We start from the raw sequence: 57,671 nt of genomic DNA, 5'->3' as shown, positions 1-57,671 counted from the left end.
AATGCTGTCTGCGCATATTTCGCCAATACGGGACTTGGCCTCTTCATTCAGGCCCCGGCGGTCTTCGTAACCGATATTTGAAACGCCCGAGTGCAAAACGGCGCCGCCGTGGACCCGGTCGAGTTTCCCCATGTCAGCCAGTTCCGCCAGATCCCTGCGAATGGTCTGCACCGTCACGCTGAACTGTTCCGCCAGCCCTTCGACAGTCACTCGCCCTTGTTGGCGAGCGATTTCCAGTATGTCGGACTGACGGAAGGAAAGAGACATGCAAACTCCTGTGTTCTAAGGTGTATTCGTTTTTGTTCTTTTTTTCGATTTTTTCAAGAGGAATGGATTGTTGGGTCAATTCGCGGCGCAAATTTCGCAAAAGCGAAAGAAAACGAAAAATATAATTGACGAAGCGAAGGCGGTTACGGTTAATGCGCATAGTTTTTCCAGACAGAGAATCGACCAGCTATGGAAGCGCAGGAAAACCCGATCACCGACCTTTTCATCATCGGCGGGGGGATCAACGGATGTGGAATCGCCCGGGACGCCGCCGGGCGGGGTCTTTCGGTTAGCCTGGCTGAAATGAACGATCTGGCCTCGGCCACGTCGTCGGCATCGACAAAGCTGTTTCACGGTGGGTTGCGGTATCTCGAATACTTCGAGTTTCGCCTAGTCCGAGAGGCCTTGATCGAACGCGAAACCCTGCTGCGAGCCATGCCGCATATCAGTTGGCCAATGCGCTTTGTGCTGCCCTATCACAAGGACATGCGATTTGACGCGGAAACGCCGACTTCGCGGCTGCTCAGCACAGTGATGCCATGGATGCGGGGCAGGCGTCCGGCCTGGCTGATCCGGTTGGGTCTATTTCTCTATGACCATCTCGGCGGGCGCAAAATCCTGCCGGGCACATCGTCGCTGAACCTGCGATCGGTGCCGGAAGGCAGGCCTTTGCAGGGTAAATTCGAAACCGCCTACGAGTATTCCGACTGCTGGATCGAGGATTCTCGCCTAGTCGTCCTGAACGCCCGCGATGCGCAGGCACGCGGGGCCGAGATCATGGTTCGTACCGAAGTCATGTCTGCAGATCGCGTTGACGGGCTGTGGCGTGTAACGGTTCGAGACCGGGACAGCGGAACCCAAAGTGTCATTTGTGCAAAGATGCTGATCAATGCCGGCGGCCCCTGGGTCGGCGACATTATTCAGACCAGAATCCGCATGAACTCGCGCGATGGCGTGCGGTTGGTTCGCGGCAGTCATATCGTGACGCGCAGGCTATACGATCACGACAAATGCTATTTCTTTCAGGGCGAAGACGGCCGGATCATATTTGCAATTCCTTATGAGCAGGATTTCACCTTGATCGGAACCACCGATCAGGATCATCCCGATCCGTCCCAGCTGCCGGTCTGCACCGAGGACGAGCAGGACTATTTGTGTGCGTTCGCCTCGAAGTACTTTGATCAACCCGTATCGCGCGAGGATGTCGTATGGACCTATTCCGGCGTACGCCCGCTTTATGATGACGGGGCCAGCAGTGCTACGGCCGCGACGCGGGATTATACGCTCAAGGTCGATTCACAGGGCGGTGCGCCTGTTCTGAATGTCTTTGGCGGAAAAATCACGACTTATCGCCGGCTGGCCGAAAGCGCGATGGAAAAGGTTGCCGAACATTTCCCGGCTCTGTCCGGGCCGTGGACCGCTGGTGTCGCGTTGCCGGGGGGTGATTTTCCGGTCGACGGGATAGAGGATCTGGTTCAGGGTTTGCGATCGGATTACGGTTTTCTGGACGAAAAATGGGCGCGCCGTCTGATCCGGGCCTATGGAACCGAAGCGCGGCTGATGCTGGGCGAGGCACAAAACGCAGAAGATATGGGGGAGGGGTTTGGAGCTTCGTTGACGGCTCGTGAACTGGCGTGGCTGATGGACCGGGAATTCGCGCGTAATGCCGAGGATGCAATTTGGCGGCGGAACAAATTGGGTCTGCGCCTGAGCAGTGAACAGATCGCGCGCATTCAGCAGTGGATGGATGAGCGGAAACGATCAGGCGTAGCCGTATCCGCCTGATGGACAGAAAAAAGCCCCGCGGAAAATGCGGGGCTTCTTTGTTCTGTTTTATGCAGTCTCTTTCGGTGGAGCCGGATCATTCCGGGTGCCCTTGACCCATTCCCGCAGGCTTTGCATCAGAGCGTAAAGGACAGGCACAAGAATGACGCCGACCAGCGTTGCCGCCAGCATTCCGCCAAATACAGCCACGCCGATGGCCTTCTGGCTGGCCGCGCCCGCGCCATTGGCTGCAAGCAATGGCACAACGCCTAGCAGGAACGAAAGTGCGGTCATCATCACGGCGCGGAAACGCTGGAATGCGGCCTCGGCCGCCGCGTCTCTGATCGACAGGCCATTGGCGCGTTGTTCCATCGCGAATTCGACAATCAGAATGCCGTTCTTCGAGGCAAGCCCCACAAGCATGATCATCCCGATCTGCGTGTAAAGATTGATGTCACTTCCCACGATGGCCACTGCAGCGACGGCTCCGAACAGGGCGACGATAACAGACAGCAGGATCGAGACAGGCAAAGTCCAGCTTTCATATTGTCCGACAAGGAACAGGTAGCCGAACAGGATCGCCAGTCCCAGGATCACTATAACCAGACTGCCCGACGCCAATTGTTGCTGCGCGGTCCCGGTCCATTCGAAGGCGTAACCGGGGGGCAGGGCGTTTGCCGATTCCTCGGTCATCACAGTGATCGCGTCGCCGCTGGACAGCCCCGGTGCGGGTACTGCTGTCACGGTCGCGGATCGGAACAGGTTGTGACGTTTCAGCAGGACCGGCCCCAGCACGTTCTCGACGTCGATCAAAGTGCCAAGAGGCACCATCTCACCCTTGGTGGACCGCACATACAGGTTGGAGATGTCTTCGACATTGTCGCGATAGGTGCCGTCCGCCTGGATCATCACGCGATAGACCCGGCCAAACAGGTTGAAGTCGTTGACATAGTACGACCCCAACTGCGCCTGCATGGTCTGAAAGATCTCGGCCACGGACACTTGCAGTGTCTTGGCCTTCTCGCGGTCCAGATCGACAAACAGCTGCGGGACATTCGCGCGGAAAGTGGTATAGGCCTGACCGATTTCCGGGCGCTGATTGGCTGCGTACACGAACGATCCTACCGCCGAGGCCAGATCCTGGGGCGTACCCCCACCGGTCTGCTGAACCTCCATCTCGACACCGGCGGACATGCCAAGACCCTGAATGGGCGGTGGGTTGAACGCCACGATCGATGCAGCGGATTCGCCGTTTGCGATTGCCAGAACTTTGGCAAGGATGGCATTTGCGCTCAGGTCGTCCTCTTGCCGATCGTCCCAATTGTCGAGATTTACGAAGATCGCAGCACCGTTGGTGATTGTTCCGTTCAGCAGAGAAAACCCGTTGACCAGAACCGTGCTTGCGACACCGGGGATTTCCTGAATCTGCGCATCCACACGGCGCGTGACGGCTTCGGTCCGTTCCAATGTGGCGGCGTCCGGCAATTGAACGTCGACAAACAGATAGCCGTTGTCCTCAAGCGGGATAAAGCCGCTGGACGTGTTCGACATGATCGTGCCGGTACCCATGGCAAGGGCAACGATGACACCCAGCGCGATGACCGGCAGGATCAGAAGTTTGCGCACAATGGCGACATACCCGCCGCGTACCGTGCCAATGAATTTCTCAAACACGGCAAGCAGGCCTTTGGGCGGGCCAGAGCGTTCTTTCAGCACAAGGCCGCACAAAGCGGGCGAAAGCGTCAGCGCGTTGATCGACGAAATCACCACCGCGGTCGAGATTGTGACGGCAAACTGTGAATACAATCGTCCCGAGATACCGGGCATGAAAGTCACGGGCACAAAGACGGCCAGCAGAACCAGAGTGGTCGCGATGACCGGTCCGGTGATCTGACCCATCGCCTTGCGGGTTGCCTCGGCCGGGGGCAGGCCCTCGTCCGCGATGATCCGTTCGACGTTTTCAACGACAACGATGGCGTCGTCCACAACGATCCCGATGGCCAACACCAATGCAAACAGAGAGATCGTGTTCAGCGACATCCCAAAAAGCAGCAGAAAGGCGAACGTCCCGATCAGTGACACGGGAATCGCCACAGCCGGGATAATCGTTGCGCGCCAACTGCCAAGAAAAACGAACACAACCGAGATCACCAGAATGAAGGTCAGGATCAGGGTCGAGACCACATCGTTCAGCGACTGCTGGACAAAATCGGTGGTGTTGAACGGCACCTGATATTCGACATCTGTCGGGAAGGCGCGAGACAAACGTTCGAGTTCCGCCTGCACACGCTCGGACACGGCCAGCGCGTTTGCTCCGGGTGCCTGATAAATGCCAAGCACGGTGGCCGGTACAGATTGGAAATACCCCGAAGCCGAGTAGAACTGGGCGCCAAGTTCAACTCGCGCGATATCCCGGACCCGAACGATCGAGCCCGCATCACCGGTCCGAATGACAATTTCACCGAATTCGGCAGCCGATGTCAGGCGTCCCTTGGTCTTGATCGTGTACTGGAATGTTTGTCCTTCCGGCACGGGCGGCGACCCGATTGAACCTGCCGAAACTTCGATATTCTGTTCGCGGATGGCGTTGATCACATCGCCGGGCGTAATGGACAGCGCGGCCATCTTGTCGGGATCCATCCAGATCCGCATGGCGTATTCCAGATTGGTCAGAACATCCGCCTTACCTACACCCTGCACACGCGCCAGCGCGTCCTTCAGGTTAATTGAGGCATAGTTCGACAGGAAGACGCTGTCATAAGTGCCATTGGGCGATGTCAGCGTTACAAGCAGCAACATGTTTGTCGATGCTTTCTGTGTAACCACGCCGGATGCAGTCACTTCGGTCGGCAATGACGACATGGCCTGCGCCACGCGGTTTTGCACGTTGACCGAAGCGATGTCAGGGTCGGTGCCCACTTCAAACGTAATGTTCAGCGAATACGATCCGTTATCGGATGAGGTTGACGTCATGTAGATCATGTCGTCCACACCGTTGACCTGCGCCTCGATCGGGGCGGCCACGGTGTTTTCCACGGTTTCAGCGTTCGCGCCTGTATAGGTCGTCGTGACGCTGACGACAGGTGGCGTGATGTCAGGGAACTGGGCGACCGGCAGGACAAGGTAGCCGATGCCGCCCATGATCGTCAGAACAAGCGAGATGACAAGCGCCAGCTTGGGCCGGCTGATGAACAGGGCTGAGAACATCCGTTATTCTCCCGGCTGCTCGGATGCGACAACCGCATCCACCGCGACACCCGGGCGAACCCTTTGCAGCCCTTCGACGATGACGCTTTCTCCCTCGCGCAGCCCGTCAAGCACGATGATGGCGGTGCCGAATGTATCGCCGGTGGTGATATAGCGTTGTTCGACCATCTGTTTGTCGTTGACGACCAGAACGAATTCGCCGCGCTGATCGCGTTGCAGTGCAGCCTGCGGGACCAGAACCCGCAAGGTGGGCTCCAATGCCTCGATATGGACATTCAGGAATGCACCGTCGAGGATCAGGCGGCTTTCGTTGTCGAACTGGGCGCGGACGGTGATGGCACCGGTCAGCGGGTCAATGCGGTTGTCGACAAATACGATCTCGCCGGTTTCGTCCAGCTCTGTGCCATTGGGCAGCGTCACCCTGACCACCGGGCTTTTGTTGCTTTCGGCCAGGGATGAGGCGTTTTCATCGACGGCCTGCAGAACCGTGGTGAACTGTTTTTCGTTCAGCGAGAAATTGACATAGATCGGCGCTTCGCTGACCAGATTGACAAGTGGCGGATTGGTCGGGCCGACGACGTCGCCGACACTGGTGGATACCCGTCCGATCCGGCCCGTGAAAGGCGCGTGAATTTCAGTGTAGCTCAGGTCCAGTTCTGCCTGTTGAATGGCGGCATTGGCCGCTTTCACCTCGGCCTCGGCGACCAGTTCGTTGGCGCGGGCAATATCGCGTTCCGATTCCGGCGTCGCGTCGCGCTTGTACAATTCTTCCTTACGGGCCAGATCGACCTTGGCCAGTTCCAGATTGGCCTCGGCGCGATCCAGATCGGCTTTGCGAGCCTCCAGAGTGGCCTGATACAGGTCGGGTTCAATAGTGAACAGCAGGTCGCCCTGGGTCACGGAGGCTCCGTCCTCGACATTCTGGCTATCTAGGAACCCGCTGACCCGGGCGACGATATCGACCTTGTCGATGGCTTCGGCGCGCCCGATAAACACGGCCTCGTCAGTGATTTCCTCGGAATAGGCGGCCGCGATGGAAACCTTGGGCGGCGGCGCGTCGCTTTGTTCCTGTGCCAGTGCAGGTTGTACCATGCCCAAACAGGCCAGAACGGCAAAATACTTGCCAAGTGTCCTGACTGCTCCGCTGCTACGGAAAATCGGGTGCTTTGCTGCAAGGGACATGGAAAGAGCCTCGTTCAATCTATGGATTAGGCGCCGCGATGGCATGTGTGCCTTTTTTGAGTCGGCGGAATTACGTGGCAGGATGGCCGCTTTAAGACAATATCTCAAGTGTCTTGAATGTGTTCCCTTCCACTATGCATGCAGAGATTTCTCCGCCGATTGGTACATTTAGGTCGGTGCCCAAACAAAAACGGGGGCTCAAGCGGCCCCGTTTCGGTATTTCACATAGATGTTCGGTCAGGTGCGCGTTCCGGCAAACCGCGTTTGCCAGTCTTCGCGTTGTTCGTCGGTGATCTTGGCGAACAAAACCTCGGGCACTGTGAACGCGTGACCGGCGGGCAGGGCGTTGAGTGCGTCGGCGACATTGTCGGGCCAGCCGGTGTCCAGCGTGTTCATCGCGCTCAACATCCGGGCCGAGGTGTCGGGGATGAACGGCGCGCTTAGAACTGCATAAAGCCGGATCAGGTTCAGACCCAGCCGGACCTGCGCGGCAGCCTGTTCAGGGTCTTCCTTGAAGGTCGACCAAGGGGCGGCGGCTTGCAGATATTCATTGCCCGCAACCCAGATGGCCCGCAATTCTTGCGCGGATTTGCGGACATCCATCGCCTCCATGTGACCTTCATAAGCGCGAACACGTTTGGTGAGCTCCTCAATCAGCGCCTGTTCCCGGTCGCCGAAGGCACCGCCTTCCGGCACGGCCTCGCCGAATTTCGAGCGGCAGAACTTGGTAATACGGCTGACGAAGTTGCCCAGCACATCGGCCAGGTCCTTGTTCACGGATTGCTGGAAGTTTTCCCAGGTGAACTCACTGTCGCTGCTTTCGGGCGCATGGCTCAGCAACCACCAGCGCCAGTAATCGGCAGGCAGGATCTCCAGCGCCTGATCCATGAACACACCACGACCTTGGCTGGTTGAGAACTGTCCACCATCGTAGTTCAGGTAGTTGAAGGATTTCAGATGGTCCACCATCTTCCAAGGCTCGCCCGATCCCAGAATGGTTGCCGGGAAAGACAGGGTGTGGAAGGGCACGTTGTCCTTGCCCATGAACTGAACGTAACGGACATCATCGGCACCCTTGTCGGTACGCCACCAGCGTTCCCAATCGGCGTCGGTCCTGCCGTTCGCATCCGCCCATTCCTTGGCGCAGGCGATGTATTCAATCGGCGCGTCGAACCAGACGTAGAAGACCTTGCCTTCCATCCCCGGCCAGTCCTGTTCGCCTTTCTTGACCGGAACGCCCCATTCCAGATCGCGGGTGATACCCCGGTCTTGCAGGCCGTCGCCGTCATGCAGCCACTTTTTGGCAATCGATGTGGTCAGGATCGGCCAGTCTGTCTTGCTGTCGATCCATGCATCCAACTGGTCTTTCATCGCTGATTGACGCAGATACAGGTGTTTGGTTTCGCGCACTTCCAGATCGGTCGAGCCGGAAATGGCCGAGCGTGGCTCGATCAGGTCGGTCGGGTCCAACTGCTTGGTGCAGTTCTCGCACTGGTCACCGCGCGCGCGCTCGTAGCCACAGTTGGGGCAGGTGCCCTCGATGTAGCGGTCGGGCAGGAACCGTTTGTCGGCGTTGGAATAGACCTGTTTCTCGCTGACTTCGCGGATCAGCCCGGCGTCATCCAGTTTGCCTGCAAAATGCTGCGTCAATTTCTTGTTCTGCTCGCTGGAGGAGCGTCCGAAGTGATCGAAGCTCAGGCCAAACCGCTTGGCGATATCGGCCTGAATGCCGTACATCTCGGCGCAATATTCCGCGACCGGTTTTCCTGCCTTGGCGGCAGCCAGTTCGGCCGGTGTCCCGTGTTCATCGGTGGCGCAAAGGAACATGACCTCATTCCCCCGGCCACGCTGGTAGCGTGCGTAAAGATCAGCAGGCAGTTGCGAGCCGATCAAATTGCCGAGGTGTTTGATCCCGTTGATGTAAGGGATCGCCGAGGTGATGAGAATCCGAGCCATTTTCCGTTTCCGCGTATCTGTCTGCGCGCCCGTCTACAGTATGAATCTCGCCAGCAAAAGACCGGTTACACCGATAGACGCCCGAAACGACGCGTAAGTGCAGAAGCAATGTGGCCTTCGCGCGGTGGTCTCGGACCATGTATGATGGTCGCGCAAATTGTTAACGGGGGTTTGAAATGAAGCTATTCGGGGTTCATCGCCTGAAACAGGTGTCCGCCATTCTGTGTCTGACAGTATTCGCCACGCCGAGTGTTCAGGCTGACCAAAGCAAAGCCATGGATGCGATTGAAAGCTTTGACAAGGCGATGCTGTCGGTTTTCCGCCGTGGCCAGGATGCACTGACGTCACAGACCCGACCGGTCATGGTGATCGCGCGGGATGTCACGATCCTGTCCGAGAATGGTCAGGTGTCCTTTCCCAGGGGCGCGCCAAACTATCTGATATTCAAGTCCACATCCCACGTTCTTTTAGGGATAATCGGTGCCGTCACCCCCTGGCCCGAGGAAGATGATGCTGATGCAAGGTGGAAAAAGGACTTTGCAGCCATTGCGCAAGAAATCGACACGTTGTTGCCGTCGCTGGAGGGCCTTGACCTGCCTGAAGACGAGATTACCCGACAACGACAGATGCTTGAGGCCGCGCGCACCTTCACCAGCGGAGCGGTCAAGCGCGGCACCCTCACGCGGCAGGACGTAGCAAACGCGATCAACGAGATGCGTCCGGTTTGGGCGGCCAACATGCGCCAAGCGGCTCGGGCCGAGCTGTCCACGTTGCACAAGGCCGTGTCAGATGCGCGTGCCGCTATCAGTAAAGAAGACTGGGACAAAATGTATGTCGTTCATCACGGCGGGTCCAATGTTACGGGGACCAATGTCGTGGAACTGTATCTGGAGCGCGTGATGCCGCAGAAAGTTGCGGCGGGCCAGGTCATGTTTGCGGAAAATGCGCATGGCAACAAGGCGATGGCTGATTTCGTCGGCTATGAGAGAATGCAACGTCACGTGGGGGCCTGGGCTTTCGGAGATCCGGGGCGAATGGAAGTTGATCTGCTGGGATATGAAGCAGGTTCAATTCTGGATGAAATGATCCCGTCTTCTCCGCCTTCGGACTAGCGTCCGGGGCTTAGTTTCTTACACGACTGCTTGAACAACCAACTATGCCGCGGCACGTCGTGAAAAGGCGCAGGCCGAACACTGTCGAACCCAGGCCGGGACTTTCCCGGCCCTTGTTTTATCGACCTTCACGCGATCGTTTCAGCAGACGGCCGACCGTGAACGAGGTGCGGGGGGCATAGACATAGTTGGTCCGTTCTTCCGGCGTTGGCCGCGATCTCATCCGAGCCAGGCCAAACCCGATCAGGAACACATGGCCCAGCGCGACAAAGGCAAACAACGCTCCGGGACCGAATTCCTGGATCAGTGTAGACGAGACATAGGGCGAGGCGATTGCGCCAAGGGCGTACCAGAACATCAGGGCCGCAGAAAGTTCGACCCGCTGTTCGGTTGTGGCAAAATCGTTGGCGTGTGCGGATGACACCGAAAAGATCGGGAATGTCGTGAAGCCGAACAGTCCTGCAGCCAGCATGACACCTACTGTGCCTGTGTCACTAGCCGCCATCGTTACCCCACAACTGAGCACCGCCGCGAAGGACAACCAGATCAGTACCCAGCGTCTGTCGTATTTGTCCGCAAGCCATCCCATCGGGTATTGCGCCAACGCCCCGCCAAGCACGAACGAGGCCAGGAAGAACGCGATCTGATCCACGCCCAGACCCACTTCTTGCCCGTAAACCGGGCCGACCATCCTGAACGATGCAGAACTCAGCGCGGCCACAATAACGCCCGCCACCGCCAATGGAGAGCTGCTCCAGGCCAGTTTTGGTCGTAGTCGCGGCGCGTCGGGTGTTTTGGGCTGGCTGGCCCGGGTCAACGTCAGCGGCAGCAACGCGGCGCAGCACAGGATGGCCAGCAAATTGTACGAGACATAAGAGGCAGGCGGCAGGACCGCGATGATCAGCTGAGCGCTTAGGGACGCCCCCATATCCACGATGCGATAAGTGCCCATGGCGCGCCCGCGTGTCTCGTTCGTGACCTTGGCGTTCAACCATGCCTCGATCACCGTATAGCTTCCCGCAACGCATGTGCCCGAGGCTACGCGCAACGCGGCCCAGATATATGGATTTTCAGTCAGTGTGTGTCCGATCAGCCCCATGGCCCCCAGCGCGGTGCACACGGCAAAAGCGCGGGAATGGCCGACGTTGCCCATCAGACGCGGAGCCCACCAGCATCCTACGAAAAAGCCCAGGAAATGGGCCGAACCCAGCATACCGATCTGCTCGGTGGTAAAGTTGAGCGTCAGACCGGAAATTGCGTCCAGTGGACCCACGCCGCCTGTCGACAGTTGTAGTAAAATGACAGAAAGAAACAGGGCCGCAAAGGAAATGAGTGTACGCATGATGTTCTCAACTTGACTGTCCAGGCCGGGATTTCACGCACGTTATCGACCTTGCGGAGTCGTTTTTGTCAAATCCCTTCAGTCTTTACCTTTGATTTCGGCACGAATGTCCAGCCCCACTGTGTCCTGCACCAGATCGGCATAGCCCGACGCGCCAAAATCGTGCCGGCTCAGGGCGCCGCGCAGGCGGATCGACAATTCGTTCAGGTCTTGGGTCGCAGTGCCGCGCTGACGGTACAGCGCGGCCTGCAGTGTGATCGGACGTGTGATGCCGCGCAGGGTCAGATCGCCGGTAATTTGCGCGCCGTCTGAGATTCGGCCACTTTGGCCAAGTTGAATGCGGGTCGATCTGAAACGGATGGTCGGATAGGTGCTGGCGTCCAGCACACTCGCGCTCAGCATCGGTCCTTTTGCAATGGGCATTCGGGTTCGCGCCTTGGCAACATCCATGAGGACATCGACCTTGCTGTTGGCAAGGTCTGACAGGTCAAGGGCAATGCTGGCCGACCGGATCGGCATGGTGCCGGATTGCAGGATTCCGGCCAGGTCGAATGTAAAGCTGACTGTGGTTCCGTCTGGAACTAGTTCGTAAGGGCGCAGGGCCGCCTGTGCCGGGTGCGGCAGGGCTGCTGCGGCCAGACCGGCCAAGACGTCGCGTCGGGTCAGGCGCGTCATGCGGTGCCGTATTTGCATTGGAAATTGACTTGTCTGGTTAACATCGGGGCCCTGAGGTGGATTGGTTAGCTCTGACCCTCAGCTAGAGCCCGGCTTTGTGTTTGGCCAATCACATCCTTCGTGAATGGCCCGATCAGGCCGGAACATCCTGCGCTTCGGTCCGGTGCAGGTGCAGGCCCGCGCGCGGTTTGGTCTGGGTGGCTTGCCAGCTGACCGGGGGCAGGGCGCGGGCGCGGCGGCGGGTCAGAGTCCAGGACCGGGCCTCGCCCTTGTGGTTCGCCGCCATGTGCCAGCGCGTCTCGACACCTTGCGCGCCGCCATCGCCGGGTGTCAGCAGCAGCCCGAGCGGTGCCCGCCCCATCGCGCCGCCCTGTTCTGCGGCCAGATGCATCCGTCGTACCGGTGTCAGCCCGGGCGCACCGGGCAGGTCGCCAATGATCAGCGGGATGGCCCCGCTGCGCAACGCCTCTTCCATGCACCACAGCAGGTCTTCGGCGCGGTTGGGGCGGACGAACAGGAAACGCGCGGGGTCGGCAAAAGGCATCATCCCGTCAGGGTTCAACTGGCCGGGCTCCCACCCGGGGGAAATCCACAGCACCGGCCCCTGTGCCTGACCCGCCAGCCACATGGCAAAGCTGCGTCGGGCAGGGCCGCAGGCCTCGTGCACGCGGGCCAGTTGCAGGGTGATCTGAGGGTGCAGTTTTATCCCCGGCGCCTCGCGCGCGGGTTTGCGGCCGAGAAGGTGTGCAGACATGCCGTCAGGTTAGCATGTTCTTGTTTTGTTCTCAAGATCGGATGTGATCCCGGAAGCTATTTAACGAGACAGGATCAGACGGCCATCGGCAAACTGGATGTTCGAGAAACGATGCAGATAATCCATGCCCAGAAGGGACTGATGCAGCTCGCCTTCGTTGATCCAGGCCGAGATGTTGCGGTCTACGATCGGGCCAAGCTCGAGGCTGTCCAGACGTACAGGCGCTGTCCGGACTTCTCCGTTCGCGGTGGCGGCGCGGCCAAAATAGTTCAACTGATCCGGATCAATGCCGACGCGCCTTGCGTCTGCGGAACTCAGGACAATCTGACTGGCTCCGGTATCGACGAGAAATGTAATCGGCTCTCCGTTCACCAGAACTGGCAGGTAATAGTGCCCGTCATAAGACCGGGGAACCTCAACCGTGTCGCCGGTTACGGACATCTGCGCCGAAGGGCCCACGGTTGAACGGATGTCTTCCCACAGGCCCACCACAGCTATCACGCCAATAAAGATGAACACCCAGGCCATCATCTGTTGCAAGGTCTTGTTCAGCGATTGCCGGTTCTGAGAGATGAACCAGGCCACCACCGCTGCGCCGAGCAGGCTCAGATACGCCAAACGTGCAATGCTGTCGCCATCCATACTGTTATCCCAACAATATTACCTGAGTGATATATGGGGATTCAGGACGCAAATCCAAAGGCCTTGAGACCGTCCAGGATGAACTGAACCGACAACGCGGCCAGCAACATGCCCAGCAGGCGGGTCAGTACGTTCAGCCCGGTCTTGCCCAGAACACGGGCCACAGCGCCGGATGTCAGATACATCACGAACACCATCGCCAGCACGACCAGCATCACACCGATGACGACGGCCAGCCCCTGTATGCCGGGCTGCTGTCCTGCCAGCAAAATCATCGTTGCAATCGCGCCCGGACCTGCAATCAACGGAATGCCCAGCGGAAAAACCGACGGATCGGGGTGTTCTTCTTCTTCGGCGCTGGTTTCACGCCGTTTTGTTCGGCGTTCAAACAGCATGTCGAGCGCTGTCAGGAACAGCAGGACGCCACCGGCGACCCTGAATGCCTCCATCGAGATACCGACAAACCCCAGAAGCGCTTCACCAAAGGCGGCAAACATGGCCAGAATGGCGCCCGCCGTCAGACACGCGCGGATTGCGATCGAGCGGCGCGTGTTCCAATCCATGCCTTGGGTCAACGCCACAAAGATCGGTGTTTGCGCAGGCGGGTCGAGCACCACGAATAGCGTCGTGAACGCGGTAATCAGGAATGCGCTGTCTATCACTGTTTGCTGCTCCGTTGCAGGTCTTGTAGGACACGCAAGGCGTCTTGCGACTGCGCTGCGGGGACATAGATGTGGTCGTGGTGATATCCCGCGACCATGTTTGCAGGTATTCCCTGCCGCGCCAAAGCACCAGATACGGCAGCGGTAAGGCCCACGCCCTCCAGCGAGGAATGAACCTGCAATGTGATGCAGTGCATGGCGACCGTGTCTTGTGGCGCGCTGTCAATCGGGACGATCAGGGACAACCCCTCCGCTTCGACGCAGCTTGCACGTGTTCCGTCAGGCCAGGGTTTGTTGTCAGGCCAGACCACAAAGGCAAACGCACCGGGCTGCAAAACGGGGCGCATGCCGGAAATCATCGCATTGGTGTCCTTGACGGGTGGGGTCATGCGGATTCCGCCTGTTCCAGTCGTTCGGCGGCCGCAACCCACAAGGTCTCGGCCTTTTGCATGGCTTCGACAACCTCGGCAAATTTGCGGTTCCAGGATTCCAGATCGTTGATCCGGTCGTCTTCATACAGCGCTGGGTCTGCCAGTTTGGCCGACAGCTTCTCGTGCATGTCGCTCAACTTCTCGATCCGGTCCTCACATTTGCGCAGATCAGCGCGCAGGGCCAGCATCGCCTCGCGCGACGGGCGTTTGGGTTTGGCCGCTTGCGGTTTTCCCTTGAGCGGTTTTTCTCGGGCCAGCAGCATGGCGCGATAGGCTTCAAGGTCGCCGTCAAAGGGCTTGACCGTGCCGTCCGATACCAGCCAAAGCCGATCTGCGACAAGCGACAGCAAATGCATGTCGTGGCTGACCAGAACAACCGCGCCGGAATATGCAGTCAGCGCCTCGACCAGCGCCTCGCGGCTTTCGATGTCCAAGTGGTTTGTCGGTTCGTCGAGGATCAGCATATGCGGAGCGTCGATCGTTGCGATCAGAAGCGACAGGCGGGCCTTCTGTCCGCCCGAGAGGCGGCCGACCACGGTCTCGGCCTGATCGGCGTTCAAACCGAACCCGGCCAGACGCGATCGCCACTTGCCCGGCGCCTCGTTTGGGCGCAGGCGGCGTAAGTGATCCAGCGGCGTTTCATCAACATAAAGCTCATCCACCTGATGCTGGGCGAAATAGCCGATCCGCAACTTGTTGCTGCGGGTCATTTTGCCGGCCATCAGGGGCAGGCGGTCGGACAGCAGCTTGGACATGGTCGATTTCCCCTGACCGTTCTTGCCCAACAGCGCAATGCGGTCGTCCTGGTCGATGCGCAGGTTCAGACGTCGCAGAACCTCGGTCTCACCATAGCCCGTCACGCCGCCTTCGATCTGGATGATCGGAGGAGATAGCTCCTCGGGTTCAGGAAAGGAGAATGCGCGTAGCGCGGCTTCTTGCGGGGTCGAAACCAGTTGGATGCGTTCGATCATTTTCAGGCGCGATTGGGCCTGAACGGCTTTAGAGGCCTTGTACCGGAACCGGTCCACGAAGCTTTGCAGGTGGGCGATGCGCGCCTTGGCCTTGGCGTTCTCGGATTCGGCCTGCGCCAGCCGCTCGGCGCGACGCTCGGCGAATTTGTCATAGGGCACCGCGTAATAGGTCAGCTTGCGGTCTTCCAGATGAAGGATCGATCCCACAGCGCGGTTCAGCAGACCCCGGTCGTGACTGATGATGATGACCGTATGCGGATATTTTGCCAGGTAGCTTTCCAGCCACAGCGCACCTTCGAGGTCCAGATAGTTGGTCGGTTCGTCCAGCAGCAGCAGATCGGGTTGCGAAAACAGCACCGCCGCCAGTGCAACGCGCATCCGCCACCCGCCTGAGAAATCCGAGCAGGGCCGCAACTGGTCTTCATCGTCAAAACCCAGTCCTTTCAGGATCGAAGCCGCGCGCGCCTCGGCCGACCAGGCGTTGATGTCGGCCAGTCGGGTCTGGATATCGGCAATCCGCGCCGGGTCGGTGGCTGCGTCAGCCTCGGCCAACAGCGCGCTGCGTTCGATGTCGGCCGCCAGAACCGTATTGATCAGCGAAACATCGGAGGAGGGGACTTCCTGTGCCACCCCGCCAATCCGCGCGCGGCTGGGCAGCTTGATGTTTCCCGATTCCAGCGCCAGTTCCCCACGGATGAGGCGGAAAAGGGTGGTCTTGCCGGTGCCATTGCGCCCAACAAGACCCACCTTGTGGCCGTCAGGAATTGTTGCGCTGGCCCCGTCGAACAGGGGACGGCCTTCTACCGCGTAGGTTATGTCTTCAATCCGTAACATGAGCCGCTCATAACAGAGGGTGAATTTGGCCGCCAGCAGCTTGACATGTTCAGCACGCGATCAATGTGATAGCGCTGACATGATTTCACCCGGAACGGATTGTTGAATGAGACCCGCGCGAACGCCTCCATCCCTGATCACGCTGGTCCTGATCACTGCGTTGTCGGTTCTGTCGCTGAACATGTTTCTGCCATCTCTGCCTCATATCGGCGAGGACTTGCAGGCAGATTACGGTCTCGTGAACCTGTCTGTTGCAGGGTACCTGGCGCTGTCTGCGGTTTTGCAACTGATCATGGGGCCTTTGTCCGACAGGTTCGGTCGCAGGCCGGTATTGCTGAGCTGCATGGGACTTTTCGTCATCGCCTCGATCGGCTGCGCCATGGCCCAATCGATCTGGGCGTTTCTGGGTTTCCGTATGTTGCAGGGCGCTGTTATCGCGGGGCAGGTTCTGGCGCGCGCCGCCATCCGCGACATGCATCCTCCCAATGAGGCCGCCAGCAAACTGGGTTATGTCTCGATGGCCATGGCACTGGCGCCAATGCTTGGCCCGATGCTGGGCGGAGTGCTTGAGATGTTGTTCGGCTGGCGGGCCGGATTTGTTCTGTATTTCCTGATGGGAACAGGCCTTCTGGCGCTGGTCTGGGTCGATCTGGGCGAGACCAATACCAACACAACCGCAACCTTCACCGCCCAGATGAAGCTCTATCCGCTGCTGTTCAACTCGCGACGGTTCTGGGGGTATTCATTCTGTGCCGCCTTTTCCATCGGCGGGTTCTACGCCTTTATTACCGGTGCGCCGCTTGTTGCGGCCACGTGGTTCGATCTGAACCCGGCCTTGCTGGGGCTTGGAATCGGGATCATCACGATGGGGTTCATGGCCGGAAGCTTTTTGACCGGACGGCTTGCAGCCCGCACAAGACTGAGCACCCTGATTCTTGCCGGGCGAGTGATCGCTTCGGTCGGCCCCTTGGTCGGCTTGATGACCTTTGCAGGGGGTGTGGGGACTGTCTGGTCCTTCTTTGGTTCCGCCGTGTTTGTCGGGTTTGGGAACGGGCTGACCGTGGCCAACGCGACCGCTGGCTTGATGTCAGTGCGGCCCCAGCTTGCAGGCAGCGCAGCAGGTCTTTCGGGCGCTATGACAGTGGCCTTGGGCGCAATCCTGACTTCGGCCACCGGGGTACTGGTCACCCCCGGAAACGCACCCTTCATCGTGCTGGGGATGATGGGCGTCAGTAGTTTCGCGGGCCTTCTTGCCGTGCTCTATGTGCGCTGGATTGACCAGCGCGACCCGTTGCCCGACACGATCTGATCCGCAAAGCATCATAGTGCTTTTCTTAAGGGACAGACCATGCTAGGCGGCGCGCGATAGATTTCGGCGCGGGTCCGCGTCATATAGTAAGGAGAGGCCGACATGGCACTGGAACGCACATTCTCGATCATCAAACCCGATGCAACCCGCCGCAACCTGACTGGCAAGATCAACGCCAAGTTCGAAGAAGCCGGCCTGCGCATCGTTGCGCAAAAGCGCATCCACATGACGAAGGAACAAGCCGGCAAGTTCTACGAAGTACATGCCGAGCGTCCGTTCTATGACGAACTGTGCGAATTCATGTCGTCGGCTCCGGTTGTTGTTCAGGTTCTGGAAGGCGAAGGCGCCATTGCAAAGAACCGTGAAGTCATGGGCGCAACCAACCCTGCAGACGCAGCAGCTGGCACCATCCGCGCCGAGTTCGCTGAATCGGTTGGCGAAAACTCGGTCCACGGTTCGGACGCACCTGAGACAGCAGCGGTTGAAATCGCTTACTTCTTCTCGGGCATCGAGCTGGTCGGCTAAGCCACCACTTTGGTGAACAGATTAGGCCGCCTCTGGTTTCGGGGGCGGTTTTTTTGTTCAAACTGGCTTGAGGTCATTCGACGTGATGCGCACTCCGATGGCGTCGAGGTCCGAAACCAACTTCGATTGCGGGGCGGTCTTTGTATTGGCCTTGATCGCATCGAACCTTTGACGCAGCGCTTTCTTTTCCTCGCCTTTGCAATCGTTCCAGGGGCGGCCCTGCAATCCCATGACAAGTACATAGTAGCCAATGAAATGCGGTCGTGATCCTGCCTGAAGCAGCCGGGCATACGCCGCGTCGGCCCCCAGTTCGCGCAACTCCTGCGCCGAATGAATTCCAGCGCGTGCGCATGCCTGTTCAAAGGCAGGGCCGAGGTTGCGGATGGATGAAACAGGATCTGACATGCCCAAGTCTTATCTGGACGCCGCGATGCTGTCATCCGGTTGATGGAGTGTCGCCGGTCTGAAGGATAACATTGACGCAATTCTTGCCTGATCACCCAAGCTACGGTTTCATGCTGTCATATTGTCGTGCAGTCTCCGATGTTGGAAAATCAAGGAAACCGGTAACAATCGGTAGCCGAATACAATGTCGCGAAAGCCGGGTGGTCGAAGAAGTGAGTGAGACAGAAATCATGGAAACTTTTTTGATCGATGGGCCCCGCATGCCTCGCAAGCACGGGTTCTGATGGTACGGCTGGCCGGAGTGTACGTTGTTGACGGGAAGTTTGACCCGTTCGCGTTCAACAAGGGCCTGAAAGGGCTGGCCTTACGGGTTGAAGGAGGGACTCCGCCGCAGTCCTTCAACTGGCTGGATTGCCACGATCAATCGCTCAGAACGGCAGGGTCGATCTTGCTGGAGGTCGTCGAAACACTGCGGCTTTTGCAGGGCAATGGAGGATTTCCGGTTCAGAAGGGCACAGGCACGGGAAAGTTCGTTCAGGATCTATCGGACGGTCCGGTACGTGATGCATTGAACGGATTTCCAAAGCTGCGTGCATTGATGAACCTTGGTGCAGGAGATTTGGAAATCCAGGAATTTGCCGCAGTTAACGATTTGGAAAAGACGCGTGTACGCGGCGAACTGATTTCACTGAAATCCGAAAACAGGCAGGCGACCCTGGTGCGAGTTCGTTCCCTGCGCGGATATGAACCCGCCTATGAAACGATCTGCGCAGCATTGCAGGAAATGGCCGGGGACGAAGGCGGTCTTGATGTCGTTTACCCCATTCTGTTCCCTGAAACGCCCCCGTATCAATCCAAACCTATCGTACTATTGGGAAAAGAAGAGCCTTCAATTGAGGTTGCCGTGGATCTGATGCGCACCTTTCTGGCTGTTGCGCGGCGGAACGAAGCGGGTGTTATTGCCGACATTGATACCGAGTTTCTTCACGATTACCGCGTTTCGTTGCGGCGTGTCCGCTCGGTTCTCAGCCTGTTCAAAGGGGTCTTTTCACCTGCGCATACGAATGCCCTCAAGCGGCAATTTTCCGACCTTATGGCCCCGACCGGTCGGCTGCGGGACTTGGATGTGTACCTTTTGGAAAAGGATATGTATTTCAGCTTGATACCGCCCAATCTTCATGATGGTGCCGAGGCCATGTTTCGGCAATTCCAGACGGAACGTGCGCAGAAACTTTCAAGCCTGTCCCGTCGGTTCCGCAGTGCAGCCTATCAAAAGCAGATGGATGACCTTGCGGCGCTGCTTGCAGCTCCCCAGACTTTGCAACCGGGGCCCAACGCCGAACGCGGCGCTTATGAATATGCTTGCGCCCTGATCTGGAAACGCTACCGCAAGGTTTGCAAAAGGGCGCGGCGTATATCCCCCATGACCCCGGATAAAGCGGTCCACGATCTCAGGATTGACTGCAAGAAACTCAGGTATCTTATGGAATTCTTTGCACCGCTGTTTTATGAAAAGGCATTCAAGTCGATCATCAAGCCATTGAAAAAGTTGCAAGATAATCTGGGGCGTTTCAATGACTGTTCAGTCCAGCAGGACGCGCTGCTAGGGTTTGTGACTAAACAGTCGAACACACAAGGCCGGGTGGATGCCCAAATGGCCTTGGCCGCTGGTGGGCTGATTTCGGTGCTTGATCAGCGGCAAAAATCCGAACGGGATCGTGTGATCGCCAATTTCAACCATTTTGACAGCCCGGACATCCGGCATCTATTCCGCAGCTTGTTTCATCATAAGGGGGACTGAGGATTGAAAACCATTGCCTGCTACAGCAACAAAGGTGGTGTGGGAAAAACCGCGACCTCGGTCAATCTTGCCTATGCTTATGCGCGTTCGGGTCAAAACGTGCTGCTGTGTGATCTGGATTCCCAAGGGGCGTCAGGATTCTACCTGCGGGTAAAGCCGTCAAAAAAGCTGACTGAAGCACGATTCTTCGAGGATGTGGAACGGTTTACCAAATCGATCCGCGCCAGCGACTTTGACCGGATGGACGTCCTGCCTGCCAACCTGACCTATCGCGATTTCGATGTTTTCCTGTCGCGAATGAAAAACAGAAGATCCCGGTTGAAGAAAGCCCTGGTTGCGGCGGGCAGTGACTATGATGTGGTCATTCTGGACTGTCCGCCAAACTTTTCGACATTGTCCGAGAACGTATTCAAGGCTGCCGATCAGATTGTCGTTCCGGTTATTCCGACGACCTTGTCGGAACGGACATTCGATCAGCTAATCGGTTTTTTTGAACAGCAAAAACTGCCCAAGAAGAAGCTGAAGGCCTTCTTTTCCATGTTGCAACGGCGCAAGACCCTGCATCTGGAAACGATGGATGGAATGCGAAAGCTGTATCGCAAGAGGTTCATGAAAACGGTCATACCCTTCGCAGCCGATATTGAGCGCATGGGTAAGCACCGCGCGCCTGTCAGCGTATATGCGCGCTCGAGCGTGGCAAGTCGGGCCTACAAGGCGCTGTTTGACGAGTTGGAGGCCCTGGCATGAGCACGGAAATCGAACGCAAGTTTCTGGTGGCTGAACGGCCTGATCTGACAGAAACGCGCAAGGCCTTGGTGCGGCAGGGCTATCTGACTGCGCCAGACGATTCCACCGAACTGCGGTTGCGTCAGAAGAACGGCGTTCATTACCTGACGCTGAAGGGAAAGGGTGCAATGGTGCGTGTGGAAAGAGAGGCTGAAATCACACCCGAACAATTCAACACCTTCTGGCCCGAGACCGAGGGCCGCAGGGTCGAAAAAGAGCGCTACACCGGGGAGTTGCCGGATGGTCGGGTGTTTGAGCTGGACGTGTTTCTGGGCGATCTTGCGCCCTTGTCTCTGGTCGAGGTCGAGTTCACATCGGAAGCCGAAGCAGAAGGGTTCAGGCCGCCAAGCTGGTTCGGTACAGATGTGACCGGGGACAAGCGGTACAAAAACAAGATGATGGCGATTGACGGGATTCCCGACTAACCCTTTCGCGCCAGCGTCAGTGTTGCTTCAAGCCCCGGATTGCAATTGCGTGCCGAGAATTTGCCCCCATGCATATGCGAAATCGCCGCGACCAGCGCCAGACCCAGTCCGGAATTGCGTTCGGTGCGTGCGGGATCGAGCGTGACGAATGGCAGTTGCAGGCGCGGCAGATCCTCGGGCGGAACACCGGGGCCCTGGTCTCTGACGCTAAGAAGAACGTAATCCTTTATTCCGGACAGGTTTATCGTAATATCAGACTCTTCGGGCGCGTATCTCATCGCGTTTTCGAGTAAGTTTGACAAAGCCTGGGACAGTAATGGGCGATGCCCCTGAATAGGCTTTGCTTCGCCGGAAACCTTAAGTCGGATACCCTGATCCGCCGCGACAGGCTCGTACAGGTCCACCACGTCGCTCACCAACTGTTGCAGGTCAACTGGTTCGAACTGTTCCCGGCCCAGACCGGCCTCGGCGCGTGAAATTTCGGTCAACTGACCCAAAACCCGCAAAACGTGGTCGATTTCACCGGTCGCGCGGGCGATGTCGACTTCTCGGTCCAGATCACTCTTGCCGGGATCGGTCAAGGCTTCGATCCTTTGCCGTAGCCGCGAAAGGGGCGACCGCAAATCATGGGCAATCGAGTTTGATGTCGTGCGCAGGTTGCTGATCAGTTCTTCGATCCGGTCCAGCATGTTGTTCAGGGTGCCTGCGACCTGATCGAATTCATCCCCCGTGCCGCGAATAGGAATTCGGCGGCTCAGGTCGCCGGACACGATGTTATCCGCAGTATCCGCAACATCCTTGAGACGGGAAAACACCAGCCGGGTTAACAACCATCCGGTCAGCAGGCTCAGGACCAGTGCAATGGCCAGGGCCAACGCCAGCGATTGAAACAGAACACGGTCGAACTGCTGTCTGGCCGACGCGTCCCGTCCAACCAGAAGCCTTTCACCGCCGGGTAGCCGGACCGATGCCGCCGAAATCGGAACAAACTGATCAGATTCGGTTTGCCGCACCTGAAGATCGACCCAGCCGCTGCCTGCAGTCACATCGTCGGGCCATTGTGCGAGATTACCGGCAAGAGGTGTTCCAAACCTGTCCGTCAACAAATACAAAGCGTCGCGTTCGGCGGCGTTCGCAAGACGGCGATCAATGGCTGATATCAATCCGATCATGCCGCGTCTGTCGTATTCGTCCGCCAGCCCGGTCAGCTCGGCGGTTACGACAGACCGGGTTTCGCCTTCGATCGTTCTGTTTGCCGTCAAATAGACCAGTCCCAGAACAGTCGCAGTCAGCAATGTGCTGAGGATCATGCTGGCCAAAACAAGCCGCGTACGGGAATTTCGCAGGGACAGTCGCAGGTTAGCCATCAGAGATCATGTAACCGGCCCCCCGGACAGTTTCAATCAGGGGCTGGGCGTCGCCTTCATCCAACTGACGGCGGAGTTTCGAGATATGGACATCGACGACATTGGTATTGGGGTCAAAGTGATAATCCCACACGCCTTCCAACAGCATGGTGCGGGATACCACGCGGTTCTTGCGGCGCAGGAAGAATTCCAGGATCTGGAACTCGCGCGGGGTCAGGGAAATTTCACGCCCATCGCGCGTGACTTTGCGGGTCAACAGGTCCATTTCAAGGTCCCGGCAGTTCAGGGTCGGGTTTTCTTCGGCTTCCTGAGGGCGGCGCAACAGGGCCTCAATCCTAGCATGCAGTTCCTGAAACGAGAATGGCTTGACCAGATAATCGTCGGCACCGGCGCGCAAGCCTTTGACGCGCTCGTCAACAGCGCTCATGGCGGTCAGCATCAGAACGGGCGTCTTCAACCCGGCGGCGCGCATGGATTTGATCAGGGACAGCCCGTCAAGACCCGGCAACATCCGATCAAGGACGACAGCGTCAAATCCTCCGTCAGTTGCGTGGTACAGCCCCTCACGGCCATCCGCCGCAGTTTCGACAACATACCCTTCTTCGCCAAACCCCTTGGCGATAAAGTCCCGTGTCTCTTCGTCATCTTCGACGATCAGAAGGCGTCGGCTCATGATCGAGGTTCCTTTCTGCCGGGATTTAAACACAAATTTCAGATAAAGCACATGCCGGGTGCGACCAGGCACACCCGGCAGTGCCGGCAGGCTGCGGACAATTCAGACCCGCCGGCGAGGCGCGCGCCAAATTTCCCCATCACTTGGCACGCGCATGTCTCAGATCAGGCGATTTCGACCGCGACGAAGATCTGGTTGCCGCCGCGATTGATCAGAACCAGCGCAGGATCAGTCTTTTCGCTGTCCAGCGCCGCCTTCAGGGCCTCCGGAGTGATCGTGTCCTGACCGCCCAGTTTGACGATGACGTCACCGCGCCGTAGGCCTGCTTTTTCAGCCGGGCTGTCCGGCGACATGTCGGTCACGACGACACCTTCGACGGATTGGTCAACGCCCATTTCGGCCCGCGCGGCATCTGTCAGCGGGGCAACTGTCACACCAAGGGATGTACCGGACAGGGTCTCGTCAACCGCCTTGTCGGGTTCCGCCGATGCGGACTGATGCTGTCCGATGGTCAGTTTGACCTGTTCTTCCTTGCCGTCGCGCAACACGGTCAGCGTGCTGTCCGTGCCGACCTTGGTCGTGCCGACAAGAAGCGGAAGCTCGCTGCTGGAATCGACGCTCTGGTCATTGAAGCTGAGGATCACGTCGCCTTGTTGCAGGGCGCCTTCCGCGGGGCTGCCGGGTACGACATCCGACACAAGTGCGCCTGCTGACGACTCGATCCCCAATGCGGCCGCGAGTTCGGGGCTGACATTCTGGATCGAGACACCCAACCAGCCGCGGCTTACCTGACCATCATCCAAAAGGTCGGCGGTGATGTGTTCGACGATATTCGAGGTTACGGCGAAGCCCAGACCGACCGAGCCGCCGCTGGGTGAGTAGATGGCCGAGTTCACGCCGATGACTTCGCCTTCCATGTTGAACAGCGGGCCGCCCGAGTTGCCCTTGTTGATGGCCGCATCCGTCTGGATGAATTCAGCATATGGCCCTTGCGAGATGTTGCGACCCTTGGCCGAAACGATACCGGTGGTCACGGTTGAATGCAGACCGAACGGATTGCCGATAGCGACCACGTCTTCACCCACGCGGATTACTTCACTATCACCCATCTTGACGGCCTGCAGGTCCTCGCCCGCGTCGATTTTCAGAACGGCGATATCGGTCAGGGGGTCTGTCCCCACGATTTCGGCTTCGAAGGATCGGTCATCGCTCAGACGGACCGTAACCGTGGCGGCATTGTCTACGACATGGTGGTTGGTGACGATGTAGCCGTCCTCATCCAGCACAAATCCCGACCCCAGCCCCTGGGCCGGGCCGCGTTGGGGGGCATCGAAACCTTCAGGCATGCCGAAGCGCTTGAAGAACTCACCGAACGGGTGGCCTTCGAAATCAAACTCTTTTCCCTGAACCGGGGTAGGGGCGGCCTGTTGTTTGGCGATAATGGTCACGACCGATGGCGAAACGGATTCGACCAGGTCTGCCAGGGCTTCATCCGCCAACGACGGCAGGGCGGTCGAGGCCAGCATGGTTGCGCCCAGGGCGCTGGCGCCGATCCAGCCAGACGTGCGTGGTAAAAGAAGCGAGGATTTTCGGATGCTCATTTAGTTCTCCTGTTAACATCACGCGGTTACACCCGCGCGTTGAGACAGAAGATGCCGCTTCAGGCTTGGGCTTTCATGATCGCGAGATTAAGAAATCTTAATTCAGCCACATTCGGGCCTTCCTTTGTCACCAATCAGATCAACCGATACTGGGCGTGAACAGGGATCGCAGCTCACGAATCGGTGTATTGTTGCCAAAATCGCTGTCAATGGATGAAAACTGGTGAATTGAATCTGTTTGGTAAACAAAGGGGTCGCGCAAAGTTGTGCGGATCAGTAAATCGCTTTCAGGTTGTGAAGAGATATTATCTACTGACTAGACCTGAGTGTAACGCATTTTCTTTTTGCCGTTATTGATCACTCCAAACAATCATAAAACATCGGTTTGTAACTTGGCCATAAGAGCGTAATCGCGTTAAAGTTGAGCTTCAATAAGCGAGATGTTGCGCAAAAACTACCTGAATTCCTCGAAATTAACCGTTTCTTCCAATTTTAGATTGTTTGAAAGGGTCGGATAAGCGACGATGAAATTGTCCAAGCGAGGGGGAGCCAGAAGCACTAGGGGGTGCTGAAGGCTTACTCAGTACCAGAAGCGCTGAGCGGCATGTTAACGAGGGGGTCTTGTTTAGGTTCGGCAGCGTAATACCCGATAGCCTTGTAAGGTGGTTGGGTCGCGCTTTTGGAATTGGTGAAAAGTGGTAGTCTTGCTTTTGGGCAACCGGCCCGGTCGACAACGACCGGGCCGCGTCTATTTCGGGGGCCGTGTTCTGTGCCACTCGTCCCAGTCTTCTGGTGTATCCAGATCCAGCAGCGCCTTGCGTCCGGGCAGGCGGTGCAGATGAACCCTGTCGGAATGTGCACGCACAACGGATTGCGCACCTTCATCGCCCTTGAGTTGGCTCAGTAACGAAAAAAGCTTGTGGTCGAAAATGACAGGGTGCCCCGGCCTTCCGTTTTCTGTTGCACCACGCCAGATCAGTTTGTCCGGATGAGCTGTGACACAGGCCGCGACCGCCTCCAGATCATTGCCTGTTAATTCCGGAAGGTCCGCCAGCAGAACCATGACGGCTTTGGCTTCGGTTGGGATAGCGGCCATGGCACCGCGCAGGCTGGCGTTCATGCCTTCATCGGCATCCGGGATTTCCACCGCATGAACATCGAGTCCCTTTACGGCCCCGTAACGCGCATGCGGGGCGGGAGGCAGCGCAACAAAGACCGGCCCGACTGCCAACGCAGCCCGGGCCGAGCGGCGCAACAAAGGGATGCCATCGACATCCTGCATCAGCTTGTCTGCACCGCCCATGCGGCTGGATTGCCCTGCGGCCAGAAGAATGACGGGTATCTGAATCATTCCGCCATCATGCTGGGGCTGCAGCCCCGAGTCATCCCCGCATCCGCGCGCCATCCGCATCGAACAGCGGTTTTGAGATCACGTGCGCCTTGCGCATCTGGCCAAGTATTTCGATTTCAACTTCAAGTCCGTCGTGGGCGCGGTCAGCGGGCAGAAACCCCAGTGCGATGGATTCACCGGCGTAATGTGAATACCCGCCGGACGTGCAGAACCCGACAACTTCGTTGTCCAGCCAAATCGGTTCGTATGCGTTTACATCCGTGTCCTCCGCGTCGACTTCAAAGGCTACAAGCTGGCGTGTGGCACCGGCTTCCTTTTCGTGCTCGGCTGCCGCGCGGCCAATGAAATCAGCGTTTTTTGTAAACGAGATGAACCGATCCAGTCCGGTTTCCGCAGCAGTGTAATCCGGTGAAAACTCACGCATCCACGAGCCGAAAAACTTATCCAGACGAAGGCTCATTATCGCGCGCATACCAAACGGCACCATTCCAAACTGTTGACCGGCCTGCCACAAGGTCTGCCACAACTGTCGTTGGGCCATCGGGTCGCAGAACACCTCGTACCCCAGATCGCCGGTATAGCTGACCCTCTGAACAATACAGTCCGTCATGCCCACCGTCATTCGGCGCACATCCATGAACTTCAGACCTGATACGTCGTCCCGCGTACAGGCTGCCAGAACATCGCGGGCCAGGGGGCCTGCAACCTGAAATCCGTTCAGGCGATCGCTGATGTTTTCAATCTCGACATTTCCGGTTTGGTTCTGCCGGAACCAACGCATGTGAAACGCCTGGCTGCCGTAAGAGGCGGTCAGTTGAAATTCTGTTTCACCCAGACAGGAAATGGTGAAATCACCGATCAGTTTTCCTTTGGGAGAAAGCATCGGAGACAGGGACAGCCGCCCGACTTGCGGAATTCGTCCCGCCATGATCCGGTCCAGCCAGGCCCGGGCATCAGGTCCCGTGACGCGGTATTTTCCGAAGTTGTGAACCTCGTTGATACCTACGGCTTCACGAACCGCGCGCACCTCGCGACCGGTGGCCTCGAATGCGTCAGAACGACGGAAAGACGGGGTTTCGTGGTCCGGTTCATCGCCCTGGGCAAAGTAGTTGGGAACTTCCAGCCCGAATTGCTGCCCCCAGACCGCGCCCATGTTGCTGAAAATGTCATACATCGGTGTGGTTCGGTTTGGACGCGCAGCGGGCAGTTCCTCGTTCGGGTAGGCGACGCTGAACCTTTTCTGATAGTTTTCAATCACCTTCGGGCGGGTGTAGCCGGGGCTTATCCAATCGCCAAAGCGGGCAACGTCCATGGCAAAGACGTCCCGTTCGGGTTCGCCTTCGATCATCCACTGCGCCAGCGTCAGGCCAACGCCACCGCCTTGGCTGAATCCGGCCATCACGCCACAAGCTGACCAGTAGTTGCGCATGCCCGGCACCGGCCCGACCAGAGGGTTCCCGTCAGGTGCAAAGGTGAACGGGCCGTGGATCACGGATTTCACGCCCGCTTCGGCCAGAACGGGGAAGCGTCTATAGGCAAATTCGATACTGTCAGTGATTTTGTCATAATCATCGGGCAGCAATTCGTGGCCGAACTCCCACGGGGTTCCATCCACGGCCCAAGGCTTGCAGGGCTGTTCATAAAACCCAATGCACAGGCCGCGTCCTTCCTGCCGCAGATAGCTTTCGCCAGCGGGGTCCATCACATGCGGGTGTTCGCCGCCTGCGTCAATGATTGCTTCGATCTGCGGGATCGAGTCGGTAACGAGATACTGGTGCTCCATCGGATGCAGCGGGAAATAGATACCCGCCATCGCCCCGACCTCGCGGGCCCACAAGCCGCCAGCGTTGACAATATGTTCGGCGTGGATCGTACCCTTGTCGGTGACGACATCCCATGAACCGTCAGGCCGTTGCCGGGTTTCCCGAACCATGCAATGGGTTTCGATCGTGGCCCCGCCCATCCGGGCCGCCTTGGCATAGGCATGGGTCGTACCGGACGGGTCCAGATGCCCGTCGAGCGGATCATACAGCGCGCCGATGATGCCTTCGGTGTTGGTGATCGGCGCAATCTTGCGGATTTCTTCGGGCCCGACGATTTCAGTGTCCAGTCCCATGAACCGATGTTTGGCCCGTTCAGCCAGAAGCATGTCAAATCGGTCCTGATTATCGGCAAGCGTGACTCCACCCACGTGATGCAGCCCGCAGGACATGCCGGTGATCTCTTCCAGCTCTTTGTACAGGCGGATGGTGTAGCCCTGAAGGGCAGCCATATTGGTGTCGCCGTTCAGTGTGTGAAACCCCCCGGCCGCGTGCCAGGTGGATCCGCTGGTCAACTCTGACCGTTCCAACAGCATAACATCTGACCACCCAAGTTTGGTCAGGTGGTACAGGACCGAGCATCCGACGACACCGCCGCCGATCACGGCAACCCGGGTTGTGAGATTCATGATTTGCTCCACAAGGTTTTATGCCAGTCTGTATCGGCGGGCAGGGGATGCAACGCCAAATACGACATTGGGTGTCGCTTGGGCACGCAAACAATCGATTGCGTTGGGAGGCCGGACTCCTGCGGCTGGCTGCTATACCATCTTGCTTCAGAGTGGGCGGATCTTCAGCCCGGTGATCCGGTTGCCTTCCCGCGCGGTGACTTCAAAGCGGAACCCGTGGAAGGAAAAGACCTGTCCGACAGTCGGGATCATCTGCGCCTCGTGAATGACCAGACCGGCGACAGTGTTGGCCTCTTCGTCGGGCAGGGTCCATTCCATCGCGCGGTTGACGTCTCGGATCGTCATCGCGCCTTCGACCAGAAACTGCCCGTCATCGGTCCGCGTAATCGCTATTTCTTCGTCCAGATCGAACTCATCGGCGATTTCGCCCACGATCTCTTCAAGAATGTCCTCAAGCGTGATCAGGCCGCGGAGCGAGCCGTATTCATCGACAACCAGTGCAAAATGACTGTGCATGCGCAGGAATTCCCGCATCTGATCGTCCAAAGTAGTGGTTTCGGGAACGAAATACGGATCGGTGGCCACCTTGGAGATGTCGAAGGACTTCAGCCGGTCTGTGTCGCCGTCGTGTCCGCCCACCTGGGCATACATGGCGCGAAACAGGTCCTTGGCGTGCACGACGCCGACAATGTTCTCGGGCTCGTCGCGGAAGACGGGCAAGCGGGTGTGCGGGCTTTCCAGACATTGTTTCAGAATTTTTTCGGGCGCGTCGTCCGCGTCGATCATTTCGATATTGGATCGATGCAGCATGATCTCTTCCACCGCGCGATCGCCCAGATCAAGCGCGCCCAGAATGCGGTCCCGGTCTTCTTTTTCCACCACGCCTTCGGAATGTCCCAGATGCAGGGCGCCCGCGATTTCTTCGCGCACGGCAAGGATGTTGCTGTTGGGGTCAATCTGAACGCCAAACAGGCGCAACACGCCGCGCACCAGCAGACGCACCGCCGCGACGACAGGGGAAAACACCGTCACCACGATTCCGATGATAGGAGCCACCGCGGCGGCTGCTTTTTCCGCGTTCGTGATGGCATAGGTCTTTGGCAGAACTTCGGCAAAGATCAAAACCAACAAGGTCATCACCAGCGTTGCCAGCGCCACACCGCTTTCGCCGAACAGTCGCGTAAAAAGTGCCGTTGCCAGCGAGGCGGCAAGAATATTGACCAGATTGTTGCCCAGCAGAACCGAACCGATCAGTCGTTCATTGTCGTCGGTAATGTCCAACGCTTTTTGCGCACCGCGTGATCCCTTGTCGGCTTGTACCCGCAGCTTGCCGCGGGATGACGCGGTCAATGCCGTTTCGGATCCCGAAAAGAAGCCTGACAGAACAAGCAAAAATAGGATTGCGCCGGTGGTGAACCAAAAAGCGCCGTCGATCAGAGAAGAAGTGGGTTCCATCGTTCTTTATTGTTGATGCGGTTGCGATTGTTATGGGGGTGCCACCCCTCCGGATCAAGGGTTTAGCCCTTGTTGTCCGGGTCTTTCGCCAGCGGGTGATGCTCCAGCACCAGTTCTGACAGGCGTTCGTCCAGAACATGAGTGTAGATTTCCGTGGTCGCCACATCCGCATGACCCAGCAAGGTCTGGATCGACCGAAGATCTGCGCCATTGGCCAAGAGGTGGGTGGCAAAAGCATGGCGTAGAGTGTGCGGTGTGACCTTTTCGGGCGAAACCCCGCCCTGAACCGCCAGTTCCTTGACCAGCAAAAAGAACCTGTGCCGTGTCAAATGGCCGGACTTGCCCCGGGACGGGAACAGAAACCGGGATCTTTGCCCACCTTTCGCGACCGTTTGGTCTTCGGCCTCGTCCCGCAGGGGCAGCCATGCCGCCAACGCATCGCGGGCAGGCGGGGACAGGGGCACCATCCGCTCTTTCCCGCCTTTGCCCAGAACCAGAAGCATGCGCGGATCGCCACGCGCCGATGAAACCGGCAGCGAGACCAGCTCGGTCACGCGCATCCCAGTGGCGTAAAGAAGCTCCATCAGGCAGGTATTGCGAACCCGATCCGCGACACTGCGCCCGGTTTGGCGTGCGGCGTCCAGCAGCCTGTCGACCTCGGGTACATCCAGCGTTTTGGGCAATCGTTTGGGCCGTCCGGGACCCTTGATCTGAATGGCCGGGTTGGTGTCGCGCCAACCTTCCTCGAAGGCGAACCGGTACAATTGCTTGATGGCCGATAATCGCCGCGCGCGGGTCGAGCGGGACAACCCCTGCGCGTCGCAATCGATCAGATAGGCGTCGATCCGGTCCCTGTCGGCGTCAGCGAAACTCGAAGACCGCCGCTCCAGCCAGGCCGCAATATCTTTCAGATCACGCCCATAGGCCAGCAGGGTGTTGGTTGCCGCCCCAAGCTCGGCCGCCTGAGCCTGTAAAAAGGTCGAAATCCATAGGTCCTGAGTGGCCGGGGATGCCATTCTCAAACTCCTTGAAGGATCAGCAACTGAAGCGCCGCGCGACGGGCTGTATCTTCAAGTCCGACGCGGCGCAAAGTGGCGATGGCCGCGGTCAGGTCCACAAGATTTCCGCGGGCACCATGGGCAAAAAGGGTCATGGCCTCCAGAATGGCCTCGCCCAGCTGATCATTGGCCAGCAAGGTTTCGATGTCGGATGGGATTGGTGCGGCCCAGACAAACCCCTCGGCAACGGCATCTGCAAGTGGAGATGGTGATTTGGCACGACCGGGATCACCTTGCGCCAGTGCTGCCAGAAACTGTGCTCCTTGTTCCGTTTCCGGTATGTCAATTGCAGCGGTTTCGTACAATTCAGACAAAAGCAGAATGCGCCAACGCAAGGCTTCGGATGCGTCATCTGGCAGCGTAACCCGCGACAGCCGTTCGGCAAACAGTTCGGCAAAAGGAACTTCCAGCCCGATGTCGCGCATCTGTTTCCAGACCGTCAGCAGGGCTTCGGCAATGGAGTTGGGGTTCCCGGTTTCAAGCGCGCTTTCAAACCGTTGAACAGCCGCAACCCGATCCCAGACCGCGCCCGAGGCCGCAGGTTTGCGTTCGGTATAAAGGCCAAGCAACTGATTGGGGGTCAAAGCGCCGATTCTCGTCAAACGTTCGGCGGCCTCGATCTGGGCTTTCCAGCCTGCAACATCGCGCAGGTCCGCGTTTGCAAATGCTCGGGGCAAAGGGGCCGAGGGCAAGCGTTCGCCAATGGCTTCAAACAGCCGGAAACTCAGCGGATCGGGGTTTTCAGGCTGCGGCAGATAGGCGGCCCCTTCAAACAGTTCAGGGCTAAGGAAGCGATCAAGAACCGCCAGATCTTCGTCGGGCAGAATTTGCAACGCATGCGCGGCTTCCAGTGTCAGCGCGGCCGAGACCCAGTCTCCGCGGCGCGCCTTACAGAAGATTTGAGCAGCATAGTCGGTCGACAGATAAGGCTGTGCAATCAATGCGGTGCAGCTGCGGTCCTCGTCGCCAGTCAGAAGTGTGGCGTCAAACCAACGCTGAAATCGCGCCTGGCTGTCGGTTGGTCCGGCAAGCTGAACCAGAGACTGGGCGGGATCAGCGGCCCCCAATTGCATCAGCCGGTCCAGGCGGGCCAATAACAGCGTTTCTTCCGCTTCTGGTCCCGAGGGCGCCCGCGCTTCAGATAGCAGCAGGGTGAACAGCAATCTTTGCATCGCTGCATTGTATTTGACCGGAACATTCGCAATCAGTTCGGCCAAACGATCTGGATCGCTGTTCTGCCACAGATCGACGGGCAGCCCGGTGACCGATGATGACACGAGGCCCAGCGGTTGCGACAAAGCCTCGAGCGGTGTGACCTGGACGTCGGGCTGAATGCCGGTCTGGGTAACCGGGGGTTCCAGCAGAACGGTACCTGGCAGGTTTTCGGGCGGATCGGTCAACCAGTCAATGGCCGAGAGAGGTTCCTGTTGCGCTTGCGCCGTACTAGCCAGAACCAGCAAAACCGCCGCTGCTTTAATTCGCATCCAAATCAACCGGTTCGCGTATTTCACTTTGCGGGGCAGAGAAGTCCGCGCCGAAGTAGGGGCCAACATAGGTATAGGCGACCAACCCGATGAAACTCAGGCAAATGATATATATAACGAACTTGATCAAGCGGCCCATGGCTCAACGCTGCCTCAATTTTTGATTTTGACCAAGTTATAACTGGCAATTTTCACAAGATCACGTCATTCACGGTGAAATGAGCGAAATTAAGCATAACACCCGCACGGTTGACCCGTCAGCAGGCTTTGCACTGCACAAAACGGTTGTTTTGGTGGGAATGATGGGTGCAGGAAAGACGGCCGTGGGCCGCGCCCTTGCGGCGCGGCTTGGCGTGCCCTTTCTGGACAGCGATGCCGAAATCGAATCGGCGGCGAATATGACGATCCCGGAAATCTTTGAGCGCGATGGTGAATCCTTTTTCCGGACCAAGGAAAGCCAGGTCATCGGGCGTCTTCTGGATGAGGAAAAAGGCATCCTCTCGACCGGCGGTGGCGCATTTTTGTCGGGGGATAACCGACGGATGATCAGCGAACGTGGGGTATCGGTCTGGCTGCGCGCCGATCTGAACGTGTTGTGGAACCGTGTCCGGCACAAAGACACGCGCCCCTTGCTGCGCACGGCTGATCCCCACGCGACCTTACGCGCGTTGTATGAAGATCGCGTGCCGGTCTATGCGCTGGCTGATCTGACCGTTGTTTCGGACGGCGAAATTTCGATCGACAATATGGTGAACCGGGTAATCGAGTCTTTGATGACGCGCCCGGACGTTCTGGAACGAAAATAAATGCATCAAACCGTAAATGTGGAACTTGGAGATCGGTCTTACGACGTTGAGATTGGACCCGATCTGTTGGCGAAGTCCGGTGAGTTTATCGCGCCCTTGCTGCATCGGCCAAAAGTGGCGGTTCTGACGGACGAGAATGTCGCCGCATTGCATCTGGATGGTTTGCGCGATGGGTTGCAATCTGCAGGCATCGGCATGAGCGCGCTGGCACTGCCCGCCGGCGAGGCGACAAAAAGCTGGCCTCATTTTGAACGTGCGGTCGAATGGCTGCTGGCGGAAAAGATCGAACGGCGCGATGTCGTTGTCGCCCTCGGCGGCGGCGTCATTGGCGATCTGGCCGGATTTGCCGCTGCGGTGTTGCGGCGCGGTGTGCGGTTCGTGCAGATCCCGACCTCGCTGCTGGCGCAGGTCGACAGCTCGGTCGGTGGAAAGACGGGCATCAACGCACCCCAAGGCAAAAACCTGATTGGCGCGTTTCACCAGCCCTCACTGGTGCTTGCGGATACCTCGGTCTTGGGATCCATGACACAGCGGGACTTTCTTTCGGGCTACGGGGAAGTGGTAAAATACGGCCTGTTGGGCGATGCCGCGTTCTTTGAGTGGCTTGAAAAGAACGGGCCTTCGGTGTCGTCGGGCGATATGCAGTCCCGCGTGCACGCCGTTACCCGGTCCGTCCAGATGAAAGCCGACATCGTTGCGCGCGACGAGACTGAGCAGGGTGATCGAGCCTTGCTGAATCTTGGTCATACATTCTGTCACGCGCTCGAGGCAGCAACAGGATACTCGAACAGGCTGCTACATGGGGAAGGTGTCGCCATTGGGTGCGCCCTGGCTTTTGAACTGTCCTCGCGGCTGGGGCTATGCTCGCAGGAAGATCCCAGCAGGGTGCGGGCGCATCTTCGGGCGATGGGGATGAAAACGGATCTGGCTGACATTCCCGGTGAATTGCCGGGGGCCGAGGTGTTGGTGGATCTGATGGCGCAGGACAAGAAGGTCATTGATGGACAATTGCGGTTTATTCTGGCGCGCGGGATAGGTCAGGCTTTTGTGACCTCTGATGTTCCGCGCGATGCGGTCCTGTCCGTGCTTGAGGATGCTCTTTCAATCAACTGATTGTAAGGCGCTTTCAGCGACCGCGCAGAACCATCAGCTCACCGATATTTTCGCGTGTGATATACCCAATCATGCGCCCACCGGCAGTTCGGACGGCAATTGCGGGTGCGCCTTTGTGCAAACCGTCCAGAACGGTTTCCAGGCCACTGGTTAATTGAACCGACGGAATATCCGTCTCCATAATCGAAGTGGCAGGGTCCGATCTGGGACGATCTCCCTCAAGAGCGGCAAATAGGCGGTTGCGGGTCACGAACCCCAATAGGGTTCCGTCGGCTTCAATCACCGGAAACTCGTGCTGCGTGGTATGAATGACGGCCTGCGCCGCAGTGTCGAGCGTATCGCCGGGCGAAAGCGGATGAAATTCGGTGATAATGGCGTCGCGCGCCAATACCCGCCGGGCCACAGATCGCATTGCGACATCCTGACTTTCCGCGTTGGCCGCGATAAAAACAAAGACAGCTATGAGCACCAGAATGGGGTTGCCTGTATTCAGGCCGAGAAAGCCCAAACCAATCGCCACAACTTGCCCGCCCATTGCTGCGACGCGGGTGGCTTTGACCCGGTCCATCTTGAGGCATAGCAGGGCCCGGAAAACGCGTCCGCCATCCATCGGAAATGCCGGGATCATGTTGAATGCAGCAAGCAGGAGATTGATATAGGCCAACCGGTTCAGAAGTCCGATATGGACCGAGTCGATCTGGGCCATCGTTTCAATGGGCATGCTGGCCCCAAAAGTGACCAGCACAAACCAGATCACGATATTGACCGCCGGCCCGGCCAGCGCCACCCAGACCTCTTGCATAGGCTTTTCCGGCATGCGTTCAAGCCGAGCAAGGCCACCGATGGGCAAAAGGGTTATGTCCGGGGTTTTGATGCCGAACCGCCGCGCCATAAGCGCGTGCCCGAACTCGTGCGCCACCACACAGGCAAACAGCAGCAGGACAAAGATGATGTTTTGCAGGGCTGCGTTCCATCCACCCTGCGTATAGGCCGCGAACCCGATCCAGGCGAGCAACAGGAAAAAGGTGACATGGACCCTCAGTTCGGACCCGAGCAGCCGGCCGAGAGAGAAGGACCATGTCATGATATGTCTCCGCTATGCTTAGAACGGAATCTCGTCGTCGTCGATTCCGCCTGATGCAGGGGCCGGTGCGCTGGACTGGCCGCCGTAGGAGTCGCCATAGCCTCCGCCGGCCTGACCACCGCCATAGCCACCGGACTGGCTTCCGCCATATCCACCACCGCCGCCTTCACCGCGTGCATCCAGCATGACCAGGGTTGAGCCAAATCCTTGCAAAACAACTTCGGTCGAATAGCGGTCCTGGCCAGACTGGTCCTGCCATTTACGCGTCTGCAACTGACCTTCAAGATAGACCTTTGAGCCTTTGCGTAAATACTGCTCGGCCACGCGAACCAGACCTTCGTTGAAGATTGCAACCGTGTGCCATTCGGTCCGTTCGCGCCGCTCACCTGTATTGCGGTCCTTCCATGTCTCGGACGTGGCGATGCGAAGGTTGCAGACCTTGCCGCCATTCTGGAATGTTCGCACTTCAGGATCGCGGCCAAGATTGCCGACCAGAATGACTTTGTTGACTGAACCCGCCATGTATTTCCCCGTACTGTTCTGACTTGATCGCGCCCGAATCTGGCGCCTGTGTTCCTGAGCGACCCTATACGGACTGCGATCCGGTTGAAACCGAGTTGATGGTTACAACACCCGGCGGGAAAACTCTCAGGTTTTGTTTACCAAGCTTTCATTATTGGCTGGAATACCTATACTCCGGCAGAGTTTTGAGTGAGCAGGATAAGCATAAATGCGGTCTAAGATTGGTGGCTTCTTTGTTCTGGGCCTGTTGCTGGCGTCGGTTCCAGCCAGTGCGCAGACGTTGTCCAGCAAAAGCCGCAAGGACATATTCCTAAAGCAGGCCAAAGTCCTGGATAGCAGGTCCGCGACCCAGTACCGCGGGTCCGAGCGGCTCAAACCGAAATCCGCCCAGGGGAAATTCAACAAACGTTATACCGGCAAATACCGGGGGCAATATCTGGCGCTGGCCCGTGACGCTGCGCGCAAGCACAGCATCCCCGAAGACCTTTTCCTGCGGCTGGTGCAGCAGGAAAGTGGCTGGAACCCGACTGCGAAGTCCCACAAGGGGGCGCTTGGGCTGGCGCAACTCATGCCGCAGACCGCCAATCTGCTGGGGGTTGATCCGCTTGATCCAAAGCAAAATCTGGAAGGTGGCGCGCGGTACCTGTCGTGGCAATATCGCAAGTTCAAATCCTGGCCGCTGGCTCTGGCGGCGTATAACGCCGGCCCCCTGGCCGTGGAAAAGCACGGTGGAATACCGCCTTATGCGGAGACCCAGAACTACGTGAAGGTGATTTGGGGCGGCTGAAATGGCCTCGCTGCACTGCGGAGGGGCGGATTCTTGATCGCCGGGTGACGGTCGGCCTAACCTGAGAGGGAAAGCTCCATCACAAACGAGGCATCCGATGCCACACAATCGCCCGGACATCCCGCAAGGTACAATGGCCAATTGGCAGCGGTTGGTGGATCTTGTGGCGCAGCTTGCCGATGTTCCGGCCAGCCTGATCATGAAGACGGATGCGCCCGATCACAGGGTTCTGGTCACGTCCGATCACCCGCAAAACCCGTACCCCGTCGGCATGAACTTTCAGCTGCATCCGAAACTGTATTGTCAGGGCGTCTTCGAACGCGACGGTGAACTGGTTGTCGAGGACGCGACATGTGACCCGGTCTGGAACAAAAATGAAGACCTTGAACACGGCATGTCCTTTTATATCGGGTTGCCGCTGAAGTGGCCGGACGGCGAGATATTCGGAACGATCTGCGTGCTGGACCGCCACCGCAACCGCCGCGCGCTGCTTTTCCGCGAGGGATTGATCCAGTTCGCCCGCATGGTCGAAGCTGATTTGGCTTTGTTGCAGGAGGTTTATCTGCGCCGCGCGATTGAGGCGAAACTGAATGAGACGCTGGCGCAACTGGAAGACAGGGTTCAATCCCGCACGAAAGAACTGCGAGAGACCAACACAGCCCTGCGCGTTTTGTTGTCCAGCCTCGACGACGACCGGAAAAACCGGGACCAGAAGATTGTCGAGCAGGTTCGGGCCATGGTTCTTCCGTATCTGCACAAACTGCGTGATCATCTGAACGCGGAAGACGCCTCTCACGCGTATCTGGAGCTTGCCGAGGATAATCTGAAACAGATCACCTCGGATATCTCTGACAAGTTGTCGGACGCGTTTTCGATCATGACACCGACAGAAATTGAAATCGCCCAGCTTGTTATGACGGGAATGACCACCAAGGACATAGCCAAGGTTCTGTGCCGCGAAACTTCGACCATTGATTTTCACCGCAACAACATTCGCAAGAAACTCGGACTGGAAGGCCGCGATCAGAACCTGCGCAGCCATCTGCTCACGATTTCGTGAAGGCTCAGTATGGGGAATGCCCCCATATTACCCCCCGATATTTCTCGTCTGAGAATGGATACCTTTGCTTGTTAGCCTGCCTTTGAAGGTGCGGATCGTACCGCACCTAACCAACACGGAGGTCAGCACATGGATCGCAAGGATCTGAAGCCAACAATCATGAATGGATCACGGGACACACTGGCACCCGGCCTGTCGCGCCGATCATTCTTTCTGGCTGCTGGTCCGGCAGGTGTGGGGGCAGGGGCGTCTCTGGTTGCCGGATCGCCGGTACAGGCGCAATCGCAAGCTTGGCTTCAGCCCGGGAACAACAACCACGTCATGGACCTGCAGGGCTCGACCGGGCAGGCTTCGACAGGCGCTGTGGGGATTGACTATTACGGTCACTGCGCAATCAAGATCACATCGCCAAACGGGGCGACGGTTCTGTTCGACCCGTGGCGTGACGATCCGTCCGGTGCATGGGGGCTTTGGTTCCGCAATGAGTTTCCGCAGATATCCGTGGACATAACCATGTCGACCCACGCGCATTTCGATCATGATGCGATCGAACGGCCGAGTTCGACCATGGTGCTGGACAGGATGGTCGGAAACTTTGAATTTGCCGATCTCAAGATTACCGGGTTTGCGGACAAGCATGCCTGCGTTGCGCCGGGCTGGTATGACTGGACCAATGCGCTGGCGGAATTCGGAGCCGAGGCCTGCCCGCCGAACAATGTCGGCCACATGGACATGGTCGTCTACCTCGTCGAAACCGGCGGGATCCGCACCCTGATCTGGGGCGACAACCGCCACAATCCGCCGCAGGAATTCTGGGATGCCATCGGGCAGGTGGATGTTCTCACCCTGCCGGTGGACGGATCCCAACACATCCTCAGCTATGATCAGGGCAACGATATCGTGGCCAGATTGAAACCCAAGGTAATCATCCCGACCCATTACCTGAACGAAGTGACGTCATACACGCTGACAACGTTGCAGTCCGCAGATGAATGGGTGAAAGCGCAAAAGAGCCATACGATGCTCGACAGTGCCGGTCTGAAACTGGAGGCCGGTGAGGTCGCAGGCATGGATCAGGAATTCATGCATTTCGGAAACAACGTCCTGACCGGGTGAGCACAAATCTGACCGGGGCTACCACTCACAACATATCCCGGGCGCCGTCCCAAAAATATGCGGCGCAAAAAAACAAAGGCCGGTCTGACGACCGGCCTTTGTCAATCGATTCACGTTGTCTATTCTGCGGCAATCTTGATGACCGGCTCCATTCGGGCAAGGATATCCTCGGCCAGATGACATTTGACCTGATGACCGTCTGCCAGTGTCTGGACGGGCGGGACGCGTTGCTCGCACAGCCCATCCGGAACCTGTGACTTCCACCGACAGCGGGTCTGGAACGGGCATCCCGGCGGCGGGTTCATGGCCGACGGAATATCGCCTTCCAGAACGATGTGCTCCTTCTGGATCGACGTATCCGCGATGGGCACCGCGCTCAGCAGGGCTTCGGTATATGGATGGTACGGTGGCGCAAAGACCTGATCTGTGGTCCCAAGTTCGACCACATGGCCCAGATACATCACCATTACGCGGTCGCTGAGATAGCGCACGATCGACAGATCGTGACTGATGAACAGCAACGTCGTCTTCTGTTTGCGCTGAATTTCCATCAACAGATCGGTCACGGCAGCCTGCACCGACACATCAAGCGCGGAAACGGGCTCGTCCGCCACAACGATGCGTGCGTCACCGGCAAAGGCACGGGCAATACCGACCCGTTGCTTCTGGCCGCCCGACAACTGACGCGGCATACGGTCGGCGAATGCGCGGGGCAGTTTCACCAGATCCAGCAGTTCCAGCATCCGCTTCTTGCGCTCTGCCTCGGAGTTGCCGACGCCAAAGATCTCCAAAGCGCGAATGATCTGACGCCCCACCGTCATCGAGGGGTTCAGCGTATCAAACGGGTTCTGGAACACCATCTGAACTTCGCCAACGGTCTTGGCGTCACGTTCCTCGATCGGGACCTGTTCGATATTGCGGTTGTCCAGAAGAATCTGACCGTCGGTGGCCGTTTCAAGCCCCATCAGGACCTTGGCAAAGGTGGATTTGCCGCAGCCGGATTCACCCACAATGGCCAGCGTCTCGGATTCATGCGCCTCGAAACTCAGCGTTTCGTTGGCTTTCACCACCTTCTTCTCGCCGCCACCGAACAAGGCGTTCGCCGCAACCTCGTAGTACTTCTTGAGGTTGTCCATCTTGAGAACGGTTCGGCCGATCTCGGCCTTTTCCTTCTGTTCGCCCACAGTGATCGGGGCGTTCCAGTCGATCTCCTGAAATTTTAGACAGCGCGTGTGGTGCCGGTCATTGCCGGGCACCGCCTGCATCAGGATGTCCTGCGCATCACAGCGCTCTTCCTCGAAATAATCGCAGCGCGGACCAAAGTTGCATCCCGGAGGCCGCTCATGGGGCAAGGGGAAATTCCCGGGAATGGCGACCAGCGGGCGCGAATTCTTGTCCGCCCCCGGCAGCGGTATCGACCGGAACAACGCCTGCGTATAGGGGTGCTGCATCTCGTCGAACACATCCTTGATCGAACCGCGCTCGACAGCCTCACCCGAATACATCACGCACAGCCGGTCGCAGGTTTCCAGAACCAGACCGAGGTTGTGCGAGATAAACAACATCGAGGTGCCGTATTTCTTGCCCAGATCCTTGACCAGTTCGACAACCGCCGCCTCAACTGTCACGTCCAGTGCGGTCGTCGGCTCGTCAAGGATCAGCAGTGCCGGTTTCGACATCAGCGCCATGGCGATCACGATCCGCTGCTGCTGACCGCCGGACAACTGGTGCGGGAATGAGTTCAACATCCGCTCGGGGTCGGGCAGACGCACATCGGTGACCACCTCCAGCGCACGGGCATAGGCCTCTTCAGCGCCCACACCCTCGTGGATCATCGGCACTTCCATCAGCTGCTTGCCGATCTTCATTGCCGGGTTCAGCGAGGCCATCGGCTCCTGATAGATCATCGCGATCTCGTTGCCGCGAATGTCGCGCAATTCCTCAGTGGTCATCTCGGACAGATCGCGACCCTTGAACTTGATCGTACCACCCACGACGCGCCCGTTCTTCCCCAGGTCCTGCATGACACCCAGTGCAACGGTTGACTTCCCGCAACCGGATTCACCGACCAGTCCCACGGCTTCGCCTGGCTGCACACTGACCGAGAAATCCATTACGGCGGGTATTTCCCGCAGGCGGGTAAAGAATGAAATCGACAGCTTGTCGATCTCCAGGATCGGGCCGTCATATTCCGCCAGTTTGTTCATCGTTTCCTACTCCCTGATGAAGCTGTGCAAGCGACAATCTTCATCTTTTCGAAAATACTCCGGGGATCCGGGGGCAGGGCCCCCGGCCTCGATCACATCAGTCCTTCAGACTTTCTTCGCGCAAACCATCTGCCAGCAGGTTCAAACCAAGAACCAACGACAAGAGCGCAAGCGCGGGCGGAAGGGCCGGGTGCAGATAGATCGACAACAGCTTGCGCCCCTCGTTGATCGTCGAACCCCAGTCCGGGCTTTCAGGCGGCAAACCCAGTCCGAAGAAACCCAACGTTCCCAGAAGGATGGTGGTATAGCCGATACGCAGACAGAAATCGACGATCAGCGGGCCGCGCGCGTTTGGCAGGATTTCCCAAAGCATGATGTACCAGGGACCTTCACCCCGGGTTTGCGCCGCCGCCACATAGTCGCGTGTCTTGATGTCCAGCGCGAGGCCACGGACGATACGGAACACGGTTGGTGAGTTCACAAAGACCACGGAAACGAACACGACGAGAATACCGCCCGGAATATCGAACAGATCCAGATAGGTAGGCAGACCCCAGATGCGATAGTCATCGGTGTTGATCACGTAACCGCCTGTCGAAATCAGCGACAGGTACAACCAGATCGCAACGCCCAATACTCCGATCAGAAGTGGCGTTCGGAATTTTGGCCGCGTGTAATAGCGTGAGTTCAGCAGCACCCCAAGGAACAGGATCGGGAACAGGAACAGGACGGCCGCCATGTAGTTCGGCACACCTGTCGCGACGATCTCCGGGGTGACCAGCAGATAGAACAGCAGGATCACGGGGAAGGCCAGGATCAGGTTGGCAAGGAACGACAGAAACGTATCCAGCCGTCCGCCATAGTAACCGGCCGGCAGACCCAATGTGATCCCGACCATGAACGCAAACATGGTGGCCAGCGGCGCGATCTGCACAACGATCCAGGCGCCCTTGACCATCCGGCTGAACACATCGCGCGCCAGATTGTCTCCACCCAGCAGATACCAGGCGAATTCGCCTTCCTCCAGATTTGGCAGCGGAGTGCCGGGGACCTTGTTCTTCATACCCGAGACTTGCGCCAGCGGGTCGTGCGTCACGATCAGGTCCATCGCTCCGAAGATGCCGGTAAAGACCCAGAACATGACAAGGCCAAAACCAATCATGCCGATTGGGCTGTCGTACAGTTTGCCGTACAAACCCAGCCGTCTCTTGAAGGCGATCGACATGGCGTAAAGTATGATCAGTGACACCCAGACAGGCAGGAATTGTTGCGAGATGGCCCCGATGATACCGGCACCGGTACCGAACAGGATGCCCAGCACGATATAGGCAAGCGCCAGGCCGACTGAGGCCAGAAAACTAAGGCGCAATGACGACTGTATCAGCCCCCGCACCCCGCCGGCCGAGCTGAGCGTGCCATCCGGATTGACGCTCACCTGGGCTTCGGGCAGGACGATACTGGCCAGAATCCAGACCACGATCGACAATACCAGTACCGCAATCGCGATCATCAGCAGGGGATTCAGAAAGGCGATAGAGCCGGTCCAGCTTAGAGGTTCCATGTTCTATCTCCCTTACGAAATGCGGATGCGCGGGTTGAGGTACACATAGCCGATGTCCGAGATCAGCTGCGTGATCAGCACCACGAAGACCGACACGACCGAGATTGCCAGCAACAGCTGAATGTCGTTGTTGCCCGCGGCCTGCACCAGCGCCCAACCGAAACCCTTGTAGTTGAACAGGGTCTCGACGATCACGACACCATTCAGCAGCCATGGGAACTGCAGCATGATGACGGTGAACGGCGCGATCAGTGCGTTGCGCAATGCGTGTTTCATAACGATATTGCCGAACGATACCCCTTTCAGACGGGCGGTCCGGATGTATTGAGCGGTCATCACCTCGGTCATCGAGGCGCGGGTCATCCGGGCGATATAGCCCATCCCGTAAAGGGCAATGGTCAGAACCGGCAGGAAGAAATTCTCGAATGTCGGGTTGTCCATCGCCTGTGTGGCCGTGCCCTTGAACCATTTCAGGCCGACGGTGGACGAGGTGAAGATCGCGATGAAGATAACGCCGGACACATATTCAGGTGTCGCTGTCGTGATGATCGAAAATGTCGACAGGGAACGGTCCAGCGCCGATCCTTCCCGCATTCCCGCCAGCACACCGACCAACAGTGCCGAAGGAACCATAAGGACCAGAACCCAGAACATCAGATACCCGGTATTCCCCAGACGCTTGGCGACAATGCTGCCGACGTCGTCCTTGAATACGGTCGAATAGCCCCATTCACCCTGCAGAACGCCGCAATAGCTGGGCGTCGTTTCCGGGGTCGTTCCAGGGCGCACACAGGTGCCGACAAACTGTCCGTCCGCCAGCGTGTTGGTGAACCCGGGGGCAACACCCAGCCATTGGCCGTATTTTATCAGCATCGGCTCTCTGTAGCCGCGGTTTTCAAGCCAGGCTTCCACCTGCTCGTCCGACATCCGCTGGTTGCCCTGTGTCTTGGCCAGTTTTTCAAGATTCGGGTAAAGATTGGTCAGAAAGAAGACCACGAATGTCAGACACAAAGCTGTAAGCAGCATCACGCCTGACCGACGGAGGATGAAAAGTCCCATGATGGCCCCGTTGTTCAGGTGTTCCGCAGATCATTGGACCATTATCTGGCCTCGGACATCCGACCCCGTGTCGGCTAGTCTGCGGCTGGAAAGGGGCGCCCCGATCAGGCGCCCCCGGTTTGCAGTCGGCAGTGTTTAGGCTGCCCAACCCCACTTGTAGTGGTGGTGTTCGAACGACACGTGCATGTCGGTGCCAACCAACCCGTCCTTCATGTGACGGTAGAGTGCGCGCCAGTAAGGCTGGATCGTCACACCTTCTTCCTGGATCAGCGCGGCGCCACGTGCAGCGACCTCGCGGCGTTTGTCCGCATCCGCGATGGCAAGCGCTTCGTCGAGGATCGCGTCGAAGTCAGGATTGGACCAGCCGAATTCGTTCCAGGCTTCGCCCGATTTGTAGGCCAGCGCCCAGATCTGAACACCCAGTGGACGGTGGTTCCAGTTGGTCGAGCTGTAGGGATATTTCACCCAGTCGTTCCAGAAGGTGTTGCCCGGCAGAACGGTCCGTTTGACGTTGATGCCCGCATCGCGAAGTTGCGCAGCCACGGCGTCGGTTGTGTTGCGGCGCCAATCGTCGTCGATCGAGATCAGCTCGTGCTCGAAATCGGCCATACCGGCCTCTTCCATCAGCTTGCGCGCACCTTCCGGGTCGACCTTCTGCGGCGGCAGCTCAGGGTATTCCGGGTGGATCGGACCGACGTGATGGTTTTCGGCAGTTGTGCCACGGCCGCCATAGCCCAGTTCCAGACAGACCGAGTTATCCACGGCCATCTGAAGCGCCTGGCGTACACGCTTGTCCGCATAGGGTTGCTTGCCGTCAACTTCGGCCAGCTGGTTCGGACGGACTACAATCGAAGCCATGGTGATAACTTCGGATTTCACGTAGCCGAGGCCGTCCATGACGTCGATGAATTCACCAACCGACTCATACAGCATGTCGACTTCGTCAGATTCCAGAGCTGCCAGCCACGCAGACGGGTCGGTGCCGTAGTCAATGTATTCGATACGGTCGAGCGCCGGACGGCCGAAGACTTCCTCGCCCCACCAGGTATGTTCCTCGTTGCGGACAAGAACACCTTTGACGCCGACTTCCAGTTCACTCATCAGATAAGGACCGGTGCCCACGTTGTTCAGCAGGTCATTTTCGCTGAAGGACTGGTGAACGATCGCTGCCGGATAGTCAGACATGCCCGCAATCAGCGAAATGTCGGATTTGGGCAGGTTCAGCTTTACCGTTGTGGGATCCACGACCTCGATGCCACCTTCGATCGCCTGACCCGTCCCTTCATCGACCAGCGTTGCAAAGCGACCCGCCATCGAGTTGGTTTCCGAGGACTTGTCGCACCAGCGCGCAATGTTGAACGCCACATCGTCGGCCGTGAAGTCGTCGCCATTGTTCCACTTCACACCCGGACGAACCTTGAGGGTATATTCTGTCGCGTCGTCGTTGATTTCCCAACCTTCCAGCAGCATCCCCCGGAATGTACCGTCCGAGTTATACTCGACCAGATACTCAAGTGTACCGCGGCTGTAGTTGCCGATTTGGGACCAGTCATAGGTGCGCGGATCTTTCAGGGCGCGAACCTCGGTCTGAACACGGATGGTTCCGCCTTCCTGTTTGGCATCTTCACCAGCGGCGCGCGCCGGAGCTGCCAGGCCGATCATGCCGTATGCCGCAGCAGCCGTAACACCCAGCCCCGTGGCGCGGGTCAGGAACTCGCGGCGGCTCAGCTTGCCGTCACGGTATTCCTGCGCGTGCATCTCTGCCGCCCAGTGAACTGGTGCCCCGGTCATGGTACGATTTTTCATCAAGATGTCTCCCTGTGGTACATTTGTCGATTTAGTGTGCTCGGAATCAGGCAGACCGGCCGGTCGCATTCAACGAGCAATTGGGTCTTCTTTTTTGGATTCTCACATTCCCCATGAACGTATTCCGCACCAGAATTCGGATTACGTCAATGTTCGAAATCGGCATACAGAGTACAAAAACGACATATGCGCCCCGTTCATCCGGGCGAGTCGCGGCGTGATGGAGCTTTTGGAAATGAATACATTCGTACACAAAGTCGTTCGCGACCGGCGAGATTTGGCAGGCCGTGAAGCAACATATTCAAGATGCGCCAGAGTATCCGGCACTCAGTTAGGAATGTTTAGTATCGTTTTGAGAAGTCTACGGGATTCCACTTTCCCATCCTGGCCCTGAACCACGTTCGCTGACGCTTGGCAAACTGCCGAGTGGAGATCGTGGCGCGTTCCCGGGCCCGATCCATAGTCATGCGGCCATCGAGGTAGGCAACCAGTTCCGGGACGCCGATGGCCTTGCAGGCCGGCAGGGTCGGATCATACCGATCCAGCATCGCTTCAACCTCGTCCAAGGCCCCTGTTTCCAGCATGAGATCAAAGCGACGAATGATACGGTCCAGCAGCCAGTTTTTGTCGACGTCCAGAACAATGGGAACGGTATCAGACAAGGCAAGAACCGGGGGTGGGGTATCTACCTGCCAGTCCGACAAACTGCGTCCGGTCGCGGTCTGCACTTCCCATGCGCGCTGAACGCGGGCGCGGTTGTTGATGTCCAGCTTGTCCAAAGTGTCGGGATCGACACCTGCGATCAGAGCGGGCAGTTCCATCTTATCCGCTTGCGCCCGCACTTCGGCTGGGGTCGCGGGAATTTCGGCCATTCCTTCAGTCAGTGCTGAAAAGTACAGCCCGGTGCCGCCCACAATTATGGGACGCTCAGCTGAGTTCAAAAGGGGTTTGACCTCGCGCAGCCAGTGTCCTGCCGAATAGATCTGGTCAAATGGTATGTGCCCGTAAAGACGATGTGGCGCGCGGGCTTCTTCCTCGACCGACGGGCGCGCTGAAATCACCCGCCAGCAATCGTAAACCTGGCTTGCATCGGCATTGACGATGACACCACCAAACTTTTCGGCAATCTGCAGCGCAAGCGCTGATTTTCCGGACGCCGTGGGCCCGGCGATCAGAACAGGCTTGTCATCCGGAACGGGGGGCAACATGTCCCAAAACCGCGATGAGATTGCGTTGGCCATCTGGACTGCCTTATTCCTAACGTTCCGCATTGAACCTGCGGTGCTTTTGCTTCATTTTGCGCCGGAATTAAACCTGTGCCAGCCCGGAGCGCAACATGAGCCAATCCCCTTCGACCGAGACAACCGAAACCCCCAAGACAAAATACAAGCGCGTGATGCTGAAAATATCCGGCGAAGCGCTGATGGGGGATCAGGGGTTCGGCCTGCATCCGCCCACCGTTCAGCGTATCGCGCAAGAGGTGAAATCCGTACACGATCTGGGCGTCGAGATCTGTATGGTCATCGGCGGCGGCAACATTTTTCGGGGCCTTAGCGGTTCGGCGCAAGGGATGGAGCGTACGACGGCGGATTACATGGGAATGCTTGCCACCGTCATGAACGCATTGGGCATGCAGTCCGCGCTTGAGGAGGTGGGTGTATTTACGCGGGTTATTTCCGCCATCCGGATGGACGAGGTGTGCGAACCCTATATTCGCCGCCGCGCTGTGCGACATCTCGAAAAGAAACGGGTCTGCATTTTTGCGGCCGGAACCGGAAACCCTTATTTTACAACGGATACGGCGGCCACGCTGCGGGCCAACGAAATGGCGTGCGAAGCCATCTTCATGGGCAAAAACGGTGTCGACGGTGTTTATGACAAGGATCCCAAGGTTCACGCCGACGCACAGCGCTATGACACCGTCAGCTATGACGATGTTCTGGCAAAACGCCTGCGGGTCATGGATGCCTCGGCCATTGCACTGGCGCGCGACAACAACCTTCCTTTGATCGTGTTTGGATTGGACGAACCCGGCGGTTTCCGCGGCATTCTTGCCGGTGAGGGGACTTATACCAAGGTTCAGGGCTGACAATCTGCTGTATGTCAAAAAGCGGGCCGGTTCAAATCCCCGGCCTGTTTGCCTTTTGTGTCCGATTTGCGGTTCTGTTCATTGAAATGAAATCGCTGCTTTTGCAGGACGCTCGCCTCGCTTGCATAATCAAGAATATTGGCAGCAAATCTCTGATGAGCTTGAGATCCGATGAAGTCCTGACCGAGGTAGCGAAGTTGGACGGGTGTCTTTTCCCTTCACGTTCCGGTTGACCAACGCGAATGCGGCTGGCTAATTATCCGGGATCTTCGTTTGGGAATGTCCCGACTGAAGATCTGCCTGCACTTCCTTGTTTTCATGATAAGGTCTGCGGCTGGGCTGGAAGACCTGCAATGATTTCTGAGGGATCCGGGATCATGCCCGGGCACCTTGCCCCTGATGCGCAGCATGACGAGAAAGTAGCGAGCCATGACCAAACTGGATATCGATTTTGTTCGGGCACAATTCCCGGCCTTTTCTGAACCCGGCCTTCAGGGGCAGGCGTTTTTTGAAAACGCTGGCGGGTCTTATACATGCAAACCGGTCATCGACAGGCTGACGCGGTTCTACAGGCAGCGCAAGGTTCAGCCCTATGCACCTTTCGAGGCCAGCCGCCTGGCGGGCGAGGAAATGGACGAGGCGCGTGCCCGCATGGCCGCCATTCTGGGTGTTGACACAGATGAGCTGAGTTTTGGTCCGTCCACCACGCAGAATACATATGTCCTGGCGCAGGCGTTTCGGCAGTGGATGAAGCCGGGTGAGGCGATTGTTGTTACCAATCAGGACCACGAAGCGAACTCCGGACCTTGGAGGCGCCTTGCTGACGACGGGATCGAAATCCGCGAATGGAAAATTGATCCGGATACCGGTTCCCTGAACCCACAGGATCTGGAAGACCTTCTGGATGAAAAGGTGCGGCTGATCTGTTTCCCGCATTGCTCGAACGTTGTGGGCGAGATCAACCCTGTCACGGAAATCACCGCTATTGCCCATGCCGCAGGTGCCTTTGTTTGCGTTGACGGCGTCTCTTACGCGCCGCATGGTTTTCCTAATGTTGGAGAACTGGGGCCGGATATCTATCTGTTTTCGGCTTACAAGACTTATGGTCCTCATCAGGGGTGCATGGTCATTCGCCGCACGCTTGGGGAAATGCTTCCGAACCAGGCGCATGTCTTCAACGGTGATGTTTTGTACAAACGCTTTACCCCGGCAGGGCCGGATCATGCGCAGATCGCTGCAAGCGCGGGCATGGCCGACTATGTCGACCTTCTGTGCGATCACCATGGCGGGCCTGACACCGACGCAAGCGCGCGCGGTGAATTTGTTCACGACCTGATGCGCGCACATGAAATGGACCTACTTCAGCCGTTGCTGGATACGGTAAAGGACCGCAACGCGGTTCGCCTGATTGGCCCGGCGAACGCTTCGATGCGGGCACCTACGGTTGCGATATCGCTGAACCGTGAAGCGGAATCCGTTGCCCGTGATCTTTCCGATCATGGTGTTATGGCGGGTGGCGGTGACTTTTACGCTGTCCGCCCGCTTCAGGCGATGGGGGTCGCGCCGGAACACGGCGTATTGCGTGTCAGTTTCACGCACTACACTTCGAAACAGGAAGTCGATCAGCTTCTGGACGCATTGGATAAGGTTTTGTGATCCAATATCCGCCTGATTTCGTAATACGAATAAACACTTGGGGCGGATATGCAGAAAGACAAAGCGCCAATACTACTATGGTTTCGCCGGGACTTGCGCCTGTCCGACCATCCCGCGCTTTGCGCCGCCGCAGCGACAGGCCGACCCGTCATTCCGGTTTTCGTATTTGACGACCTTGTGCGCGGTCTGGGTGCAGCCCCCAAATGGCGCCTGGGTTTGGGGCTCGAGGCGTTCGCCAGCAGGCTTCGGGACGTCGGTAGCCGCCTGATCCTTCGGCGCGGCAGTGCGCTGAGCGTTTTAAAAGAACTGATAGCCGAGACCGGGTCCGCATCGGTTTTTTGGACCCGCGCTTATGATCCGGATGCCATCGCCCGTGACACTCGTATCAAGGCAACCCTGGCAGATGGCGGTATTGATTCCAGGTCGTTCGACGGGCATTTGCTGTTTGAACCGTGGCAGGTCGCAACCAAATCCGGACAAGCCTTTAAGGTTTTTACACCGATGTGGCGCGCAGTGCGGGAGAAGGAGATACCTGTTCCGCAGGGCGCGCCATCACGGCTGAAAAATCCTGATAATTGGCCGGATTCCGAGGATATGGTCGACTGGTCCCTTGGGGCTGGGATGAACAGAGGAAACCGGGTTGTTCGGCCGTATGTGCAACCTGGTGAAAGGTCTGCCAATGATTGCCTGCTAGAGTTTCTGGATCGGATCGCACGGTATCAGGAACTACGCGATTGTTTGGATGTAGACGGCACGTCGAACCTGTCCGAATATCTGTCACTGGGTGAGATTGGACCGCGAACGGTGTGGCACGCCGTTCAGAACGCCTCGATGATGGGCATTCCCGGAACCGACGCCTTTCTGCGGCAATTGATCTGGCGGGAATTCGCGTATCATCTGATGTATCACTCGCCTCGGTTACTGACGAACAACTGGCGGCCCGAATGGGATGGATTTCCTTGGCTTGAGGATGGCCAAGCCCCGTCGGTTATGGCGTGGAAGCAGGCCAGAACCGGCGTTCCAATCGTGGATGCCGGACTTCGGCAGATGTATGTGACAGGCCGGATGCACAACCGCGCGAGGATGGTTGTGGCAAGCTACCTGACCAAACACCTCATGACACACTGGAAAGTCGGGATGAATTGGTTTGAGGATTGCCTGATAGACTGGGATCCGGCCTGCAACGCGATGGGTTGGCAATGGGTCGCAGGTTCGGGGCCGGATGCGGCGCCGTTCTTTCGGATATTCAATCCGCAGACGCAGGCACAGAAATTCGACCCGGATGCGGTTTACAGGCAACGATGGATCGCGGAAATCCAGGATAATCCACCGAAGACCGCGCTGGCATACTTTGAAGCTGCGCCCAATTCATGGGGGCTGACACCGGACGCGCCTTACCCTTCGCCGATTGTGGAATTGGCGGACGGTCGAAAACGAGCTCTGACAGCTTATGAACAGGCGAAAAGTCGGTAACGAACTGAAAACTTGCCAGAAACAGAAACTCGGCCTAGCTTATTTCTACGACCGCACAGGGGAGAGCGGATGATCCTGACCACGACTGAAGGGCAGAAGAACCTGCCCAGATATTTTTCACAAGTGCTGAAAATGCTTGGCCGGATGGAAAATGGACGGCTGGATATTGTCTTGCCTGATGGTCGGGTGTTTCGAACCGAAGGCGCAAAGCCCGGGCCGGTGGCGCAGGTCGATATTCATGATCCGGATGTTTTTTCCCGATTGGTTCGCGAGGGTGAGCTTGGTTTTTCTGACGCCTATCTGGAGGGCGGTTGGAGCACACCTGATCTGAGATCGTTCATGGATCTGGTACATCTGGAATCAGAGGCCGTTTATGACGATTTCACCGGTCGGTTTCTGGTTCAGGCCTATGAAAGGCTTCGGTTTTGGTTGCATCGAAACAACCGCAAACAGGCCCGAAAAAATATCTCGTACCACTACGATTTGGGTAATGATTTCTATTCCCTGTGGCTGGACGATACGATGACCTATTCCAGCGCATTGTTCGAGACCGGGCAGGAAAGTCTGGAAAATGCGCAGATCGCAAAATACGCAAGCCTTGTGGACGAAATGGGTGCCAAGCCGGGGGATCACATACTGGAAATCGGCTGCGGCTGGGGTGGTTTTGCCGAATATGCCGCAAAGGAACGTGGGCTGCGCGTCACCGGGCTTACACTCAGTCAGGAACAGTTGAACTTTGCGCGGCAACGTATTGAAAATCTTGGCCTATCGGATCAGGTGGAGTTCAAACTTCAGGATTACCGCGACGAGCAGGGGCATTACGACGGGATCGCCTCGATCGAGATGTTCGAGGCGGTTGGGCAGAAGTACTGGCCTGTCTACTTCGAGACAGTACGCGACCGGCTGAAACCTGGCGGTCAGGCCACGCTTCAGATCATTACGGTGGGTGATCACCGCTGGGACTATTACAAAAACGGTGTTGATTTCATTCAGAAATACATATTTCCCGGTGGAATGTTGCCGTCTCCAACCATCCTCAGGCAAGAGATTGAACGCGCCGGGCTGAGTGTGATGAAGTCACGCGAATTCGGTAAAAGCTACGACCTGACTCTTCGACGCTGGTATGAGACGTTCAATGCCAAGTGGGAAGAGATTTCCCAAATGGGCTTTGATGAGCGTTTTCGCCGCATGTGGAATTATTATTTGACTGCATGCGGCGCGGCCTTTGACACCGGCAATTGCGATGTGACACAGATCACCATAGCAAAACCGAGTTAACGAACGGACCCCTCGTATGCCCAGTGCCTCACGTCTAGTTGCCGCTGTATGTCTGGTGGTGGTTGCCTTTATTGTCTCCACGATGATCATCGAAAACGGGGACGAGGGTAAGGATTACGGCTATTTCACTCTGGTCAACATTGCGCTTGGGTTCGTTTGCGGATGGAAAATCATGGGCAAGCGGGCTGGTCGCGGATGGACGGCAGGTGTCAACAACGGACTGACCGGTGTCGCATCTTTGGTGTTCTGGGGACTTTTCGTGCAGGGTACCTATGAGATGTTCCGCCTGGCGATGCGCCACAGGTATGACGGCCCGTTCGAGGCGGTGCTTGCGATTTTCAAGCTTGGTGTCGAGTTTGGCGAGCAGCTGATTGTTCCAAACATTCTGGTGACGCTAGCGGTGGGCGCTGTCATAACCGGGTTGGCGACCGAAGAAGCGAGTCGCCGCTGGCGTTAAGCGACTGAACAACGAAAGCTCTATCCCCGTGTCTGATCTATTTTTTTACGGCACACTCAGGTGCCAGCCGTTGTTGGAACGTGTGCTGGGCCGCCCGCTGTCTGAATTGAAGATATCTGAGGCCAGATTGCCCGACCACACCGTCTATGGGGTGAAGGGGCAAAGCTTTCCGATGATTGTCAGCGAGAATGGCAGCAAGGCCGAAGGTTTGCTGGTGCAGGGGTTCGGCCCCGAGGATTTGAAACGGCTGACTTACTACGAAGGCGGTTTCGATTACGATCTCAGCCCCCGTGACCTTGAGCTGCCTGACGGAACGAAGGCGACGGCAAGCGTATTCTTTCCAGAACCCAACCTTTGGACGCCGGACCAACCCTGGTCCCTGAAGGACTGGTTTGGAGATTGGGGAGAACTGACGCTACTTGCCGCAGATGAGGTGATGGCCCATTACGGCAAGGTCGAAGCTGCTGAGATTGCGCGAAGTTTTCCAGCCATCCGGACCCGGGCCTGGGCCAGGTTGGCTGCGCGCCGGCGTCAGACCGGTGATGCGCGCGATACGGCGCAGGACGTGATCGTCCATGATCGCAAGCCCGCCTACATCAACTATTTTGGGATTGATGAAATCAGGTTTCAACACCGCCAATACGACGGATCAATGGGTCCGGTTCTCAACTACAATGGGTTGATGCAGGGCAGCGCCGTCGTTGTTCTGCCCTACGATCCGGTACGGGACACGGTCTTGCTGGTCGAACAGTTTCGCGTGCCGGTCTTTTTGATCGACGACGCGGAACCCTGGATGTGGGAGCCGGTCGCGGGCATGATCGATCCCCGCGAAACGCCCGAACAGGCGGCAATTCGCGAAACTCAGGAAGAAGCGCACGTGACCCCCAGCGCGCTGGAATACGCTGGTGGGGTATATTCTTCCAGCGGTTCGTCGACCGAGTACGTCCATCTGTATCTGGGATTGGCTGACCTGACCGAAACGACCGACAATGGTGGCCTTTCTTCGGAGGGCGAGAACATCCGTAGCCGGATATTCTCGTATGCCGAATTCATCGGAATGGTTGACAGTCATGCCTTCAAGGACATGCCTCTGCTGACCTTGGCCCATTGGCTGGCACGACATCGCGACCGGTTGCGCGGTTAAGTTTCGTTGCTTGTGGTTGCTGCGGCGCGCCTGTAAATCTCTGACGATACCAAATTGAAATGAGGGCGCCATGCGCATTGCACGAGATCTTGCCGACGCAGTAGGGAAAACACCGTTGATCCGGCTGCGCCGCATCAGTGAAGAGACCGGTTGCGAGATCCTCGGCAAGGCCGAGTTCATGAACCCGGGGCAATCCGTCAAGGACCGTGCCGCTCTGTTCATCATCCGTGACGCAATTGCCCGGGGGGATCTGAAGCCAGGCGGGACAATTGTCGAGGGTACCGCAGGTAACACCGGTATCGGTCTGGCGCTGGTTGGCGCATCGATGGGGTTCAAGACTGTCATCGTGATTCCCGAAACCCAGTCGGAAGAGAAAAAGGACATGCTGCGCCTGGCAGGTGCCCAGTTGGTTCAGGTTCCTGCGGCGCCTTATCGCAACCCGAACAATTTTGTGCACTATTCACGGCGTCTGGCCGAAGAACTTGCGCAATCTGAGCCCAATGGCGCGATCTGGGCCAATCAGTTCGATAATGTTGCCAACCGTCAGGCGCATGTGGAAACAACGGGCCCCGAGATCTGGGAACAGACCGACGGCAAGGTCGACGGATTTGTCAGCGCCGTAGGTTCGGGTGGTACGCTTGCCGGTGTGGCCGAAGTGCTGCAGCCAAAGGGGGTGAAGGTGGCATTGGCCGATCCGATGGGCGCCGGGCTGTTTTCCTATTACACAACGGGTGAGATCGCGATGGAAGGCGGATCGATTGCCGAGGGTATCGGGCAGGTTCGGATCACCAAGAACCTTGAAGGGTTCACGCCTGATTTTTCCTACCAGATCACAGACAACGAGGCGTTACCCTATATCTTCGACCTGCTCCGTGAGGAAGGTCTGGTAATGGGCGGATCAACCGCGATCAACATGGCGGGTGCGGTCCGGTTAGCCAAAGAAATGGGACCAGGTCATACCATCGTAACCATCCTGTGCGACTACGGCACTCGCTATCAGTCCAAACTGTTCAACCCCGATTTTCTGCGTGAAAAAGAGCTGCCGGTTCCTGATTGGATGACCGATGCGCCACGCAGTATCCCGGGCGTGTTCGAGGACGTATGATGCGGCAGCAGGTCCGCCTGTTCCTGGCCCTTGTTGCGGTGTGTTTTGCCGTACTGGGCGGTTCTGCGTTCGCCCAGTTGTCTGATCGACAGAGCGAATACTATCAAGGCTGGGTCAAAACGGCGGATCGGGCCGAAGCGGTAATCGAGGCCAACAAGGCCTCAAACGCGGCTCTTGAAAATTTGCGGAGTGAAATCAGCGACTATCGCGAAGATTTCAACAATGCGCGGAGCGCGAATACAGAACGTATCAAAACGCTGGAAGGCCAACTGAAGGCGCTTGGTCCGGAACCGGAAGGTGATGCAACCGAACCGGAAGACATCGCCAACCTTCGAAATCACCTTGAGGAGCAGCTAAACAGTCTGCGGGTCCCTAGGATAATCTCGGAAGAGGCGTTCAGCCGGGCGAATGGTCTTATCTTCGAAATTGATCAATTGCTGCGGGACCGTCAGGCAAAAGAACTGCTGGAGCGCGGTCCGTCTCCTTTGAATCCTGCCCATTGGGGTCCCGCCTGGACCGATGTTAACGAAGCAGCGCGCAGTCTGTTCAATGAGGTGCGCAGAAATTTTCAAACAGACGTGGTGCATGAACGGTTTCGCGACCGCGGGTTGGGCATTCTTGCCCTGGTCGTGATTGCAGGTGTTTTGCTGTTTTATGGAAAGCGATGGTCTGAATCCGCCGGTGAATATCTGCGGCGTCTGGGCGGGCAGGGCAGTGGTGTCTGGGCTTTCCTGACCTCTCTGCTGCGGATCATTCTGCCGTGGTTTGGCGTTGTGCTACTGGTAACGGCAGTGTCGCTGACGGGCATTTTGGGGCTGCGCGGCGCTCTGCTGATGGAAAACGTGCCTTATTGGGCCGGGATCATACTTTTCTACGACTGGATTGGCCGACAGTTCCATGTTCTGCAGGAAGCGCAGGGATTTAAGAAACTGTCGAGGCAAAGGGTAAGAGAGTTACGAGTTCATCTTGATCTGTTGGCGGGGTTCCTGATCCTGCACGAACTGGTAAAGCTGTTTGAGCAGATCGAGAATATCTCTGACGCGACGCGTGCCGTGGTCGCGTTCCCGGTTATTTTCGGGACGGCGCTGTTGTTGCTGCGTGTTCGCCTGGTCCGAACCGTGGATACCACACCTGACCCGGATGAACCGGCCGCGACGGCCCGGGCTGCCGGGTTCAGTCAGTTGGTCGAGTTCATTCGCAGAGCCTTGTTCCTGCTGGGGATCGGCAGTCCCATACTCGCTGTTCTGGGATACACGAACGCGGCTGAAGCGATTGTTTTCCCGGCTGTAAAAACACTGGTCCTCATTGCCGCATTGCTGATTTTTCAGCGTTTCCTGGCTTCGGTCTACGGATGGTTCAGCGGCAAAGGTGAGGCCGCCAAGGACTCGCTTTTTTCCGTTCTCGTCGGATTTGCCATGGCCATTCTGGCGATGCCTATTCTCGCGCTTTACTGGGGCGCGCGCAGGACGGATCTGCAAGAGATCTGGTCCCAGTTGTTGCAAGGGTTTGATATCGGTGGGGTGACAATCTCCCCCAGCAATTTCTTCACTTTTGTTGTGGTCTTCGCCATCGGTTATGGCCTGACGCGCATGTTGCAAAGCGGGTTGAGGAATTCGCTGCTGCCCAAGACCAGTATTGATCCGGGCGGGCAAAACGCGATTGTGTCCGGCACCGGTTACGTCGGTATTTTCCTGGCCGCGTTGATTGCGATCACGATTGCAGGCTTCAACCTTTCGTCGCTGGCGATTGTTGCTGGTGCTCTTTCGGTCGGCATTGGCTTTGGTCTGCAGACCATCGTATCGAATTTCGTCTCGGGCATAATCCTGCTGGTCGAGCGTCCCATCTCTAAGGGGGACTGGATCGATGTGAACGGAATGATGGGCTACGTCCGCGACATCTCGGTTCGATCTACACGGATCGAGACGTTTGACCGAACGGATGTGATCGTTCCCAACTCGGACCTGATCAGTGGCGTGGTAACGAACTACACCCGGGGCAACACGATCGGGCGGGTGATCGTGCCTGTTGGTGTGGCTTATGGCACCGATACCCGGCTGGTCGAAAAAATTCTGGGCGAGATCGCAAATGCGCACCCCATGGTTCTGGCAAATCCAGCGCCCAGCGTCGTGTTTCAGGGGTTCGGCGCGGATTCGCTGGATTTTGAAATCCGCGGCATTCTTCGGGATGTGAACTGGGTTCTGTCGGTAAAGTCCGACATGAACCATGAAATCAACCGGCGCTTTGTCGAAGAGGGGATCGAGATTCCGTTCGCACAGCGCGATGTCTGGTTGCGCAATCCCGAAGTATTGAAGGCAGGGGAAGCCCAAACCGAGCAGAAGTCAGCGGAAATCCCCTCCGCAACAACATCAACCGCGCCGGTTGAGATGACCGAAGCCGACATGCCTGATGCCGATGGCGACGAGGTTTGACCTTCATAACCGTTCTGTTGTTTTCCGGTGAATTTTCACCCTAATCGGGCCTTGCAAATCCCCCGGCGATAGTCCAAATATCCCGCTCACGGAGAGGTGGCCGAGTGGTCGAAGGCGCACGCCTGGAAAGTGTGTAGGCGGGAAACCGTCTCCAGGGTTCGAATCCCTGTCTCTCCGCCACTCATACCTGGTTCACTTCAGCTGTGTTTTCTGACCCGGAATTGTGCCGCAATTCCCGCGCGTTGGCGCATGCGCTTTCAATCAGAGACAGAGCAGACCGTACACTCAGAGCGCACTTCCGGCGGCAGTCTCAGTGGCGCATTTGGGCGGGGTCGCTTTGGGCGGGATTTCCCTGATAACCGGCTATTTACAGGGAATTTTCGTTGAATAGGTCTGAGTTCCGTCATTTCTCCTATCGGAACTGCATGTTT

Annotated in this window: 48 protein-coding genes and 1 tRNA gene (1 of these 49 running past the window's edge); 21 read left to right on the top strand and 28 right to left on the bottom strand. The window is 57.6% G+C overall.

Annotation, left to right across the window (positions count from 1 at the left end; genetic code table 11):
* A protein-coding gene (locus ACR0J8_RS16195; RefSeq protein ID WP_480526031.1) for a DeoR/GlpR family DNA-binding transcription regulator crosses the window boundary here: on the bottom strand, window positions 1-267 show its 5' portion. The gene continues 495 nt to the left of window position 1, outside the view; the window shows 267 of its 762 coding nt (coding positions 1-267); it begins with the start codon at window positions 265-267; its stop codon lies off the left edge, out of view.
* A gap of 189 nt (window positions 268-456) precedes the next feature.
* Between ACR0J8_RS16195 and glpD the strand changes: the two genes are divergently transcribed.
* Entirely contained in the window at window positions 457-2,052 is a 1,596-nt protein-coding gene (glpD, locus tag ACR0J8_RS16190; RefSeq protein WP_480891153.1) for a glycerol-3-phosphate dehydrogenase, read from the top strand.
* Between the two features lie 48 nt (window positions 2,053-2,100).
* Here glpD and ACR0J8_RS16185 read toward each other — a convergent pair whose 3' ends face one another.
* From ACR0J8_RS16185 to metG, 3 genes are all read right to left on the bottom strand, one after another.
* Window positions 2,101-5,238, bottom strand: coding sequence for an efflux RND transporter permease subunit (locus tag ACR0J8_RS16185; protein WP_170616252.1), 3,138 nt, complete (start codon window positions 5,236-5,238; stop codon window positions 2,101-2,103).
* A 3-nt stretch (window positions 5,239-5,241) separates the two neighbouring features.
* Window positions 5,242-6,420, bottom strand: a complete 1,179-nt coding sequence (locus tag ACR0J8_RS16180; protein WP_170616254.1) for an efflux RND transporter periplasmic adaptor subunit — start codon at window positions 6,418-6,420, stop codon at window positions 5,242-5,244.
* A gap of 237 nt (window positions 6,421-6,657) precedes the next feature.
* A complete protein-coding gene (metG, locus tag ACR0J8_RS16175) occupies window positions 6,658-8,376 on the bottom strand; it encodes a methionine--tRNA ligase (RefSeq protein ID WP_480891150.1) in 1,719 nt (572 codons plus the stop codon).
* A 176-nt stretch (window positions 8,377-8,552) separates the two neighbouring features.
* Here metG and ACR0J8_RS16170 point away from each other — a divergent pair, with 176 nt between their 5' ends.
* A complete protein-coding gene (locus ACR0J8_RS16170; RefSeq protein WP_480891148.1) occupies window positions 8,553-9,488 on the top strand; it encodes a hypothetical protein in 936 nt (311 codons plus the stop codon).
* Window positions 9,489-9,606: 118 nt separating this feature from the next.
* Here ACR0J8_RS16170 and ACR0J8_RS16165 read toward each other — a convergent pair whose 3' ends face one another.
* From ACR0J8_RS16165 to ACR0J8_RS16135, 7 genes are all read right to left on the bottom strand, one after another.
* Window positions 9,607-10,830 (bottom strand): MFS transporter, encoded by a 1,224-nt coding sequence (locus ACR0J8_RS16165; RefSeq protein ID WP_170616260.1) that lies wholly within the window; start codon window positions 10,828-10,830, stop codon window positions 9,607-9,609.
* A gap of 78 nt (window positions 10,831-10,908) precedes the next feature.
* Window positions 10,909-11,505: a YceI family protein gene (locus ACR0J8_RS16160; RefSeq protein ID WP_480526040.1), complete on the bottom strand. Its 597-nt coding sequence runs from the start codon at window positions 11,503-11,505 to the stop codon at window positions 10,909-10,911.
* A 133-nt stretch (window positions 11,506-11,638) separates the two neighbouring features.
* Entirely contained in the window at window positions 11,639-12,259 is a 621-nt protein-coding gene (locus ACR0J8_RS16155; protein WP_480526042.1) for an ImuA family protein, read from the bottom strand.
* A gap of 60 nt (window positions 12,260-12,319) precedes the next feature.
* Window positions 12,320-12,901: a retropepsin-like aspartic protease family protein gene (locus ACR0J8_RS16150; RefSeq protein WP_321253383.1), complete on the bottom strand. Its 582-nt coding sequence runs from the start codon at window positions 12,899-12,901 to the stop codon at window positions 12,320-12,322.
* Between the two features lie 41 nt (window positions 12,902-12,942).
* Window positions 12,943-13,563: a MarC family protein gene (locus tag ACR0J8_RS16145; RefSeq protein ID WP_480526043.1), complete on the bottom strand. Its 621-nt coding sequence runs from the start codon at window positions 13,561-13,563 to the stop codon at window positions 12,943-12,945.
* Window positions 13,560-13,952 carry an ACT domain-containing protein gene (locus ACR0J8_RS16140; RefSeq protein WP_480891142.1) on the bottom strand — a complete coding sequence of 131 codons (393 nt, stop codon included), beginning with the start codon at window positions 13,950-13,952 and terminating at the stop codon, window positions 13,560-13,562. Before ACR0J8_RS16140 ends, ACR0J8_RS16145 begins: the two co-directional genes overlap by 4 nt.
* Window positions 13,949-15,799 (bottom strand): ABC-F family ATP-binding cassette domain-containing protein, encoded by a 1,851-nt coding sequence (locus ACR0J8_RS16135; RefSeq protein WP_480891139.1) that lies wholly within the window; start codon window positions 15,797-15,799, stop codon window positions 13,949-13,951. The genes ACR0J8_RS16140 and ACR0J8_RS16135 overlap by 4 nt, the downstream gene beginning before the upstream one ends.
* A gap of 106 nt (window positions 15,800-15,905) precedes the next feature.
* On the opposite strand from ACR0J8_RS16135, the gene ACR0J8_RS16130 reads away from it, so the two are divergent.
* Window positions 15,906-17,108, top strand: coding sequence for a multidrug effflux MFS transporter (locus ACR0J8_RS16130; RefSeq protein WP_480526048.1), 1,203 nt, complete (start codon window positions 15,906-15,908; stop codon window positions 17,106-17,108).
* A 102-nt stretch (window positions 17,109-17,210) separates the two neighbouring features.
* On the top strand, window positions 17,211-17,633 hold the full coding sequence (ndk, locus tag ACR0J8_RS16125; RefSeq protein ID WP_155143779.1) for a nucleoside-diphosphate kinase: 423 nt from the start codon (window positions 17,211-17,213) through the stop codon (window positions 17,631-17,633).
* A gap of 57 nt (window positions 17,634-17,690) precedes the next feature.
* On the opposite strand, the gene ACR0J8_RS16120 is transcribed toward ndk, so the two are convergent.
* A complete protein-coding gene (locus tag ACR0J8_RS16120; protein WP_480526049.1) occupies window positions 17,691-18,038 on the bottom strand; it encodes a TfoX/Sxy family protein in 348 nt (115 codons plus the stop codon).
* A gap of 283 nt (window positions 18,039-18,321) precedes the next feature.
* On the opposite strand from ACR0J8_RS16120, the gene ACR0J8_RS16115 reads away from it, so the two are divergent.
* From ACR0J8_RS16115 to ACR0J8_RS16105, 3 genes are read left to right on the top strand one after another with little or no spacing between them, the layout of a single operon-like run.
* The gene (locus ACR0J8_RS16115) at window positions 18,322-19,839 is read left to right on the top strand and encodes a CHAD domain-containing protein (RefSeq protein WP_480891135.1); all 1,518 of its coding nucleotides are present in this window, start codon (window positions 18,322-18,324) and stop codon (window positions 19,837-19,839) included.
* Window positions 19,840-19,842: 3 nt separating this feature from the next.
* Window positions 19,843-20,586 carry a ParA family protein gene (locus ACR0J8_RS16110; RefSeq protein WP_480891133.1) on the top strand — a complete coding sequence of 248 codons (744 nt, stop codon included), beginning with the start codon at window positions 19,843-19,845 and terminating at the stop codon, window positions 20,584-20,586.
* Window positions 20,583-21,050, top strand: coding sequence for a CYTH domain-containing protein (locus ACR0J8_RS16105; protein ID WP_480891131.1), 468 nt, complete (start codon window positions 20,583-20,585; stop codon window positions 21,048-21,050). The genes ACR0J8_RS16110 and ACR0J8_RS16105 overlap by 4 nt, the downstream gene beginning before the upstream one ends.
* On the opposite strand, the gene ACR0J8_RS16100 is transcribed toward ACR0J8_RS16105, so the two are convergent.
* The 9 genes from ACR0J8_RS16100 to ACR0J8_RS16060 form a co-directional block, all read right to left on the bottom strand.
* Window positions 21,047-22,417 carry a sensor histidine kinase gene (locus ACR0J8_RS16100; RefSeq protein ID WP_480891128.1) on the bottom strand — a complete coding sequence of 457 codons (1,371 nt, stop codon included), beginning with the start codon at window positions 22,415-22,417 and terminating at the stop codon, window positions 21,047-21,049. The two genes, ACR0J8_RS16105 and ACR0J8_RS16100, sit on opposite strands and share 4 nt — an antisense overlap.
* Window positions 22,410-23,090 carry a response regulator transcription factor gene (locus ACR0J8_RS16095; RefSeq protein ID WP_170616300.1) on the bottom strand — a complete coding sequence of 227 codons (681 nt, stop codon included), beginning with the start codon at window positions 23,088-23,090 and terminating at the stop codon, window positions 22,410-22,412. Before ACR0J8_RS16095 ends, ACR0J8_RS16100 begins: the two co-directional genes overlap by 8 nt.
* 164 nt (window positions 23,091-23,254) lie before the next feature.
* Complete coding sequence (locus tag ACR0J8_RS16090) at window positions 23,255-24,691, bottom strand: DegQ family serine endoprotease (protein WP_480526056.1); 1,437 nt, start codon at window positions 24,689-24,691, stop codon at window positions 23,255-23,257.
* A gap of 748 nt (window positions 24,692-25,439) precedes the next feature.
* On the bottom strand, window positions 25,440-26,042 hold the full coding sequence (locus ACR0J8_RS16085) for a nucleotidyltransferase family protein (protein WP_480891125.1): 603 nt from the start codon (window positions 26,040-26,042) through the stop codon (window positions 25,440-25,442).
* Between the two features lie 31 nt (window positions 26,043-26,073).
* A complete protein-coding gene (locus ACR0J8_RS16080; RefSeq protein WP_480891122.1) occupies window positions 26,074-28,491 on the bottom strand; it encodes a GcvT family protein in 2,418 nt (805 codons plus the stop codon).
* Between the two features lie 147 nt (window positions 28,492-28,638).
* Window positions 28,639-29,946: an HlyC/CorC family transporter gene (locus ACR0J8_RS16075; protein WP_170616307.1), complete on the bottom strand. Its 1,308-nt coding sequence runs from the start codon at window positions 29,944-29,946 to the stop codon at window positions 28,639-28,641.
* A gap of 62 nt (window positions 29,947-30,008) precedes the next feature.
* Complete coding sequence (locus ACR0J8_RS16070) at window positions 30,009-30,962, bottom strand: tyrosine recombinase (RefSeq protein WP_480526062.1); 954 nt, start codon at window positions 30,960-30,962, stop codon at window positions 30,009-30,011.
* Between the two features lie 2 nt (window positions 30,963-30,964).
* Entirely contained in the window at window positions 30,965-32,488 is a 1,524-nt protein-coding gene (locus ACR0J8_RS16065; RefSeq protein ID WP_480526064.1) for a hypothetical protein, read from the bottom strand.
* Window positions 32,478-32,627 (bottom strand): hypothetical protein, encoded by a 150-nt coding sequence (locus ACR0J8_RS16060; protein WP_170619029.1) that lies wholly within the window; start codon window positions 32,625-32,627, stop codon window positions 32,478-32,480. The genes ACR0J8_RS16065 and ACR0J8_RS16060 overlap by 11 nt, the downstream gene beginning before the upstream one ends.
* A gap of 79 nt (window positions 32,628-32,706) precedes the next feature.
* On the opposite strand from ACR0J8_RS16060, the gene ACR0J8_RS16055 reads away from it, so the two are divergent.
* Together ACR0J8_RS16055 and aroB are read left to right on the top strand one after the other, a co-directional pair.
* The gene (locus tag ACR0J8_RS16055; protein ID WP_480526066.1) at window positions 32,707-33,294 is read left to right on the top strand and encodes a shikimate kinase; all 588 of its coding nucleotides are present in this window, start codon (window positions 32,707-32,709) and stop codon (window positions 33,292-33,294) included.
* The gene (gene aroB / locus ACR0J8_RS16050) at window positions 33,295-34,407 is read left to right on the top strand and encodes a 3-dehydroquinate synthase (RefSeq protein ID WP_480526068.1); all 1,113 of its coding nucleotides are present in this window, start codon (window positions 33,295-33,297) and stop codon (window positions 34,405-34,407) included.
* Window positions 34,408-34,420: 13 nt separating this feature from the next.
* Here aroB and ACR0J8_RS16045 read toward each other — a convergent pair whose 3' ends face one another.
* Window positions 34,421-35,491, bottom strand: a complete 1,071-nt coding sequence (locus tag ACR0J8_RS16045) for a site-2 protease family protein (RefSeq protein ID WP_480891116.1) — start codon at window positions 35,489-35,491, stop codon at window positions 34,421-34,423.
* Between the two features lie 18 nt (window positions 35,492-35,509).
* Window positions 35,510-36,013: a single-stranded DNA-binding protein gene (gene ssb / locus ACR0J8_RS16040; protein WP_480526070.1), complete on the bottom strand. Its 504-nt coding sequence runs from the start codon at window positions 36,011-36,013 to the stop codon at window positions 35,510-35,512.
* A 208-nt stretch (window positions 36,014-36,221) separates the two neighbouring features.
* Here ssb and ACR0J8_RS16035 point away from each other — a divergent pair, with 208 nt between their 5' ends.
* The 3 genes from ACR0J8_RS16035 to ACR0J8_RS16025 all read left to right on the top strand — a co-directional run bounded on the left by ACR0J8_RS16035 (window position 36,222) and on the right by ACR0J8_RS16025 (window position 38,976).
* Window positions 36,222-36,800, top strand: coding sequence for a lytic transglycosylase domain-containing protein (locus ACR0J8_RS16035; protein ID WP_321253332.1), 579 nt, complete (start codon window positions 36,222-36,224; stop codon window positions 36,798-36,800).
* A gap of 97 nt (window positions 36,801-36,897) precedes the next feature.
* Window positions 36,898-37,860: a LuxR C-terminal-related transcriptional regulator gene (locus tag ACR0J8_RS16030; protein WP_480526073.1), complete on the top strand. Its 963-nt coding sequence runs from the start codon at window positions 36,898-36,900 to the stop codon at window positions 37,858-37,860.
* 129 nt (window positions 37,861-37,989) lie between these two features.
* Window positions 37,990-38,976, top strand: a complete 987-nt coding sequence (locus tag ACR0J8_RS16025) for an MBL fold metallo-hydrolase (RefSeq protein WP_480891111.1) — start codon at window positions 37,990-37,992, stop codon at window positions 38,974-38,976.
* Between the two features lie 119 nt (window positions 38,977-39,095).
* On the opposite strand, the gene ACR0J8_RS16020 is transcribed toward ACR0J8_RS16025, so the two are convergent.
* The 5 genes from ACR0J8_RS16020 to miaA form a co-directional block, all read right to left on the bottom strand.
* Window positions 39,096-41,183, bottom strand: coding sequence for a dipeptide ABC transporter ATP-binding protein (locus tag ACR0J8_RS16020; RefSeq protein WP_480526076.1), 2,088 nt, complete (start codon window positions 41,181-41,183; stop codon window positions 39,096-39,098).
* Window positions 41,184-41,280: 97 nt separating this feature from the next.
* A complete protein-coding gene (locus ACR0J8_RS16015; protein ID WP_480526078.1) occupies window positions 41,281-42,744 on the bottom strand; it encodes an ABC transporter permease in 1,464 nt (487 codons plus the stop codon).
* Window positions 42,745-42,756: 12 nt separating this feature from the next.
* Window positions 42,757-43,803: an ABC transporter permease gene (locus tag ACR0J8_RS16010; RefSeq protein WP_170676800.1), complete on the bottom strand. Its 1,047-nt coding sequence runs from the start codon at window positions 43,801-43,803 to the stop codon at window positions 42,757-42,759.
* 135 nt (window positions 43,804-43,938) lie between these two features.
* Window positions 43,939-45,609 carry an ABC transporter substrate-binding protein gene (locus tag ACR0J8_RS16005; protein ID WP_480526080.1) on the bottom strand — a complete coding sequence of 557 codons (1,671 nt, stop codon included), beginning with the start codon at window positions 45,607-45,609 and terminating at the stop codon, window positions 43,939-43,941.
* 341 nt (window positions 45,610-45,950) lie between these two features.
* Complete coding sequence (miaA, locus tag ACR0J8_RS16000; protein ID WP_480526082.1) at window positions 45,951-46,850, bottom strand: tRNA (adenosine(37)-N6)-dimethylallyltransferase MiaA; 900 nt, start codon at window positions 46,848-46,850, stop codon at window positions 45,951-45,953.
* Window positions 46,851-46,945: 95 nt separating this feature from the next.
* Here miaA and pyrH point away from each other — a divergent pair, with 95 nt between their 5' ends.
* From pyrH to ACR0J8_RS15955, 9 genes are all read left to right on the top strand, one after another.
* The gene (gene pyrH, locus ACR0J8_RS15995) at window positions 46,946-47,698 is read left to right on the top strand and encodes a UMP kinase (protein ID WP_170616353.1); all 753 of its coding nucleotides are present in this window, start codon (window positions 46,946-46,948) and stop codon (window positions 47,696-47,698) included.
* A gap of 429 nt (window positions 47,699-48,127) precedes the next feature.
* A complete protein-coding gene (locus tag ACR0J8_RS15990; RefSeq protein WP_480526084.1) occupies window positions 48,128-49,354 on the top strand; it encodes an aminotransferase class V-fold PLP-dependent enzyme in 1,227 nt (408 codons plus the stop codon).
* 48 nt (window positions 49,355-49,402) lie between these two features.
* Window positions 49,403-50,827, top strand: a complete 1,425-nt coding sequence (locus ACR0J8_RS15985; protein ID WP_480891104.1) for a cryptochrome/photolyase family protein — start codon at window positions 49,403-49,405, stop codon at window positions 50,825-50,827.
* 69 nt (window positions 50,828-50,896) lie between these two features.
* The gene (locus ACR0J8_RS15980; RefSeq protein WP_170616359.1) at window positions 50,897-52,105 is read left to right on the top strand and encodes an SAM-dependent methyltransferase; all 1,209 of its coding nucleotides are present in this window, start codon (window positions 50,897-50,899) and stop codon (window positions 52,103-52,105) included.
* A gap of 16 nt (window positions 52,106-52,121) precedes the next feature.
* A complete protein-coding gene (locus ACR0J8_RS15975) occupies window positions 52,122-52,562 on the top strand; it encodes a TrgA family protein (RefSeq protein WP_170616361.1) in 441 nt (146 codons plus the stop codon).
* A gap of 28 nt (window positions 52,563-52,590) precedes the next feature.
* A complete protein-coding gene (locus ACR0J8_RS15970; protein WP_480526090.1) occupies window positions 52,591-53,706 on the top strand; it encodes an NUDIX domain-containing protein in 1,116 nt (371 codons plus the stop codon).
* Between the two features lie 70 nt (window positions 53,707-53,776).
* Window positions 53,777-54,811 carry a cysteine synthase A gene (locus ACR0J8_RS15965; RefSeq protein ID WP_170616365.1) on the top strand — a complete coding sequence of 345 codons (1,035 nt, stop codon included), beginning with the start codon at window positions 53,777-53,779 and terminating at the stop codon, window positions 54,809-54,811.
* On the top strand, window positions 54,811-57,240 hold the full coding sequence (locus ACR0J8_RS15960) for a DUF3772 domain-containing protein (protein WP_480891099.1): 2,430 nt from the start codon (window positions 54,811-54,813) through the stop codon (window positions 57,238-57,240). The genes ACR0J8_RS15965 and ACR0J8_RS15960 overlap by 1 nt, the downstream gene beginning before the upstream one ends.
* Before the next feature lie 90 nt (window positions 57,241-57,330).
* Window positions 57,331-57,420: transfer RNA gene (locus ACR0J8_RS15955), tRNA-Ser, on the top strand.
* Window positions 57,421-57,671: the final 251 nt, after the last annotated feature.

The organism is Ruegeria sp. N11 (assembly GCF_056531525.1).
Note: the sequence above shows the minus strand (reverse complement) of the source record. Positions and strands in the feature narration are given on the sequence as shown.

Coding starts and splice junctions, on each gene's coding strand:
- ACR0J8_RS15960 (WP_480891099.1), top strand. CDS start 54,811: ATGCGGCAGCAGGTCCGCCTGTTCCTGGCCCTTGTTGCGGTGTGTTTT.
- ndk (WP_155143779.1), top strand. CDS start 17,211: ATGGCACTGGAACGCACATTCTCGATCATCAAACCCGATGCAACCCGC.
- ACR0J8_RS16060 (WP_170619029.1), bottom strand. CDS start 32,627: ATGGGCCGCTTGATCAAGTTCGTTATATATATCATTTGCCTGAGTTTC.
- ACR0J8_RS16150 (WP_321253383.1), bottom strand. CDS start 12,901: ATGGATGGCGACAGCATTGCACGTTTGGCGTATCTGAGCCTGCTCGGC.
- ACR0J8_RS16140 (WP_480891142.1), bottom strand. CDS start 13,952: ATGACCCCACCCGTCAAGGACACCAATGCGATGATTTCCGGCATGCGC.
- glpD (WP_480891153.1), top strand. CDS start 457: ATGGAAGCGCAGGAAAACCCGATCACCGACCTTTTCATCATCGGCGGG.
- ACR0J8_RS15965 (WP_170616365.1), top strand. CDS start 53,777: ATGCGCATTGCACGAGATCTTGCCGACGCAGTAGGGAAAACACCGTTG.
- ACR0J8_RS16070 (WP_480526062.1), bottom strand. CDS start 30,962: ATGGCATCCCCGGCCACTCAGGACCTATGGATTTCGACCTTTTTACAG.
- pyrH (WP_170616353.1), top strand. CDS start 46,946: ATGAGCCAATCCCCTTCGACCGAGACAACCGAAACCCCCAAGACAAAA.
- ACR0J8_RS16130 (WP_480526048.1), top strand. CDS start 15,906: ATGAGACCCGCGCGAACGCCTCCATCCCTGATCACGCTGGTCCTGATC.
- ACR0J8_RS16170 (WP_480891148.1), top strand. CDS start 8,553: ATGAAGCTATTCGGGGTTCATCGCCTGAAACAGGTGTCCGCCATTCTG.
- ACR0J8_RS16015 (WP_480526078.1), bottom strand. CDS start 42,744: ATGGAACCTCTAAGCTGGACCGGCTCTATCGCCTTTCTGAATCCCCTG.
- ACR0J8_RS16115 (WP_480891135.1), top strand. CDS start 18,322: ATGGTACGGCTGGCCGGAGTGTACGTTGTTGACGGGAAGTTTGACCCG.
- ACR0J8_RS16075 (WP_170616307.1), bottom strand. CDS start 29,946: ATGGAACCCACTTCTTCTCTGATCGACGGCGCTTTTTGGTTCACCACC.
- ACR0J8_RS16165 (WP_170616260.1), bottom strand. CDS start 10,830: ATGCGTACACTCATTTCCTTTGCGGCCCTGTTTCTTTCTGTCATTTTA.
- ACR0J8_RS16185 (WP_170616252.1), bottom strand. CDS start 5,238: ATGTTCTCAGCCCTGTTCATCAGCCGGCCCAAGCTGGCGCTTGTCATC.
- ACR0J8_RS16020 (WP_480526076.1), bottom strand. CDS start 41,183: ATGAACAAACTGGCGGAATATGACGGCCCGATCCTGGAGATCGACAAG.
- metG (WP_480891150.1), bottom strand. CDS start 8,376: ATGGCTCGGATTCTCATCACCTCGGCGATCCCTTACATCAACGGGATC.
- ACR0J8_RS16080 (WP_480891122.1), bottom strand. CDS start 28,491: ATGAATCTCACAACCCGGGTTGCCGTGATCGGCGGCGGTGTCGTCGGA.
- ACR0J8_RS16030 (WP_480526073.1), top strand. CDS start 36,898: ATGCCACACAATCGCCCGGACATCCCGCAAGGTACAATGGCCAATTGG.
- ACR0J8_RS16100 (WP_480891128.1), bottom strand. CDS start 22,417: ATGGCTAACCTGCGACTGTCCCTGCGAAATTCCCGTACGCGGCTTGTT.
- miaA (WP_480526082.1), bottom strand. CDS start 46,850: ATGGCCAACGCAATCTCATCGCGGTTTTGGGACATGTTGCCCCCCGTT.
- ACR0J8_RS16045 (WP_480891116.1), bottom strand. CDS start 35,491: ATGACATGGTCCTTCTCTCTCGGCCGGCTGCTCGGGTCCGAACTGAGG.
- ACR0J8_RS15975 (WP_170616361.1), top strand. CDS start 52,122: ATGCCCAGTGCCTCACGTCTAGTTGCCGCTGTATGTCTGGTGGTGGTT.
- ACR0J8_RS16105 (WP_480891131.1), top strand. CDS start 20,583: ATGAGCACGGAAATCGAACGCAAGTTTCTGGTGGCTGAACGGCCTGAT.
- ACR0J8_RS15990 (WP_480526084.1), top strand. CDS start 48,128: ATGACCAAACTGGATATCGATTTTGTTCGGGCACAATTCCCGGCCTTT.
- ssb (WP_480526070.1), bottom strand. CDS start 36,013: ATGGCGGGTTCAGTCAACAAAGTCATTCTGGTCGGCAATCTTGGCCGC.
- ACR0J8_RS16155 (WP_480526042.1), bottom strand. CDS start 12,259: ATGTCTGCACACCTTCTCGGCCGCAAACCCGCGCGCGAGGCGCCGGGG.
- ACR0J8_RS16085 (WP_480891125.1), bottom strand. CDS start 26,042: ATGATTCAGATACCCGTCATTCTTCTGGCCGCAGGGCAATCCAGCCGC.
- ACR0J8_RS16090 (WP_480526056.1), bottom strand. CDS start 24,691: ATGAGCATCCGAAAATCCTCGCTTCTTTTACCACGCACGTCTGGCTGG.
- ACR0J8_RS16055 (WP_480526066.1), top strand. CDS start 32,707: ATGAGCGAAATTAAGCATAACACCCGCACGGTTGACCCGTCAGCAGGC.
- ACR0J8_RS16010 (WP_170676800.1), bottom strand. CDS start 43,803: ATGGGACTTTTCATCCTCCGTCGGTCAGGCGTGATGCTGCTTACAGCT.
- aroB (WP_480526068.1), top strand. CDS start 33,295: ATGCATCAAACCGTAAATGTGGAACTTGGAGATCGGTCTTACGACGTT.
- ACR0J8_RS16180 (WP_170616254.1), bottom strand. CDS start 6,420: ATGTCCCTTGCAGCAAAGCACCCGATTTTCCGTAGCAGCGGAGCAGTC.
- ACR0J8_RS16005 (WP_480526080.1), bottom strand. CDS start 45,609: ATGAAAAATCGTACCATGACCGGGGCACCAGTTCACTGGGCGGCAGAG.
- ACR0J8_RS16025 (WP_480891111.1), top strand. CDS start 37,990: ATGGATCGCAAGGATCTGAAGCCAACAATCATGAATGGATCACGGGAC.
- ACR0J8_RS16035 (WP_321253332.1), top strand. CDS start 36,222: ATGCGGTCTAAGATTGGTGGCTTCTTTGTTCTGGGCCTGTTGCTGGCG.
- ACR0J8_RS16065 (WP_480526064.1), bottom strand. CDS start 32,488: ATGCGAATTAAAGCAGCGGCGGTTTTGCTGGTTCTGGCTAGTACGGCG.
- ACR0J8_RS16095 (WP_170616300.1), bottom strand. CDS start 23,090: ATGAGCCGACGCCTTCTGATCGTCGAAGATGACGAAGAGACACGGGAC.
- ACR0J8_RS16120 (WP_480526049.1), bottom strand. CDS start 18,038: ATGTCAGATCCTGTTTCATCCATCCGCAACCTCGGCCCTGCCTTTGAA.
- ACR0J8_RS16135 (WP_480891139.1), bottom strand. CDS start 15,799: ATGTTACGGATTGAAGACATAACCTACGCGGTAGAAGGCCGTCCCCTG.
- ACR0J8_RS16160 (WP_480526040.1), bottom strand. CDS start 11,505: ATGACGCGCCTGACCCGACGCGACGTCTTGGCCGGTCTGGCCGCAGCA.
- ACR0J8_RS15985 (WP_480891104.1), top strand. CDS start 49,403: ATGCAGAAAGACAAAGCGCCAATACTACTATGGTTTCGCCGGGACTTG.
- ACR0J8_RS15980 (WP_170616359.1), top strand. CDS start 50,897: ATGATCCTGACCACGACTGAAGGGCAGAAGAACCTGCCCAGATATTTT.